The 57,252-nt window shown below is 65.0% G+C and carries 51 protein-coding genes, 1 tRNA gene, 1 other RNA gene and 2 pseudogenes (1 of these 55 only partly in view); 29 read left to right on the top strand and 26 right to left on the bottom strand.

What is annotated here, in order from left to right:
- Nucleotides 1-592 carry the 3' portion of a 3-methyl-2-oxobutanoate hydroxymethyltransferase gene (gene panB, locus HB677_RS05210; RefSeq protein ID WP_213814626.1) on the top strand. The gene continues 239 nt to the left of window position 1, outside the view, so 592 of the gene's 831 nt are visible here — the last part of the coding sequence; its start codon lies beyond the left edge, outside the window; its stop codon occupies nucleotides 590-592.
- A 70-nt stretch (nucleotides 593-662) separates the two neighbouring features.
- Here panB and HB677_RS05205 read toward each other — a convergent pair whose 3' ends face one another.
- Nucleotides 663-833 carry a methionine aminopeptidase gene (locus HB677_RS05205; protein ID WP_213814625.1) on the bottom strand — a complete coding sequence of 57 codons (171 nt, stop codon included), beginning with the start codon at nucleotides 831-833 and terminating at the stop codon, nucleotides 663-665.
- A gap of 33 nt (nucleotides 834-866) precedes the next feature.
- On the opposite strand from HB677_RS05205, the gene map reads away from it, so the two are divergent.
- The 10 genes and pseudogenes from map to HB677_RS05155 all read left to right on the top strand — a co-directional run.
- Nucleotides 867-1,733 (top strand): type I methionyl aminopeptidase, encoded by an 867-nt coding sequence (gene map, locus HB677_RS05200; RefSeq protein ID WP_213814624.1) that lies wholly within the window; start codon nucleotides 867-869, stop codon nucleotides 1,731-1,733.
- 45 nt (nucleotides 1,734-1,778) lie between these two features.
- Nucleotides 1,779-2,597 carry a polyphosphate--glucose phosphotransferase gene (ppgK, locus tag HB677_RS05195; RefSeq protein WP_213814623.1) on the top strand — a complete coding sequence of 273 codons (819 nt, stop codon included), beginning with the start codon at nucleotides 1,779-1,781 and terminating at the stop codon, nucleotides 2,595-2,597.
- Between the two features lie 307 nt (nucleotides 2,598-2,904).
- Nucleotides 2,905-2,994 (top strand): K(+)-transporting ATPase subunit F, encoded by a 90-nt coding sequence (gene kdpF / locus HB677_RS18755; protein ID WP_213814622.1) that lies wholly within the window; start codon nucleotides 2,905-2,907, stop codon nucleotides 2,992-2,994.
- Nucleotides 2,994-4,673: a potassium-transporting ATPase subunit KdpA gene (gene kdpA / locus HB677_RS05185; RefSeq protein ID WP_213814621.1), complete on the top strand. Its 1,680-nt coding sequence runs from the start codon at nucleotides 2,994-2,996 to the stop codon at nucleotides 4,671-4,673. Before kdpF ends, kdpA begins: the two co-directional genes overlap by 1 nt.
- A gap of 3 nt (nucleotides 4,674-4,676) precedes the next feature.
- Nucleotides 4,677-6,842, top strand: a complete 2,166-nt coding sequence (gene kdpB / locus HB677_RS05180; protein WP_213814620.1) for a potassium-transporting ATPase subunit KdpB — start codon at nucleotides 4,677-4,679, stop codon at nucleotides 6,840-6,842.
- 42 nt (nucleotides 6,843-6,884) lie between these two features.
- The gene (kdpC, locus tag HB677_RS05175; protein WP_213814619.1) at nucleotides 6,885-7,490 is read left to right on the top strand and encodes a potassium-transporting ATPase subunit KdpC; all 606 of its coding nucleotides are present in this window, start codon (nucleotides 6,885-6,887) and stop codon (nucleotides 7,488-7,490) included.
- A 28-nt stretch (nucleotides 7,491-7,518) separates the two neighbouring features.
- Nucleotides 7,519-9,996, top strand: coding sequence for a DUF4118 domain-containing protein (locus tag HB677_RS05170; protein WP_213814618.1), 2,478 nt, complete (start codon nucleotides 7,519-7,521; stop codon nucleotides 9,994-9,996).
- Nucleotides 9,993-10,673 carry a response regulator gene (locus HB677_RS05165; protein ID WP_213814617.1) on the top strand — a complete coding sequence of 227 codons (681 nt, stop codon included), beginning with the start codon at nucleotides 9,993-9,995 and terminating at the stop codon, nucleotides 10,671-10,673. Before HB677_RS05170 ends, HB677_RS05165 begins: the two co-directional genes overlap by 4 nt.
- Before the next feature lie 42 nt (nucleotides 10,674-10,715).
- Nucleotides 10,716-11,138, top strand: coding sequence for an SRPBCC family protein (locus HB677_RS05160; protein WP_374193782.1), 423 nt, complete (start codon nucleotides 10,716-10,718; stop codon nucleotides 11,136-11,138).
- Nucleotides 11,139-11,219: 81 nt separating this feature from the next.
- A pseudogene (locus HB677_RS05155) lies at nucleotides 11,220-11,948 on the top strand (VIT family protein); the annotation flags it as partial.
- A 22-nt stretch (nucleotides 11,949-11,970) separates the two neighbouring features.
- Here the strand turns inward: HB677_RS05155 and rnpB are convergent.
- An RNA gene (gene rnpB, locus HB677_RS05150) (RNase P RNA component class A) lies at nucleotides 11,971-12,364 on the bottom strand.
- Nucleotides 12,365-12,542: 178 nt separating this feature from the next.
- Between rnpB and HB677_RS05145 the strand changes: the two genes are divergently transcribed.
- Complete coding sequence (locus tag HB677_RS05145) at nucleotides 12,543-14,072, top strand: HNH endonuclease signature motif containing protein (protein WP_213814616.1); 1,530 nt, start codon at nucleotides 12,543-12,545, stop codon at nucleotides 14,070-14,072.
- Here the strand turns inward: HB677_RS05145 and HB677_RS05140 are convergent.
- The 7 genes from HB677_RS05140 to HB677_RS05110 form a co-directional block, all read right to left on the bottom strand.
- Nucleotides 14,014-14,754 carry a zinc ribbon domain-containing protein gene (locus HB677_RS05140; protein WP_255546235.1) on the bottom strand — a complete coding sequence of 247 codons (741 nt, stop codon included), beginning with the start codon at nucleotides 14,752-14,754 and terminating at the stop codon, nucleotides 14,014-14,016. The genes HB677_RS05145 and HB677_RS05140 overlap by 59 nt on opposite strands.
- Nucleotides 14,755-14,775: 21 nt before the next feature.
- Nucleotides 14,776-15,594: a Nif3-like dinuclear metal center hexameric protein gene (locus HB677_RS05135; RefSeq protein WP_213814615.1), complete on the bottom strand. Its 819-nt coding sequence runs from the start codon at nucleotides 15,592-15,594 to the stop codon at nucleotides 14,776-14,778.
- A gap of 18 nt (nucleotides 15,595-15,612) precedes the next feature.
- Complete coding sequence (locus tag HB677_RS05130) at nucleotides 15,613-19,038, bottom strand: cytosine permease (RefSeq protein ID WP_213814614.1); 3,426 nt, start codon at nucleotides 19,036-19,038, stop codon at nucleotides 15,613-15,615.
- Between the two features lie 9 nt (nucleotides 19,039-19,047).
- A complete protein-coding gene (locus HB677_RS05125) occupies nucleotides 19,048-19,974 on the bottom strand; it encodes an EamA family transporter (protein WP_307852485.1) in 927 nt (308 codons plus the stop codon).
- 174 nt (nucleotides 19,975-20,148) lie between these two features.
- Nucleotides 20,149-22,326, bottom strand: coding sequence for a glutamine synthetase III (locus HB677_RS05120; protein WP_213814612.1), 2,178 nt, complete (start codon nucleotides 22,324-22,326; stop codon nucleotides 20,149-20,151).
- A 134-nt stretch (nucleotides 22,327-22,460) separates the two neighbouring features.
- Nucleotides 22,461-22,907, bottom strand: a complete 447-nt coding sequence (locus HB677_RS05115) for a hypothetical protein (protein ID WP_213814611.1) — start codon at nucleotides 22,905-22,907, stop codon at nucleotides 22,461-22,463.
- A 124-nt stretch (nucleotides 22,908-23,031) separates the two neighbouring features.
- Nucleotides 23,032-23,104: transfer RNA gene (locus tag HB677_RS05110), tRNA-Val, on the bottom strand.
- A 59-nt stretch (nucleotides 23,105-23,163) separates the two neighbouring features.
- Here HB677_RS05110 and HB677_RS05105 point away from each other — a divergent pair.
- Together HB677_RS05105 and HB677_RS05100 are read left to right on the top strand one after the other, a co-directional pair.
- A complete protein-coding gene (locus HB677_RS05105; protein WP_307852484.1) occupies nucleotides 23,164-23,820 on the top strand; it encodes a DUF1345 domain-containing protein in 657 nt (218 codons plus the stop codon).
- Between the two features lie 26 nt (nucleotides 23,821-23,846).
- The gene (locus HB677_RS05100; RefSeq protein ID WP_307852483.1) at nucleotides 23,847-24,293 is read left to right on the top strand and encodes a DUF1003 domain-containing protein; all 447 of its coding nucleotides are present in this window, start codon (nucleotides 23,847-23,849) and stop codon (nucleotides 24,291-24,293) included.
- A 260-nt stretch (nucleotides 24,294-24,553) separates the two neighbouring features.
- On the opposite strand, the gene HB677_RS05095 is transcribed toward HB677_RS05100, so the two are convergent.
- On the bottom strand, nucleotides 24,554-25,027 hold the full coding sequence (locus tag HB677_RS05095) for a peroxiredoxin (protein WP_213814610.1): 474 nt from the start codon (nucleotides 25,025-25,027) through the stop codon (nucleotides 24,554-24,556).
- 223 nt (nucleotides 25,028-25,250) lie between these two features.
- Here HB677_RS05095 and aceE point away from each other — a divergent pair, with 223 nt between their 5' ends.
- From aceE to HB677_RS05065, 6 genes are all read left to right on the top strand, one after another.
- A complete protein-coding gene (aceE, locus tag HB677_RS05090) occupies nucleotides 25,251-27,992 on the top strand; it encodes a pyruvate dehydrogenase (acetyl-transferring), homodimeric type (protein WP_213814609.1) in 2,742 nt (913 codons plus the stop codon).
- A gap of 9 nt (nucleotides 27,993-28,001) precedes the next feature.
- A complete protein-coding gene (locus tag HB677_RS05085) occupies nucleotides 28,002-29,195 on the top strand; it encodes a CdaR family transcriptional regulator (RefSeq protein WP_213814608.1) in 1,194 nt (397 codons plus the stop codon).
- 254 nt (nucleotides 29,196-29,449) lie between these two features.
- Nucleotides 29,450-30,388 (top strand): ACP S-malonyltransferase, encoded by a 939-nt coding sequence (locus HB677_RS05080; RefSeq protein WP_213814607.1) that lies wholly within the window; start codon nucleotides 29,450-29,452, stop codon nucleotides 30,386-30,388.
- Nucleotides 30,385-31,389: a beta-ketoacyl-ACP synthase III gene (locus tag HB677_RS05075; RefSeq protein ID WP_213814606.1), complete on the top strand. Its 1,005-nt coding sequence runs from the start codon at nucleotides 30,385-30,387 to the stop codon at nucleotides 31,387-31,389. Before HB677_RS05080 ends, HB677_RS05075 begins: the two co-directional genes overlap by 4 nt.
- 44 nt (nucleotides 31,390-31,433) lie before the next feature.
- Entirely contained in the window at nucleotides 31,434-31,682 is a 249-nt protein-coding gene (locus tag HB677_RS05070) for an acyl carrier protein (RefSeq protein WP_130981006.1), read from the top strand.
- A 100-nt stretch (nucleotides 31,683-31,782) separates the two neighbouring features.
- Nucleotides 31,783-33,024, top strand: coding sequence for a beta-ketoacyl synthase (locus HB677_RS05065; RefSeq protein ID WP_213814605.1), 1,242 nt, complete (start codon nucleotides 31,783-31,785; stop codon nucleotides 33,022-33,024).
- A gap of 117 nt (nucleotides 33,025-33,141) precedes the next feature.
- Here the strand turns inward: HB677_RS05065 and HB677_RS05060 are convergent, their stop codons facing one another.
- The gene (locus tag HB677_RS05060; RefSeq protein WP_213814604.1) at nucleotides 33,142-33,657 is read right to left on the bottom strand and encodes a DUF3145 domain-containing protein; all 516 of its coding nucleotides are present in this window, start codon (nucleotides 33,655-33,657) and stop codon (nucleotides 33,142-33,144) included.
- Nucleotides 33,658-33,996: 339 nt separating this feature from the next.
- Here HB677_RS05060 and HB677_RS05055 point away from each other — a divergent pair, with 339 nt between their 5' ends.
- From HB677_RS05055 to HB677_RS05040, 4 genes are all read left to right on the top strand, one after another.
- On the top strand, nucleotides 33,997-35,250 hold the full coding sequence (locus HB677_RS05055; RefSeq protein ID WP_213814603.1) for a glycosyltransferase family 4 protein: 1,254 nt from the start codon (nucleotides 33,997-33,999) through the stop codon (nucleotides 35,248-35,250).
- Nucleotides 35,251-35,369: 119 nt separating this feature from the next.
- A complete protein-coding gene (locus HB677_RS05050) occupies nucleotides 35,370-36,023 on the top strand; it encodes a PadR family transcriptional regulator (RefSeq protein WP_213814602.1) in 654 nt (217 codons plus the stop codon).
- A complete protein-coding gene (locus tag HB677_RS05045) occupies nucleotides 36,020-36,742 on the top strand; it encodes an ABC transporter ATP-binding protein (RefSeq protein ID WP_213814601.1) in 723 nt (240 codons plus the stop codon). Before HB677_RS05050 ends, HB677_RS05045 begins: the two co-directional genes overlap by 4 nt.
- 137 nt (nucleotides 36,743-36,879) lie before the next feature.
- Nucleotides 36,880-39,564 (top strand): FtsX-like permease family protein, encoded by a 2,685-nt coding sequence (locus tag HB677_RS05040; RefSeq protein ID WP_213814600.1) that lies wholly within the window; start codon nucleotides 36,880-36,882, stop codon nucleotides 39,562-39,564.
- A gap of 9 nt (nucleotides 39,565-39,573) precedes the next feature.
- Here HB677_RS05040 and HB677_RS05035 read toward each other — a convergent pair whose 3' ends face one another.
- The 7 genes from HB677_RS05035 to HB677_RS05005 form a co-directional block, all read right to left on the bottom strand.
- Nucleotides 39,574-41,238 (bottom strand): bifunctional 3'-5' exonuclease/DNA polymerase, encoded by a 1,665-nt coding sequence (locus HB677_RS05035; protein WP_213814599.1) that lies wholly within the window; start codon nucleotides 41,236-41,238, stop codon nucleotides 39,574-39,576.
- Nucleotides 41,239-41,340: 102 nt separating this feature from the next.
- Nucleotides 41,341-41,745: a DUF779 domain-containing protein gene (locus tag HB677_RS05030; protein ID WP_213814598.1), complete on the bottom strand. Its 405-nt coding sequence runs from the start codon at nucleotides 41,743-41,745 to the stop codon at nucleotides 41,341-41,343.
- Nucleotides 41,746-41,758: 13 nt separating this feature from the next.
- Entirely contained in the window at nucleotides 41,759-43,282 is a 1,524-nt protein-coding gene (locus HB677_RS05025) for an aldehyde dehydrogenase family protein (RefSeq protein ID WP_213814597.1), read from the bottom strand.
- A gap of 89 nt (nucleotides 43,283-43,371) precedes the next feature.
- The gene (locus HB677_RS05020) at nucleotides 43,372-44,763 is read right to left on the bottom strand and encodes a GAF domain-containing protein (protein ID WP_213814596.1); all 1,392 of its coding nucleotides are present in this window, start codon (nucleotides 44,761-44,763) and stop codon (nucleotides 43,372-43,374) included.
- A 120-nt stretch (nucleotides 44,764-44,883) separates the two neighbouring features.
- Entirely contained in the window at nucleotides 44,884-45,711 is an 828-nt protein-coding gene (locus HB677_RS05015; RefSeq protein WP_213814595.1) for a DUF1684 domain-containing protein, read from the bottom strand.
- Between the two features lie 64 nt (nucleotides 45,712-45,775).
- Entirely contained in the window at nucleotides 45,776-46,501 is a 726-nt protein-coding gene (locus HB677_RS05010; protein WP_213814594.1) for a hypothetical protein, read from the bottom strand.
- A gap of 246 nt (nucleotides 46,502-46,747) precedes the next feature.
- Nucleotides 46,748-47,176, bottom strand: coding sequence for a hypothetical protein (locus HB677_RS05005; protein WP_213814593.1), 429 nt, complete (start codon nucleotides 47,174-47,176; stop codon nucleotides 46,748-46,750).
- A gap of 161 nt (nucleotides 47,177-47,337) precedes the next feature.
- Between HB677_RS05005 and HB677_RS05000 the strand changes: the two genes are divergently transcribed.
- Nucleotides 47,338-47,898 (top strand): GrpB family protein, encoded by a 561-nt coding sequence (locus tag HB677_RS05000; protein WP_213814592.1) that lies wholly within the window; start codon nucleotides 47,338-47,340, stop codon nucleotides 47,896-47,898.
- Between the two features lie 85 nt (nucleotides 47,899-47,983).
- On the opposite strand, the gene HB677_RS04995 is transcribed toward HB677_RS05000, so the two are convergent.
- The gene (locus HB677_RS04995) at nucleotides 47,984-48,883 is read right to left on the bottom strand and encodes a helix-turn-helix transcriptional regulator (RefSeq protein WP_213814591.1); all 900 of its coding nucleotides are present in this window, start codon (nucleotides 48,881-48,883) and stop codon (nucleotides 47,984-47,986) included.
- 134 nt (nucleotides 48,884-49,017) lie between these two features.
- Between HB677_RS04995 and HB677_RS04990 the strand changes: the two genes are divergently transcribed.
- Nucleotides 49,018-50,046 carry an NAD(P)-dependent alcohol dehydrogenase gene (locus HB677_RS04990; RefSeq protein ID WP_213814590.1) on the top strand — a complete coding sequence of 343 codons (1,029 nt, stop codon included), beginning with the start codon at nucleotides 49,018-49,020 and terminating at the stop codon, nucleotides 50,044-50,046.
- Nucleotides 50,047-50,135: 89 nt separating this feature from the next.
- Here the strand turns inward: HB677_RS04990 and HB677_RS04985 are convergent.
- The 4 genes and pseudogenes from HB677_RS04985 to HB677_RS04970 form a co-directional block, all read right to left on the bottom strand.
- A pseudogene (locus HB677_RS04985) lies at nucleotides 50,136-50,528 on the bottom strand (NAD(P)H-binding protein); the annotation flags it as partial.
- 28 nt (nucleotides 50,529-50,556) lie between these two features.
- Complete coding sequence (locus HB677_RS04980; RefSeq protein WP_213814588.1) at nucleotides 50,557-50,724, bottom strand: NmrA family NAD(P)-binding protein; 168 nt, start codon at nucleotides 50,722-50,724, stop codon at nucleotides 50,557-50,559.
- 12 nt (nucleotides 50,725-50,736) lie between these two features.
- Nucleotides 50,737-51,720, bottom strand: a complete 984-nt coding sequence (locus HB677_RS04975; protein WP_213814587.1) for an aldo/keto reductase — start codon at nucleotides 51,718-51,720, stop codon at nucleotides 50,737-50,739.
- Nucleotides 51,687-52,070 carry a hypothetical protein gene (locus HB677_RS04970; protein WP_213814586.1) on the bottom strand — a complete coding sequence of 128 codons (384 nt, stop codon included), beginning with the start codon at nucleotides 52,068-52,070 and terminating at the stop codon, nucleotides 51,687-51,689. The genes HB677_RS04975 and HB677_RS04970 overlap by 34 nt, the downstream gene beginning before the upstream one ends.
- A 138-nt stretch (nucleotides 52,071-52,208) precedes the next feature.
- On the opposite strand from HB677_RS04970, the gene HB677_RS04965 reads away from it, so the two are divergent.
- Nucleotides 52,209-53,105, top strand: a complete 897-nt coding sequence (locus HB677_RS04965) for a helix-turn-helix transcriptional regulator (RefSeq protein WP_213814585.1) — start codon at nucleotides 52,209-52,211, stop codon at nucleotides 53,103-53,105.
- Nucleotides 53,106-53,111: 6 nt separating this feature from the next.
- Nucleotides 53,112-53,573, top strand: a complete 462-nt coding sequence (locus HB677_RS04960; RefSeq protein WP_213814584.1) for a hypothetical protein — start codon at nucleotides 53,112-53,114, stop codon at nucleotides 53,571-53,573.
- A 202-nt stretch (nucleotides 53,574-53,775) separates the two neighbouring features.
- Here HB677_RS04960 and HB677_RS04955 read toward each other — a convergent pair whose 3' ends face one another.
- Genes HB677_RS04955 through HB677_RS04945 form a run of 3 tightly spaced genes read right to left on the bottom strand, consistent with a single transcriptional unit; the run spans nucleotide 53,776 to nucleotide 56,707 of the window.
- Nucleotides 53,776-54,408: a TetR/AcrR family transcriptional regulator gene (locus HB677_RS04955; protein ID WP_213814583.1), complete on the bottom strand. Its 633-nt coding sequence runs from the start codon at nucleotides 54,406-54,408 to the stop codon at nucleotides 53,776-53,778.
- A gap of 32 nt (nucleotides 54,409-54,440) precedes the next feature.
- The gene (locus tag HB677_RS04950; protein WP_213814582.1) at nucleotides 54,441-55,091 is read right to left on the bottom strand and encodes a hypothetical protein; all 651 of its coding nucleotides are present in this window, start codon (nucleotides 55,089-55,091) and stop codon (nucleotides 54,441-54,443) included.
- Nucleotides 55,088-56,707, bottom strand: a complete 1,620-nt coding sequence (locus tag HB677_RS04945) for an amidohydrolase family protein (RefSeq protein WP_213814581.1) — start codon at nucleotides 56,705-56,707, stop codon at nucleotides 55,088-55,090. The genes HB677_RS04950 and HB677_RS04945 overlap by 4 nt, the downstream gene beginning before the upstream one ends.
- Before the next feature lie 106 nt (nucleotides 56,708-56,813).
- Here HB677_RS04945 and HB677_RS04940 point away from each other — a divergent pair, with 106 nt between their 5' ends.
- Entirely contained in the window at nucleotides 56,814-57,002 is a 189-nt protein-coding gene (locus HB677_RS04940; protein WP_213814580.1) for a hypothetical protein, read from the top strand.
- Nucleotides 57,003-57,252: the final 250 nt, after the last annotated feature.

Here is a 57,252-nt window from a genome sequence, read left to right as displayed (position 1 = left end):
CGCTGTCGCCTCCGCTACCAAGCGCGCGTTCGTGATCGCCGACATGCCGTTCGGTTCCTATGAGGCGGGCGCCGACCAGGCACTCCACACCGCGTTCCGCTTCATGAAGGAGACCGGCGCCCACGCCGTCAAGCTCGAGGGCGGCGTGCGCAGCGCTGAGCAGATCCGTCGCGTGGTGTCCGCGGGTATCCCCGTTATGGCGCACATCGGATTCACGCCGCAGAGCGAACACGGCCTGGGCGGGCACGTCATCCAGGGCCGCGGAGACCAGCTCGAGCAGCTGCTCGCTGACGCACACGCGGTCGAGGACGCTGGCGCGTTCGCGGTGGTGCTCGAAATGGTGCCTGCGGAAGCAGCACGACGCGTCACCGCGGAGCTCAGCATCCCGACGATCAGCGTCGGGGCGGGGCCGCACGCTGACGGACAGCTGCTCGTGTGGACGGACTGGGCGGGAATGACGACCGGGCGCATCCCGAAGTTCGTGAAGCAGTATGCAAACCTCGCCGCGATCCTGACGGATGCGGTCACGGAGTTCCGTGCCGACGTTGCCTCCGGCGTCTATCCGGGTCCCGAGAACTCGTACGACGACTAGAGCGGACGTCGGTTAACGCGAGAGACCGCCGGGATCCCCTGGACCCCGGCGGTCTGTCGCTCCGGCACCATTAGCGGTTTTCGGCCTCTTCCGCCGCCCACTTCCGGGCCCGCTCGGCGATGATCTCGGGCGCGCGGGCTGCTGCCTCACGGGAATCGAAGGGACCGTCGCGGTCCGACCCGAGCGACTGTGCGCCCTCTTCGACTTCACCGGTCTTGTTGTTGAACCACCACTGAGTCATTTGCTCTCCCTCGACGAAACTAGAGTTAACCCTATGCCCCGCGATTCGAACGGTCACCTCACTCCCGGACGTATCTCGCCGGCTCGCCCGGTGCCGGCCAGCATTCCGCGTCCCGAGTACGTCGGAAAGCCCGGCCCCCGTGAATTCACCGGATCCGATGTCTACACCCCCGAGGCAGTCGAGCGCATCCGCGAGTCGGGGCGCATCGCCGCCGGCGCAGTCGAGGCCGCGGGGGCCGCCGCCGTGCCCGGCATCACCACCGACGAACTCGATGCCATCGCCCACGAGTACATGGTCAGCCGGGGCGCCTACCCCTCCACGCTGGGATACCGCGGTTTTCCGAAGTCCAGCTGCACCTCGCTCAACGAAGTGATCTGTCACGGGATTCCGGATGACACGGTGCTGGTCGAGGGCGACATCCTGAACATCGACGTGACCGCCTACAAGAACGGCGTGCACGGGGACCTCAACAAGACGTTTGTGGTCGGGGCTGCGTCCCAGGAAGCGATCGACCTCGTCGACCGCACTCGCGAAGCGCTAAACCGCGGCATCAAGGCGGTTGCGCCCGGTCGCCAGATCAACGTGATCGGCCGCGCCATCGAGTCCTACGCCAAACGCTTCGGTTACGGCGTGGTGCGGGACTTCACCGGCCACGGTGTCGGCGATGCCTTCCACACCGGCCTGATCATCCCGCACTACGACGCCGCACCCCGCTTCGACGACATCATCGAGGTCGGCATGGTGTTCACCATCGAACCCATGCTCACCCTCGGTGCGTACACCTGGGATCAATGGGCGGATGACTGGACAGTCACCACCTCGGACAAGAGCCTCACCGCGCAGTTCGAACACACCATGGTTGTCACCGAACGCGGCACCGAAATTCTCACTCTCCCGTAACACCGCTTCACTCATACCCACCACCCCTCAGGCAAGGATCAACGAATGACCACTGCAGTAGGTATCGACATCGGCGGAACCGGAATCAAGGGCGCCATCGTCGACCTTGAATCCGGCAAACTGCTCAGCGACCGCATCAAGCTTCCGACCCCGACGGGCGGCGAGCCCGACGACATCGTGGCGACGGTCGTCGAGATCATCACCCAGCTGGGCGTCGAGCCCGGCGTTCCCGTCGGGGTCTGCTTTCCCGCGGTAGTTCTCCACGGAACAACGATGTCCGCGGCGAACGTCTCGCAGAAGTGGATCGGTCTCGAGGCAGAGGCGCTGTTCGAGAAGGCGCTTGGCCGGGACATCCACTTTGTCAACGACGCCGACGCCGCCGGTTACGCGGAGGTCCGCTACGGCGCGGCGAAGGGCGTCGACGGCCTCGTGATCCTCACGACGCTCGGCACCGGCATCGGAAGCGCGATCATCTACAACGGTGTGCTCGTGCCCAACTCCGAACTTGGTCACCTCGAGATCGACGGCAAGGACGCCGAGAAGAAGGCCTCGTTCGCGGCCAAGGAACGCAGTCGTCTCAGTTACGAACGCTGGGCAAAACGCCTGCAGAAGTATTACAGCCACGTCGAGGCCCTGTTCTCCCCGGACCTGCTCATCGTTGGCGGCGGCGTCTCGAAGAGCTACGAGGAGTTTCTTCCGCTGTTGAGCCTGCGCGCCCCGATCGTGCCGGCCGTGCTGCGCAACAATGCGGGCATCCTCGGAGCCGCGGCCCTCGCGGTGCCGCAGGGCGACAAGTCGGTCACCGTGCCGCAGGCAAGCGTCGCCGTCGACTCCCCCGGGACGAAGCCGAAGGCAGCCCTCTAGACCCGTCTCCCCTGACGCCCGTCCGCCCGGATCTTTCGGGAGGACGGGCGTTTTTTGGTGTGCCCGCCCGTTCGAATGCGAGGCGACCGTAAGGGTTTGCGACGGGGGCGTTAGGGATTCGTTAGGGCCCGAACATCGCGGGTCCCGGCGGAGTTGACTCCATCAGTGGCCTTGAGCCACCCCTGCCCGCTGTCCGCGTGCAGGACCGTTCCCGGATGGAGTTTCCTGTGCTCGACATTGTTTATGTCGCTGGCATCCTCGCGCTGATGGCGCTGGTTGCCCTGGTTGGCAAGGGGGTCGAGAAGCTGTGATCGTCTTCGAAATTCTTGCCGCCGTACTCGCTGTTGCTGCGATCGGCTACCTCGTAGTCGCCCTGGTGAAGCCGGAGCGATTCTGATGACCGCGAACGTCTGGCTGTTTATCGCCCAACTCGCCACCATCGCCGTGATTCTCGTGCTCGTCTACCGCCCCCTCGGCGATTACATGGCCATGGTCTTCACGAGTCCCAAGAACCTGCGCGTCGAGCGCGGCTTCTATCGCCTGATCGGCGTCAACGCCGCGTCGGAGCAGAGCTGGCCGGCATACCTGAGGTCGATCCTCGCGTTCTCGGCGGTCGGCATTCTGGTGGTCTACGCCATGCAGCGGGTGCAGGAGATTTTGCCCTACTCGCTCGGACTGCCGGCGACGAGCGAGCACCTGTCGTTCAACACCGCGATCTCGTTCGTCACCAACACCAACTGGCAGTCATACTCCCCCGATGTCACCCTCGGGTACACGGTGCAGTTCGCCGGTCTCGCGGTGCAGAACTTCGTCTCGGCCGCGGTCGGCATCGCCGTCGCTGTCGCCTTGGTGCGCGGCTTCGCGTACAAGCGCTCGGGCACGATCGGTAACTTCTGGGTCGACATGACCCGCAGCACCCTGCGGATCCTGCTGCCGTTCTCGGTGCTTGCCGCGATCATCCTCCTCGCTGGCGGAGTCATCCAGAACTTCTCCGGGTTCCAGGACGTCTCGACCATCGCCGGCGGCTCCGCCACCATCCCCGGCGGTCCCGTCGCCTCGCAGGAGGCGATCAAGTTGCTCGGCACAAACGGCGGAGGCTTCTTCAACGCCAACTCCGCCCACCCCTTCGAGAACCCGACGCCGTGGACGAACATGGTGCAGATCCTGCTCATGCTGGTCATTCCCTTCGCTCTTCCGCGGACCTTCGGCCGGATGGTCGGCGACAACCGCCAGGGACTGGCGATCGCCGGCACCATGGCGACGCTGTTCGCCGTCTCCGTGTCCCTCATGACGTGGGCCGAGCTTCACGGCGCGGGTACCGCTCCGCAGCTCGCGGGCGCGGCCATGGAGGGTAAGGAGGATCGCTTCGGGATTATCGGTTCCACGATCTTCGGAACAACGAGCACCATCACGTCCACCGGCGCCGTCAACTCGATGCACGACAGCTTCACGTCGCTGGGAGGCGGGATGGCGATGCTCAACATCATGCTCGGCGAACTCGCCCCGGGTGGTGTCGGCTCTGGCCTCTACGGCATTCTCATGATCGCGATCATCGCGGTGTTCGTCGCCGGCCTCATGGTCGGTCGCACCCCCGAGTACCTGGGCAAGAAGATCGGTGCCCGCGAGATGAAGCTTGCGAGCCTGTACATCCTCGCCACGCCGACGCTCGTGCTGGCAGGGACCGCGCTCAGTTTCGCGATCCCGGCGGTGCGTTCGGACGTGACATCCACCTCCATCTGGAATCCGGGCCTCCATGGCTTCACCGAGGTGCTGTACGCCTTCACCTCGGCCGCCAACAACAACGGGTCCGCGTTTGCCGGCCTTACCGCCAACACCCCGTGGTTCAACACCGCCCTCGGTGTCGCGATGCTGCTCGGCCGGTTCCTGCCGATCGTGTTCGTGCTGGCCCTTGCCGGTTCCCTCGCCAAGCAGGACAGGGTTCCCGTCACGAATGGCACGCTGCCGACCCACCGTCCGCAGTTCGTTGTTCTCCTCCTCGGAGTGATCGTCATCGTCACTGCGCTCACCTATTTCCCCGTTCTCGCGCTGGGTCCCCTGGCGGAAGGGCTGTTGTAAACCATGTCAACCACCACCGAAACACCCCGCATCACTCCAACGCCCGACGACGGCACAGGCCCCGGCCAGCGCCCCTCCACCAAAGCCTCGAGCAGCGCGTTCTCCTTCGCGCAGCTTGTCGCCGCGCTCCCCGGAGCATTCCGCAAGCTCGACCCGCGCCAGATGGTGCGCAACCCCGTGATGTTCATCGTCGAGGTGGGCGCGGCACTGACCACGCTTATCGCGATCGCCGAACCCTTCATCGGGCGGGCCGACTCCGCGGGCCAGCCGCTCGCGCCGAGCTTCACCGTCGGCATCGCGATCTGGCTCTGGATCACCGTGCTGTTCGCCAACCTCGCCGAATCGGTCGCAGAGGGCCGCGGCAAGGCGCAGGCACAGAGCCTGCGCGCCACCCGCACGAGCACGCTCGCGCGCAGGGTCATCCAGTATTCGCAGACGGATGCCTCGGCGGAAGCTACCGCGATCGAGGAAGTCTCCTCGGCGGACCTCACCCTCGGCGACGTCGTCGTCGTGGTGGCGGGAGAGGTGATCCCCGGCGACGGCGACATCATCTTCGGCATCGCGTCCGTCGACGAGTCGGCCATCACCGGTGAGTCGGCGCCCGTAGTCCGCGAGTTTGGCGGCGACCGCAGCGCCGTCACCGGCGGCACACGTGTGCTGAGCGACCGCGTCGTCATCCGGATCACCAGCAAGCCCGGTGAGACGTTCGTCGACCGGATGATTCGTCTCGTCGAGGGTGCGTCCCGCCAGAAGACACCCAACGAGATCGCTCTCAACATCCTGCTCGCGAGCCTGTCGATTGTCTTCCTGGTCGTCGTGCTCACGCTGAACCCGATGGCGAGCTACGCCGGTGGCGTCAACAGCATTCCCGTGTTGATCGCGCTGCTTGTCTGCCTCATCCCGACGACCATCGGTGCGCTGCTCAGCGCCATCGGCATCGCCGGCATGGACCGCCTCGTGCAGCACAACGTGCTCGCCATGTCGGGCCGTGCGGTCGAGGCCGCAGGAGACGTCACCACGCTCCTGCTCGACAAGACCGGAACCATCACCTACGGAAACCGTCGCGCGACCGAGTTCGTGACCGTCGGAGGTGCAACCCTCACCCAGCTGGTGTCGGTTGCCCGCCTGTCGTCGCTGAGCGACCCCACTCCGGAGGGCTCGTCGGTCGTCACGCTCGCCGAGCAGATGGGACACACCGAGGAGTCTGTCGCCGGAGCGGTGATCGTGCCGTTCACGGCGCAGACCCGCATGAGCGGACTCGACCTGCCGGACGGCAGTCAGTTGCGCAAGGGTGCCGGCTCGTCGGTGGCATCCTGGGTCGGATCCGTCAGCCCCGCGCTGCTGGCGGAGCTGACGAGCGTGGAGACCCGCATCTCCCAGTCGGGCGGTACCCCGCTGGTCGTCGCCACGCGTGACTCCACGGGCAAGGCACGTGTGCTCGGGGTCATCCACCTCAAGGACGTCGTGAAGGAAGGACTGCGCGAGCGGTTCGCCGACCTGCGCGCCATGGGGATCCGCACCGTCATGATCACCGGTGACAACCCGCTGACGGCGAAGGCGATCGCGGCCGAGGCCGGCGTGGACGACTTCCTTGCCGAGGCGACGCCCGAGGACAAGATGGAGCTGATCAAGAAGGAGCAGGCAGGCGGCAACCTCGTCGCGATGACCGGTGACGGCACCAACGACGCGCCCGCGCTCGCGCAGGCCGATGTCGGAGTCGCCATGAACACGGGCACCTCCGCAGCCAAGGAGGCCGGCAACATGGTCGACCTCGACTCGGATCCGACCAAGCTCATCGACATCGTGCGCATCGGCAAGCAGCTGCTCATCACGCGCGGCTCGCTGACGACGTTCTCGATCGCGAACGACGTTGCCAAGTACTTCGCGATCATCCCCGCGATGTTCGCCGGGGTATTCCCGGGGCTCGCGGTGCTCAACATCATGGGACTGCACTCCCCCGCGTCAGCGATCCTCTCCGCGATCATCTTCAACGCACTGGTGATCATCGCCCTGATCCCGCTGGCATTGAAGGGCGTGAAGTATCGCGCCGTGTCCGCTAGTTCCGTACTCAGCCGCAACCTGCTGGTGTACGGACTCGGCGGAATCATCGTTCCGTTCATCGGCATCAAGCTCATCGACCTCATCGTGAGCCTCATCCCCGGTTTCTAGCTTCTCTTCCCCCTCGATTCATCGCTCAAAGGAGCACCCCTCATGTCAACAATCAGTGGACAATTCCGCCACACCTGGACCGCGATACGCGCCCTGGCAATTCTCACGGTCGTGCTGGGAATCATCTTCCCGCTCGCCATCACGGCGATCGGACAGGTCGCCTTCCCCGCGCAAGCCAATGGATCGCTGGTGAAGGTCGATGGAAAGGTCGTCGGATCCAGTCTCATTGGCCAGTCGTGGGTCGACGCGGACGGCAACGCCCTTCCCGAGTGGTTCCAGTCCCGCCCCTCCGCCGCCGGAGACGGCTACGACGGCGGCGCCTCCAGCGGGTCGAACTATGGTCCGGAAAACCCGGATCTGATCCAGGCGATCAAGGACCGCCAGGCCGCCATCTCCGCGTCGGACGGCGTATCCGTAGCGCAGATACCGGCGGACGCCGTTACCGCGTCAGGCTCGGGCCTCGACCCGCACATCAGCCCCGCGTACGCGCTGCTGCAGGTCGACCGGGTCGCGAAGGCTCGTGGACTCGATGCGGCCGACGTGAAATCGCTCGTGGAGTCTAAGATTCAGGGACGTGACCTCGGATACCTCGGTGAACCGACGGTCAACGTTCTCCAGCTCAACATCGCCCTGTCGACCCTCAAGTAATCCGGACGAATCTCAGTGACCGATCACAATGGCTAGGGGCACGCTGCGCGTAATGCTCGGCGCTGCCCCTGGCGTCGGCAAGACGTACGCGATGCTCGAGGAGGGCCGCCGCCTGCGGGATGCCGGCCGGGATGTGGTCGTCGCCGTCGTGGAAACCCACGGCCGCGCGGCCACGTCCGCGTTGGTGGACGGCCTCGAGGTAGTGCCGCGCAGAACCGTCGACCACCTCGGTGTGTCGCTCGATGAGATGGACCTCGAGGCCCTGCTCGCGAGGCATCCCGACGTCGCCCTCGTCGATGAGCTCGCCCACACCAATGCCCCCGGCGGGATCAATGGCAAGCGGTGGCAGGATGTCGACGCGATCCTGGAGGCGGGCATCGACGTCATGTCGACCGTCAACATCCAGCACATCGAGTCGCTCAACGACGTGGTCCGCCAGATCACGGGAGTCCCCCAACGGGAGACCATTCCGGATGCGGTACTGCGCCGCGCCAATCAGATCGAGCTGGTTGACCTCGCGCCGCAGACCCTCCGCGACCGGCTGAACGAGGGAGTCGTCTACCCGGCGGCACGGGTCGATGCGGCGCTCAGCAACTATTTCCGTCTCGGCAACCTCACGGCGCTGCGCGAACTTGCCCTGCTCTGGCTGGCGGACGAGGTGGATGTCGCGTTGCAGGCGTATCGCGCCGAGCACAACATCCAGGCACCGTGGGAAGCCCGGGAACGCATCGTGGTCGCCCTCACCGGCGGGCGCGAGGGCGACACCCTGCTGCGCCGCGGAGCTCGGATCGCCGCGCGCACCAGCGGTGGACAGCTGTTCGCCGTGCACGTCACGAGTTCGGACGGGCTCGCCGTCCTTGACCCCGCGACTCTCGCCGCCCAGCGGCAACTCGTCGAGACCCTCGGCGGGACGTTCCACCAGGTCGTCGCGGAGCAGGTGCCGACCGCGCTCGTGGAATTCGCGCGCAGCGTGAACGCGACCCAGCTCGTCATCGGTGTGAGTCGCCGCGGCCGGCTGCAGCGACTCTTCGGTGGCGCCGGAAGCGGGGCGAGCGTCATCCGTCTCGCCGGGGATATCGACGTGCACATCGTCGCCCACGCGCAGGCGGGACGCGTGCGGCTGCCGAGCGTTGGCGGAGCGCTGTCGGTGCGCCGTCGTCTCATTGGGCTCGTCGTCGCGATACTGGGGCTCCCCCTTCTCACCCTGCTCCTCACCACCCTGCGCAGTGACGACAGCCTCACCAGCGATGTGCTCGGCTACCAACTCTTCGTCGTCATCGTGGCGCTGGTCGGCGGCATCTGGCCCGCGCTGTTCGCCGCCGCGGCTGCGGGGCTGCTGCTCGACTTCTTCTTCGTCAAACCCTTCTACACGGTGACGATCGACAGTCCCCTGCACCTGACGGCGCTGGCGATCTTCCTCGTGGTGGCTGCGCTCGTCAGCACCGTCGTCGACCAGGCAGCCCGGCGATCCCGCGCCGCTACTCGCTCGGCCGCGGAGGCAGAGGTTCTCGTGTCGATCGCCGGAAGCGTGCTGGGTGGCGCCGACGCCCTCGAGGCGCTCGTATCGCGGCTGCGCGAGGCGTTTGGCATGGCCAGCGTCGTCCTCACCGAGGGCGGCACCCCGATGTACGTCTCCACGGACCCGACCGCCCTTGATGATGCGGATGACGAGACGACCGTGCCGGTCGGTGAGGACGCACTCCTGCTCTTGCGCGGCAAGCGGCTCGACGCATCCGATCGAAAGATTCTCGGAGCGTTCGCCGCACAAATCGAATCGGCCCTCACGCAGCGGCGACTCACCCGCGAGGCCGAGGGAATGCGTCCCCTCGCGGCGGCGGACCGGATGCGCAGCGCTCTGCTCGCGGCCGTCGGACACGACCTGCGGCGACCTCTTGCCTCGGCCACCGCGGCGGTCACATCGCTGCGGTCGACCGACGTGGACCTGTCGGCATCCGATCGTTCGGAACTCCTGGAGACGGCGGAGGAGAGCCTCGACGCGCTGACGGGACTCGTGATCGATCTGCTGGACGTCAGCCGGCTGCAGGCAGGCGCGCTGGGGGTGACACTCGCCCCCGTCGCGCTGGATGACGTCGTGATGATGTCGCTCGATGAGCTCGGGCTGAACCCCGGAGACGTGACCCTCGACCTAACCTCGGTGCCCGCGGTGGTCGCCGACAGCGGTCTGCTGCAACGGGTCGTTGTCAACCTGCTCGCGAACGCGCTGCGCTTCTCGCCCGAGGGAACTGCCCCGGTGCTCGCGACCAGTGAATTCGTCGGTCGAGTGCAGTTACGCATCATCGACGCCGGGCCGGGCATTCCCGAAGAGCGTCGCGAAGAGGTGTTCGTGCCGTTCCAGCGGCTGGGAGATACCGACAACACCACCGGCGTCGGGCTCGGCCTCGCCCTCGCGAAGGGCTTTGTCGAGGGTATGGGCGGCACACTCGATGCGGAAGACACCCCCGGCGGAGGCCTCACAATGGTCGTAGAGCTTGAGGCGGCCCCATGAAGATCCTGATCGCGGACGATGACCCGCAGATCGTGCGCGCCCTGCGGATCACGCTGACAGCCCGCGGCTACGACGTCATCACCGCTGCAGACGGCCGCGCGGCGCTCAACGCCGCGATTGAGCACCACCCCGATGTTGTCGTGCTGGATCTCGGGATGCCTGGGCTGTCGGGCATCGAGGTGATCGAGGGTCTCCGGGGCTGGTCGACAGTTCCCATTCTGGTCGTCTCGGGTCGCAGCGAGTCATGGGACAAGGTCGAAGCGCTCGACGCGGGCGCGGATGACTACGTAACGAAGCCCTTCGCCGCCGATGAGCTCCTCGCCCGCATCCGCGCGCTTGGACGGCGCACGCCGGCGGCCACCGATGAACCGACCATCGCGTTCGGCGATGTCGTGGTCGACCTGTCCGCGCGGCTGGTGACGAAGGCGGGCGTGGCAGTGCGCCTGACGCCCACCGAGTGGCGCCTGCTCGAAGTGCTGCTGCGCAATCACGACCGCCTCGTTTCACGCGAAACGCTGCTGACGGAGGTGTGGGGGCCGCAGTACACGACGGACACCGGGTACCTCCGCCTCTACCTCGCCCAATTGCGCAAGAAGCTCGAGCCGGAGCCGTCGAAGCCCCGCTACCTCCTGACCGAGGCCGGTATGGGGTACCGCTTCACATCGGATGGCGCGTGACTACTCCGTGCGTGTCCGACGCGATCTGGTTAGGGTGATTCTGTGAGAAACATGAGGGTTGTCACCGAGTCCCACCAGCTCGCCATCATCATCAATCGTCGTGCCGCCGACGTGTACGCGTATGCGTCGGACCCGGGTCATCTGCCCGAATGGGCTGCGGGTCTCGCGGGTTCGATCGACTTTGTCGACGGACAGTGGATCGCCGACACATCCATGGGACGCATCTTCGTTGTCATGGTCGGTCAGAACGAGTTCGGCGTCCTCGACCACTTCGTCACACTGCCCGACGGTCACATGGTCTACAACCCGATGCGGGTCACCTCCATCGGAGAGAGCAGCGAGGTCGTATTCTCGCTTCGCCGTGAGACCGGGATGTCAGACGACGTGTTTGCTGCCGATGTCGCCGCCGTTCGCAGTGATCTGGTCTCCCTCAAGACGATTCTCGAGCGCCAGGCCCACAACTAGCGCCCGCGCACCACCATCGGCCCAGCTTAGGTGTGGCTCAGCATGGTGGAACCAGCTCCCACACCGTGGTTGGCTGGCGCTATGTCCTCCGCGGTACCACCCCTCCCCCTTCCCCACCTCCACGAGCCGCATCGCGAGGGTCTCGCCAGCAGACTCAACTGGCTTCGCGCCGGAGTGCTCGGTGCCAACGACGGAATCGTCTCCGTCGCCGCCGTCGTCGTCGGTGTTGCCGGGGCCACCAGCGATCTCGCGCCCATCGTCACTGCGGGTGTCGCAAGTCTCGTTGGTGGCGCTATTTCCATGGCCCTCGGAGAGTACGTCTCCGTCAGCAGCCAGAGCGACAGCCAGCGCGCGCTCATCGAACTGGAAAAGCGGGAGCTGCGGGATGACCCGGAGGCCGAGCTCGACGAACTCGCCGGGCTTTACCGCGAGCAGGGTCTTTCGGAGGCGACAGCCCGGCAGGTGGCGACCGAGCTCACCGCCCACGACGCCCTGCGCGCCCACCTTGCCGCGGAGCTCGGGATCAATCAGAAGGACGTTGCCAGCGCGTGGCAGGCTGCGGGAGCGTCCGCTGTTGCATTCACCATCGGGGCGGTACTCCCGATGCTGGCAATACTGTTGCCGCCGGAACATGCCCGTATCCCGGTGACATTTGTCGCGGTCCTGCTCGCCCTCGCCATCACAGGGGCGACGAGCGCGCGGATCGGCGGCAGCCGATTGCTCCCCGCCGTCCTGCGGGTCGTCGTCGGCGGCGCGATCGCGCTCGGGGCGACCTTCGCCATCGGATCCCTACTCGGCACCACGGGCATCGTATGGCCGGGGCGGATGTGTGCAAACGGGCCGACCGTACGCCGGGTTCTGTCCCGGTGCGGTGAACCGAAGTCCCCGCACCCTCGACGGCCATCTATCTACGATGTACGTTGCCGCACACCTCTAGCGGTCTACCCGGGAACTAGGCGAGCAGCCTTAAGCATTCCCTGTCTGACCTTGCTCCGGGCGAGGTTTACATAGCGAGCCCGGTCACCCGGGCCCCTGGTGGTCTCTTACTCCACCGTTTCACCCTTACCTCACGCTTGCACGTGAGGCGGTCTACTCTCTGTTGCACTGTCTCGCGGATTACTCCGGGTGGGTGTTACCCACCGCCCTGCTCTGCGGAGCCCGGACGTTCCTCGTGCACCACTCCACCTCGCGGTAGGAGCAGCGCACGCGACCGTCTCGTCGACCCGTTTGCTATATCCAAGGTAGCGTCTCTTCCCGCTTCACCCGCTCCCCCGTCCGTTCATCCCGTCCCCTCATCCCGTCCCCTCCTCCCTTCTTCCCCTGCACACCCACCTCCGCTGCGCCCATTTCCACCGTTTCACGACCCCGCCGCCACCGTGCTCTCCATGTTGAAACCATTGATGCATGCCTGCAGCATCCTCTCCTCGCCGCGAAACGCAGCCCGATGACCTCGTCGCTGCCGCCGTAGCATTGGCGCAGCTTGGCTCGTCGTCGGCGGACTTCGAGGCGATGGATGACTCGCAGATCCGGTCCGCACTCGCCACGGCAACCGAGCTACAACGGCACTCCGATCTCTATAAGTCGTGGATTGCCGGCTCGATAGCGCGGCGCTCGAGCCCTGAACTCGGCAACGCGGGGCTGGCGCAGCGCGAGGGGCATCGCACCCCCGAAGCCCTCGTCCAACTGATCACCGGCGGATCCCGCGCAGAAGCAGTGAAGCTGGTGAAAGTGGGGACGCTCCTCACGACTGTTGACACTGCAGACTCCCTCGCCGAGTCTGATCCGGAGGCCGCCCGGCTATTCCAGAGCAAGCTCGCCTGGCAGTCTCCGCTCGCGCACGCCGTGAACGCGGGCGACATCTCCATCGATGCGGCCGATGCAATCCGCCGCGGACTGGGATCACCCGACGACGCGGTGACCGCCAATCACCTGGAAGCTGCGATCCGCACACTCATCGTCGAGGCCAGCGGCACTCTAACCGCGGGACTAAGGCCGACACCCGATCAACTCTTCGGAGCAGCGCGCAACCTCCGTGACGAACTGGACGTGCACGCAATCGAGCTGAGGGAAAAGACCCAGAACGATATCCAGTACGTCCGCGCCCATCGTCGTCCCGATGGGATGGTGGCGGGAACCTTCCTCCTCGCGCCAGAAAATGGCGACCTGGTGCTGGAAACATTGGATCAGGGCACCAATCCCCGCCGAGGCGGCCCGCGATTCACCTCCGAACCAGGCAAGACGTGGGCCAAGGCCGTTGTTGACGATCCGCGGAGCAACGACCGCATCAACGTCGAAACGTTGATGGGTGCGCTCCAGGCTGCAGCCGCGGCGGATAAGAGTCGGTTGCCCGGCCGTCGGCCCGCCGTTCGCGTCATCACGGTCGAGGACCCCGCGACCGGCGGGTTCAGCGATGGGCGTCTCGAAGGCAGCCACAGCGCAGTCTCCGTCGCAACGGTGGAGCGCAACGCCTGTGACGGCGGCACTGTCCGGGTGGTTATCGACCAGCAGGGCCAGGTGATGGAGATCGGCAAGGAACAGCGGCTCTTCTCCCCGCAGCAGCGCACCGCGCTGGCCGTCAGGGACGGCGGATGCATGGTGCCGGGGTGCCACCGTCCGCCCGCGTGGTGCGAGGCACATCACGTCCTCTGGTTCAGACGAGACCGAGGCAAGACCGAGATCAAGAACGGGATATTACTGTGCCGACATCACCACATGCTTGTCCACAACAACGGATGGGACATAGTTCTCCGTGACGGTTCCTACTGGCTGATTCCGCCCGTATCGGTTGACCCCCAGCGAGTGCCCCGACCCATGCGAAGCAACAACGACCTGATCGAGAAGATCCGGCGAGCCCACTCGGCGGACTCCGCGGCTGCTACAGACCAGACTCCGAGGTCCGAACCAGAATCGCGCTCGAGTCCGGGCACAGGATGACGTCATCGAGAGCGGCACTGCGGATCGAGACCATGTCTGACTCGTGCAGCTTCACGCCGCTGGCACCGGACACGCCACCACGAAGCAGCGATGCACCCAGGCCATAGCGGGCACGCTGGTGGTCGTACAGGGCGAGTAGGTCAGCCGGAATCTTCTCCGCGATGGCAGACCGGTTGGCTTCCGCATTCGTCCGGTCTTCGTCGATGGACACCATCGCAGCATCGCGCTCGGCTTCCGCTTCGGCGACCCGCCCGTCCAATGCGTCGACGAGCACCTTCGTGGCGTCGTATGCCGTGGTCGCCTCCTCGAGCTTTTCCATGACGACGAGTTCAATCTCCTCGAGATCGAACTGGCGCTTCTTCAACGCCACCAGTTCGAGTTCGAGAGCCTGCACGTCCTTCACCGACGACGTCACCTGAAGGCGCTCGTCATCCCGCTTGATCCGGGCTTCAACCACCGACACATCCGATTCGATGCGCTTGAGCTCGGTCGTGACGTCCTCGACGGCGCCACCCTGCTCTGCCAACACCGCGCCCAGGGTCATCCGCTCCGCCGCAAGGGACTGCAATGCCGCGTGCTGCGGCAGGCTCTTGGCGCGGTAATTGATCTGAGCGAGGCGGGTGTCCAACTCCTGCAGATCGAGGAGCAATGCCTGGTCGGCGGGGTTAGCTTTCAAAGCCATGAGGCAGTTACCTGTTCTTCTTTACTGGACAACGACGAAGTCCCACGGGTCGGTGCGAAGTTCGCTGACGGTGACGGTAACGCCGTTGAGCGCATCACGAAGCTCCTGCGCGGCACCATCCAGCCACAGCCATTCGCTTGCCCAGTGGGAAATATCTATGAGAGCCGGTCCTCCGGTAAGTTTCGCGTTTTCGCGGAACTCAGAGGCCGGATGATGGCGAAGGTCGGATGTCACGTACACATCTGACCCAAGAACGGCGGTTTCCCGCAAGAGGGAATCACCGGCACCGCCGCATACGGCGATCGAGGTGACGGCGGCGTCAAACTCACCCGAGACGCGCACCCCGCCGGCAGTCGCGGGAAGAAGTTCGGCGAGCTCGCGTGCAAGACGACCGAGAGTGGTGGGGATGTTCAGATTGCCGTAGCGTCCGATACCTCGCGACGGCGAGGCCCCGGCGACGATGGGTGCCATCTCCGTGAGTCCGAGCCGCTGCGCCAGCACGGCCGACGTTCCGGTCTCGACAATGTCCGCATTGGTGTGAGCGGCGATCAGAGCACAACCACCACGGATCAGGCGCGCCAGCGCGGCACCCTTGTACCTGTCTTCGGCGATGCTCGTTACCCCACGGAGCAACAGCGGGTGATGCACCAGGAGCAGGTCAGCGCCAAGGTCGATGGCCTCATCCACGGTATCCAGCACCGCATCGACGGCGAGATGGATGTGCGAAACGGATGCCCGGGGGTCGCCCGACAACAGACCGGGAGCGTCCCACGATTCGGCCCCTGCCAACGGCCAGAGTGCTTCCGCGACGGCGTTGACTTCTGCGACAGTGGTGGGCACGCCCTCATTCTACGGGGGTCAGGACCGCACGATCTCCTGTCGGCGGACGGCCCGAACTCCCGAGACGAGAGGAGTGACGACGCCGATAAACAGCGCAATCAACACGCCGACATCGGTACCCGCGACGGGAGAATCCGCGGCAACGCCCAGCAGCTCGAAGAAGTAGCCTTCCCATCCGAGCCATCCGACAGTCGCGCTGGTGAAGCCGAGCCCGACGACGCTTGCAATCACCAGCATCGACACGTTGACCCAGCGGAAGTCGTCATACACACCTCCGCGACGCAACAGCGATGCCGTGTCGTAGCGGCGGTTGCGGATCATCGTGTCCGAGGCGAAGATTCCCGCCCATGCTGCAACCGGCACCGCGAGCGTCGTGGCGAAGTCACGGAAGACCGACTCAAATCCGCTCGCCGTCAACGCCAGAGCCCCGGCGATCACGGCAAGCACGACGCCGAGGAGCACGACGAACAACGGGCGCGATCCGCGAATTCGAGTGGCCTGCAGCGCAAACGCCGAGGAGTACAGCGCAATGGCCACACCCGACAGAAGACTGAGCGCCGTGGCGGCCACGAGGGGAATCGGGTACCAGGACGGCAGCAGGTCACCCATGGCGTCGAACGGAGAGGTGACAAGACCCGCAGCGACCGCGGGAGAGGACGCCGCGAGCAACGTGCCGTACGCGATCAGCACGAAACTCGGCAGCGCTGTACCGAAGGTTGCCCACAGCATGGACCCGCCGCTGGACGTCGACGACCGCTGGTAGCGGGCGAGGTCGCCGCTGCTGTTTGCCCAGACCAGTCCGACAAAGCTGAACACGAGGACCGCGCCCGTCAGGAGCAATGACCAGGAGCCATCCGGCACGGTGAGGGCAACGCTGACGTGCAGGGCGCCAGCGGTGAGGGCGATGAACCCCACAATCAGGACGGCGGACACTACGCTCAGCACCAGCTGCACGCGAGCGAGGATGTGGTACCCGAAGAAGGCGATCACGAGGGCAATCAGGAATCCGATCGCCATGGTCAGCAGGGTGACCTGCTCCACGGAGAAGTTCCCCGCCAGATCGGCTCCGACGAGAATGCTCGCGGTGCCCGCACTGAGGATCCAGAGCAGCGCTGCGCCCCAGAACAAGCGACTTATCAGCGCGATCACCGCCGGAAGAATATTTCCCACCACGCCAAAGGTTGCCCGGGACACCACCATCGTGGGCTGACCACTTCGCTTGCTCGCGAGCGTTCCGAGTCCCAGCGGCAGGAACGACAGCGCGACACCAGCGAGGATCGACACGATCGCCTGGCGCAGGCTCATCCCGAGGGAAAAGATGATCGCGCCGAACGCGACACTCACCAGCGAAGAATTTGCTGCAAACCACAACCAGAACAGACGTGCTGCGCGCCCAACGCGCAGCTCACGCGGTGTCGGTTCTTCGCCCACTTCCTCCGCCTCGAACGGAGATCGTCGGGCGGATGCCCCGGGCCGGGCAACCGCGGACACGGCTCCCACGCCGGCCGCAGTTTCAGCCGCCACGTCTGTGGTGGCTGAAACCGGACCTGACGAGGTCGGTGTCGGTGCGGACGGTGTTGGTGCGACTGGGTTCGGTGCGGCCGGGTTCGGTGCGACCGAGTTCGGTGCGGAGGCAGGTGATGCGAAGGGATCCTGCACAGGAGACGTACCGGGGACGTCGGCGGGCGCAGGAGCCTCGAGGACCGCAGTTTCACGAGTGTCGGTGTGGTCTGGAACTACGACGGCCGTCGGCCCTGAGGACACCGCGACGGGCACCTCTGCCGTGTCGGAGCTGCCGGTTTCCGCCGGCATATCCACGACTTCCGGTCCCATCGCCATCACCGCACCGAAGAGTGCGTCCATATCAGTAAGGTCGTCATCGATCAGATCGTCATCATCGCTCGCGTCGCTCGCGCTGGCGACAACGAGCTCATCGTCCATCGCGAGATCTTCCTCGACCTCGAGGACGTCCTCACCCCCGGGGGTCGGTGCAGTTTCTGCAGCGACGACGCTCGTCTCAACGGACGCAGCTTCGGTCTCGGCGTTCTCGACTGACGCAACCGAATCAACGTCTTCAGCGGCATCGACATCAGCATCAGTCTCGACGCCGTCACCCTTAATTCCTGTCTCGGAGTCAGCTGCGTCATCGGGCGAGTCCGCAGCTCCGTCCGACAGGACGTTGTCTGCGTCAGCGGGCGAGTCCGTACCTTCGTCCGGCAGGACGTTGTCTGCGTCAGCGGCCGAGTCAACGGCCTCAACATCGGACGCCGAGACTGCAGCGTCGGGCGTGCCTGGAAGCACGGTCGGCGCGACCGGCTCGGCTACATCCCTCGCGAAAAGCCACACCGGAGGCGCCACTTCGGGCGACGCTTGCTTGGGTGCGGACGGTTCCGCGAGGAGCGCATCGAATGCCGACACGAAGTCATTTGGCGCGACCTGGTCAGTAGACGATGCCTGGTCGTCTGGCGAAGCAGGCAAGTCCTGCGACGGAACCGAGGCCTCGGTGGAGGCTTCGACCGGGGCCTCATCGGCAACCGCTACGGTCTGGCCATCCGACGGCGCGGCGGTGTCCGAATCGGCGAGCGGAGCCGCGGCCTCGGCTGGCGCAACCGCTGCTGTGGCCGCAGCTGCGGCGGCCGTCTGCTCGCGGGAGTGACGCCTCGGACGCTTGTAGGCGGCATCGTCGAAGTCGATGGGAGTAGTGGTGGTTTGCTCCGGGGCGAAGCGGGATGGCGCTGCGGTCGCGACGGCGGTGACGTCCGGCTCTGCATCGCTGCCGGTGGACGGGACTTCGGAGATGAGGTCGTCCGAAGCTAACGCATCGTCTGAGGCCCGCTCCGCGATGTGGGCGGGCGCCGCGTGCTCGACAGAGGGTTCGACCGCGTGGGTCGGTGCCGCATCCTCACCGGAGGGCTCGGCCGCATGGGTCGGTGCCGCATCCTTACCGGAGGGCTCGGCCGCATGGGACGGTGCAGGGTGCTCGGCGGCGGGCTCCGCGTCGTCAGCGAGTGGACCCGTCGGCGACGTGAGTGCAGCGTCCGGGGTAGACGCGTCCTCGGCGACATGAGACCCGGCGTGGTGCTCCGGCGCTTCGGGCGCGGCGCGGTGCTCCACAGCCTCGGGCTCGGGGGCCAACTCTGCAGCACCCTGAGACGCGTCCCCGAGAGCGGGCGGCGCCTCGGGAACATCTGCCGGCGGGGTGGGCGACGGCGAAGGCGCATCCACTGGCGCACCCGGACTCCGGTGACGCGATGCCGCAGCCGCAGCCTTCGAGGGCCCAAACTGCTCGGCTAGGGCCTCGGCCAGATCGTCGTCGCTGAACACGTTTGCGGCATTGCGCAGCATCGCCTCATCGTTCTTGGGAGCCGTGTAGGTCGAGCGCCGAGGGCCCGGAGGGGCAAACAGCTCCGTCTGCTCGTCTTCACGAGGATCGTCGTCTGCCATAGGAAAATCCTATTGGCGCGACGAGGGCTTGGCTGACGGACGAGCCGTAACCAGCACGGATATTCCACCGAAGATCACCAGAATTGCGATCCAGCCGAGCACCGTCAGCCGCTCCCCGACCACAACGACGGCCAGAAGAGTCGCAACCAGCGGTTCCAGAAGGGTGATCGTCGTCACCGCGCTGCTGCGCAACGTGCCGAGGCCCCTGCCGAACAAAACGTAGGCGATGAACATGGGTCCGATGGCGAGATATGCCGCGATTGCGATGTTGGATGCCGAACCGAGAATGGGCGCTCCGGTAACGATGAGCACCGGAGTAAGCCCAATCGCCCCAATCCCGAAGGTCGCTCCCATCGCCGCGCTACCCGAGTGCCCGAGGCGGATGACCCGGCCGGAGCAATACGTGTACAGCGCGTACGCCATGCCGGCGCACAGACCGAGAACTACCCCCGCGCCAACGTTGCCGCCGCCGACGCCGCCCTGCGGGTGCCCCACCAGGCCGAGGATGACGACGCCGAGCACAGCAATCGCCATGGACACCGTTCCACGCACCGACAACCGCTGACGCTCCCAGAGGAATTCGAAGAGTGCGGCAAAGACAGGACCGGAACCCAAGGCGACAACGTTTCCGACCGCGACGCCGGCCAGACTCATGCCGCTGTAGAAGGCGAGCGGGTACACCACAACTCCCACCGCTCCGAGCAACAGCCAGGGCAGAGCCGAACGATCTCGCAGGGCGGTCACCGACGAACGCCAGGCCACGGCGAACAGCAGTACTCCCCCGATTGCCATGGTGCTCGCACCAATGGCGATGGGACTCACGTCATCACTGAGGAAGCTGGCCGCGGTTCCCGTCGTGCCCCACAAAATGGATGCCACAACGAGTGCGACCACTGCGGGATTGACCGGGCGGCGCAACGGTGCGGTCGAATTCACGTCACCAGTCTCCCGCACTCCCCAGCGAACTCCCGCGTGCTGACCGCGACAGGGTTGCTGCTGTGTTCGCAACAGGCGTTCCATGCACACGTCACACGAGGTGCCCCGATGCCAACCAATCGCCAGCGAGATCGGCGACCGACCGTAAGAACGGCCGCCGATCTCACTCCACTGCTAGAGGATGAAGAGCATCTCCTGGTAGGTCGGGAGCGGCCAGAGGTCGTCCGCGACGATCTCTTCGAGGGCGTCGGCGGCGGCACGGACGTCGCTCATCGCGGGGAGCAGAACACCCTGCGCGTGCTCCGCTTCCGCCAATGCCGTCTCCCCCGCGTCGCCGGCAACTGCCGCCCGCAGGGTCGCCAGCGCGGAACGAAGCGCACCGATCGGGGCACTGACCTCGTCGAGAGCCGTCGAGTCCGCGTCGACGCCGGCCGCGGTGAGCGCTCCGATGTTGATGGCAAGCTCGGTCTGGTACCGAACGGCCGCCGGGAGAATGATCGTCGCGCCCATTTCGAGCGTCAGGCGCGCCTCGACCTCGATGGTGCGGGCGTACTGTTCAAGCCCGATCTCGTAGCGGCTGTGCATCTCGCGGTGGTTGAAGACCCCGTACCGTTCGAACAGGTCCATGGCCTCCTCGGTGATGAGTTCCGGCAGCGCGTCGAGCGTCGTCTTCAGGTTCTTCAGCCCACGCTTCTCTGCCTCGATCGGCCAGGCGTCGGAGTAGCCGTCGCCGTTGAACACGACGGCCCCGTGCTCGGTGATGATCTCGGTGAGCAATGCCTGCACTGCTTCGTCAAAGTCGGTGCCGGATGCCACGGACGCTTCGAGCTTCGTCGCGATGTAGTCGAGCGAATCGGCCATGATCGTGTTGATCGTGACCATCGGAGCGGCAACGGTCTGGAGCGAACCGGGCGCCCGGAACTCAAAGCGGTTCCCGGTGAAGGCGAACGGACTCGTGCGGTTGCGGTCCCCCGGGTCGGTCGGCAGAACCGGAAGCGTGTCGACACCGATGTGCATCGAACCGCGCGACTTCGACGAGCTCAGCGAGCTGGTCGCGATCTGGTCAAAAATGTCCGCGAGCTGGTCGCCGAGGAAGATCGAAATGATGGCCGGCGGCGCCTCGTTGGCTCCCAGACGGTGGTCGTTCGATGCGGATGCCACGGACGCGCGGAGCAGCCCTCCGAACTTGTGTACGGCCCGGATCGTGGCGGCACAGAACACGAGGAACTGCGCGTTGTCGTGGGGGTTGTCACCGGGCACAAACAAGCTTCCGAGCTCGTTGTTGCCGAGCGAGAAGTTGACGTGCTTGCCCGACCCGTTGACACCCTGGAACGGCTTCTCATGGAACAGGATCTCCATCCCGTGCTTCTTCGCCACGGACTTGAAGGTGGTCATGAGCTGCTGCTGGTGGTCGGATGCCACGTTGCCGCGCTCGAACATCGGCGCAATCTCAAACTGCCCGGGAGCGACCTCGTTGTGACGGGTCTTCGCCGGAATTCCGAGCTTGAATAGCTCGCGCTCGGTGTCCATCATGAATCCGAGGACCCTCTCAGGGATCGCTCCGAAGTAGTGGTCGTCAAACTCCTGGCCCTTGGGCGGCTTCGCACCGAAGAGCGTGCGTCCGGCGTTCAGCAGGTCGGGACGTGCAAGGAAGAAGTGACGATCGACCAGGAAGTACTCCTGCTCGGGACCGCAGAACGCAACAACGTTGTTGAGGTCCTTGTGGCCGAACAGCTCGAGGATGCGGGTGGCGTGCTCTCCCATGGCCTGCTGCGATCGCAGCAGCGGGGTCTTGTGGTCAAGCGCTTCGCCGGTCATCGAGACGAAGACCGTGGGGATGCACAGGGTGTTGCCGTTGGGGTTTTCGAGCACGTACGCCGGGCTCGTGACATCCCATCCCGTGTATCCGCGTGCCTCAAACGTGTTGCGCAACCCACCGTTCGGGAAGCTCGACGCGTCGGGCTCGCCCTGCACGAGCGTCTTGCCGGCGAACTCGGCCAGTGCCGTGCCGTCGCCGTTCGGCTCGAAGAAGCTGTCGTGCTTTTCGGCGGTAAGACCGGTCAGCGGGTAAAAGACGTGGGCGTAGTGGGTTGCGCCCTTCTCCAGTGCCCAGTCCTTCATGGCGGATGCCACGGCGTCGGCCACCAGTGGATCGAGCTTTTCACCGTGCTCGATCGTTGCAATGACGGACTTGTAGACAGACTTGGGAAGGCGTTTCTGCATCACCACCTTGCTGAAGACGTTCTCGCCGAAGATCTCTCCCGGTGCCTCCGAATGATCGAAGCTCACCGTGGGGGGCACATAGGCCTCCACATCGCTGATTGCCTGAAGCCTGACGTTGTTTCCGCTCATTGCAGTTCCCTCGGGTAGGGGACGGCCCCGCTCCGATGGCGGCGTCCTGTGGCCCCAGAGTAGGGATCGCATATAGCGAAGATGTTTCGGATACGTGTCGTGCGCTAACCGACATCACAGAACAGCGGCCGAACCTACGAGGAGACGAGCTCCTGGGGGTACCAGAAGACGGGACTATCAACCACCGTGTTCCCCGCAGCGTCGTGGTCCACTTCGATCTGACCGACATAACTCGTGCCGTCGAGCCGGGTCCCCCTGATCGAGAGGAACTGGGAGCCGGTGCCGTTGGTCAGGAAGGCGACTGTCGGTCGTCCCGGACCGGGGAAGGCGAGATGTTCGCTCGCGACCGTGGCCAGCGTGTCGTCGCACATGTACCCGAACTCCGCGTACGTCCTGCAGTAGCCCGAGAGATCCCCGGTGGGGCCGGTGGCAAGAGCCGCGTCGATCATGGCGTCGACAACGGGACGGGCTTCGGCCTTCGTCACGGGAACGTTCGACCAGTCATAGGGTGCGGCGGCGCATCCGGTGAGACCGACCAGCGCACCGGTGACGAGGACGACGAAGACGGAGGCGGTACGCATGGTCGGTACGCTACAGCGCCAAACGACCTGCGACCGGTTGCCGGGAACGGCGCGCTCGCCGCGGCGCATGCATCAATTACAGGGAAAACGACGAAAGCCCCCGGTTTCCCGGGGGCTTTCACTGTGGGCCCTACCGGGCTCGAACCGATGACATCCACGGTGTAAACGTGGCGCTCTACCAACTGAGCTAAAGGCCCGTTTCTTCGTACACTCCGAAGCAACGAAGACCTATGTTACATGCGCTTACACTTCACGAGTGGCCACCTCTGCGAAATCGATCAGCGCTCCGGAACACCGATGGCCCGAGATCACCGCGATCCTGTTGATTCTCGCGCTCTACACGTTTCTGCCCGGCACCATCCAGATTTTCCCGGTGTGGCTAGTTCCGGCGATCGGGCTTGCCGCCGCGCTTCCGCTCGTTATGCTCAACCCCCATCGTCTGACCAAAGAGACGCGCTGGTCCCGCTGGTTGTCGATCGGGCTGGCTATCGTCCTCACCCTGATCAACCAGGTCTACGTCGTCATGATCATTCGCGAGCTGCTCCACGGAAACGCTAACGGCCCCGCCGTTCTGCTGACGGTCCTGCAGGTATGGGTGAGCAACGTGATCGCCTTCGCCCTGGTCAACTGGCAGCTCGACAAGGGCGGTCCCATCCAGCGTCGGGTTGAGGGAAGCCACGATCGGGCAACCATCGACTTCCGTTTCCCCCAGGACGGAGACGACACCAAGCCAGCCTGGCAGCCGTCGTACTTCGACTACGCCTATTTCTCGCTGTCCAACATGATGGCGTTCAGCCCGACGGACGTGATGCCGCTGACCCTCCGCGCCAAAGCGATCATGGGGTACCAGGCGTTGACGGGCTTCGTGCTGTTGGCGCTCGTCATCTCCCGCGCGGTGAACATCCTCACCTAACGGCTCACACTCGTACACTTCGATCCATGAGCACTGATGGACTTCGCACGCCTCCCGCACTAAAGAACTGGCATTCCGCACACACCGACGCCCTCACCTTCGGTGAGCGCTCGGCGGACCGGCTCCGCAACTTCATGGGCAGTTGGGGGTTCGTGGGCGGGTTCATTCTGGTCATGGCGCTGTGGGCCTTCGCCAACAGTGTGACGAAGGGCTGGGATCCGTATCCATTCATCCTGCTGAACCTCTTCCTCAGCATGCTCGCGGGCCTGCAGGGAGCGATACTCCTCATCTCCGCAAAGCGGCAGGACTCGATCGCCGCCGCTCTCGCCCAACACGACTACGACACCAACGTCTCCGCCAAGAAAGACATCGAACAGCTCGTCAAACTCAACGAGCAGCAGTGCCGGATGATCGAGGAACTTCACGCCCTCATCCGCTCGCAGAACCCGTCGGGCCCGGCGGCACCCCACTAAGCGCGAGGCGGTGCCGGCAACTAGGCACCAGACAATGCCCGCAAGTAGGCTCCACGCAATCCCCGCAAGTGGGCACCAGGCGATGCCCGCGAGTAGACACCAGTCAGTGCCCTCGCCCGAAAGGCACTACCGGCAACCGAACCGCGACCGGACGTGATGTCAGGTGACGGTTTTCCCGATAACGACGGAAAGCGGATCACCCGAGCCCGGGTCATCCGCTTTCCTGACGGTGATGCTGCCGCGGTGCGGCCAGCCGAACGCTAGACGCGTGCGGGTACTACGGAGTCCAGCGCCGCGCGGTACTCGGCGATGGAGCGCGCCTCTCCGGGTGCGGTCACGAAGCTGGCGCGGATGATGCCGTTGGTGTCGATGATGAAGGTCGCCCGGTTGGCGTAGCCCTTCTCCGGCACAAAGACGCCGTACTCCTTGGAGACGGAGCCGTGGGGCCAAAAGTCGGCAAGCAGCGGGAAGTCGTAGCCCTCGGCCTCGGCGAATGCACGCAGCGTCGCCTTGGAGTCAACGGAGATGCCGATCAGCTCGACGCCGTTCTGCTTGAACATGGCGAGGTTGTCGCGCAGGTCGCAGAGTTCGCTTGTGCAGGTACTCGAGAAAGCAAGAGGGAAGAACACGAGCGTTACCGGCTTCTTGCCGATGTAGTCGTGCAGTCGAACGTGCTCTCCGAATTGATTCGGAAGTTCAAAATCTGGTGCCCGGGTGTCATTCTCCAGAGCCATGGTGCAATCCTTTCGCGCCAGGCAACGTTGGTCTGGCAAACACGAGGGTTGATCCTACGCTTTTCCGCGGCGCAATGCGGGAAATGGGCATATGGCGTGTGCACACGCGCAATGCAGGAGGTTTCCGACACCTAGAATTGAGGATGTCTGGTCGATTGACACAACGGCGCATCCCGATCGTTGCGAACCGGGCGGATCTGTCTCTACAAGAAAGAGGTCAAGGGTGACGGTAAATGATCAGGACCCGTACTCGGTGAATAGCTCCGATAAGGATCCGGAAGAGACCGCGGAGTGGCAGGAATCGCTCGACGCACTTGTCGCAGCGCAGGGCCACGAGCGCGGTCGCGAGATCATGCTGAGCTTGCTCAAACGGTCGAAGGAGTTGCACCTCGGAGTTCCGATGGTGCCCACCACCGACTACATCAACACGATTGCGCCAGAGAACGAACCCGAATTCCCCGGTAACGAGGACATCGAGCGTCGCTACCGTGCGTGGATCCGCTGGAACGCCGCGATCACCGTGCACCGCGCCCAGCGCCCCGGTATCGCCGTCGGTGGACACATTTCGACGTACGCGTCATCCGCTGCCCTCTATGAGGTCGGCCACAACCACTTCTTCCGCGGACAGAACCACCCCGGCGGTGGCGACCAGATCTTCTACCAGGGTCACGCCTCCCCCGGCATGTATGCCCGCGCGTTCCTCGAAGGCCGCCTGAACGAAGACCAGCTCGATGGCTTCCGCCAGGAGAAGTCCAGCGCCAGCGGCGGACTGTCGTCCTACCCGCACCCGCGCCTGATGAAGGACTTCTGGCAGTTCCCGACCGTGTCGATGGGACTCGGTCCGATCAACGCGATCTACCAGGCGCAGTCCAACCGGTACCTGACGAACCGCGGCATCGCCGACGCGTCCGACCAGCAGGTCTGGGCCTTCCTCGGCGATGGCGAAATGGATGAGGTCGAGAGCCGTGGCGCCCTGCAGTGGGCCGCCAACGAGAAGCTCGACAACCTCAACTTCGTCATCAACGCGAACCTGCAGCGCCTCGACGGACCGGTGCGCGGCAACGGCAAGATCATCCAGGAGCTCGAGAGCTTCTTCCGCGGTGCCGGCTGGAACGTCATCAAGGTTGTCTGGGGCCGCGAGTGGGACGGCCTGCTCGCCAAGGACACCGAGGGCGCGCTTCGCGATCTCATGAACCGCACACCCGACGGCGACTACCAGACCTACAAGGCCGAGAGCGGCGCGTACGTGCGCGAGAACTTCTTCGGCCGCGACCCGCGCACGCTCGAGATGGTTAAGGACTACTCCGACGAGCAGATCTGGAACCTCAAGCGTGGAGGCCACGACTACCGCAAGGTCTACGCGGCGTTCAAGGCAGCGACCGAGCACAAGGGCCAGCCGACCGTCATCATCGCAAAGACCGTCAAGGGCTACGGCCTCGGCCCGTCGTTCGAGGGCCGCAACGCGACCCACCAGATGAAGAAGCTGACGCTGGACAACCTCAAGAAGTTCCGCGACGAGATGCGCATCCCGATCACGGACGCCGTTCTCGAGGAGAACCCGTACCAGCCGCCGTACTACAACCCCGGCGAGAACGACGAGGCGATCCAGTACCTCCACGAGCGCCGTCGCGCACTCGGTGGCTACGTACCGGAGCGTCGCTCGAAGTACACGCAGGTGAATCTGCCGGATGACTCGGCATACGCCATCGCGATGAAGGGCTCAGGCAAGCAGGAGATCGCCACCACCATGGCGTTCGCCCGCCTGCTGAAGGACCTGCTGCGCTCGAAGGACTTCGGCCACCGCATTGTGCCGATCATCCCCGACGAAGCACGCACCTTCGGGATGGACGCTTACTTCCCCACCGCCAAGATCTACAACCCGAACGGGCAGCACTACACCTCCGTTGACCGCGAGCAGTTGCTCGCCTACAAGGAGAGCCCGCAGGGTCAGATCGTCCACGTCGGTATCAACGAGGCGGGCGCCTTCTCCGCGTTCACCGCGGCGGGTACCTCGTACTCGACCCACGGTGAACCGCTGATCCCGGTCTACGTTTTCTACTCGATGTTCGGATTCCAGCGCACCGGCGATGCCATGTGGGCTGCCGGCGACCAGATGGCCCGCGGCTTCATCGTCGGTGCCACCGCCGGTCGCACGACACTCACGGGTGAGGGACTGCAGCACGCTGACGGTCACTCGCTCCTGCTGGCGTCGACCAACCCGGCCGTCGTGTCCTACGACCCGGCGTACGGCTACGAGATGGGCCACATCGTGCGCGCAGGTCTCGAGCGGATGTACGGCGGAAACCACTCCGACCCGAACGTCATGTACTACGTGACCGTCTACAACGAGCCGATCGTTCAGCCGGCGGAACCCGAGAACCTCGACGTGGATGGCCTGCTCCGGGGCATCCACCGCGTATCGGAAGCCGCGCATCGCGAGCAGCCCGCGACCGGACCGAAGGCACAGCTTCTCGCCTCCGGTGTCGCAGTACCGTGGGCCCTCGAGGCACAGGAACTGCTCGCCCGCGATTGGAACATTGCGGCCGACGTGTGGTCGGTCACCTCGTGGACCGAGCTGCGTCGCGACGGACTCAAGGCAGACGAGCACAACTTCCTGTACCCCCAGGAAGAGGCGTGGACGCCATACGTGACGAAGAAGCTTGCCGACGCGCAGGGTCCCTTCGTCGCCGTGACCGACTTCATGCACGCGGTGCCTGACCAGATCCGACAGTTCGTTCCCGGAGACTTCTCCACGCTGGGTGCGGATGACTTCGGCTTCTCAGACACCCGCGCCGCGGCCCGTCGTTTCTTCAAGATCGACGGACCGTCCATGGTCGTCCGCACGCTCGAGGCGCTCGCGCGTCGCGGCGAGGTTGACCCCAACGTGCCTGCACGTGCCATCGAGCTGTACCAGTTGCACGATGTCAACGCAGGCACGACCGGATCGGCTGGCGGCGAGAGCTAACAGGCCGTGGTGCCCAAAACAAAAGAACAGACGTTGGCGTGGCTGCGCACCATTACCGGTGAGCTGGCCACGGCAACGCTGAAGCGGCTGGATGACACGCTGCCCTGGTATGGCGACATGCCGCCAGGGCGGCGGTCAGCGGTCGGGCTCGTTGCGCAGGCGGGCATCACCTCGTTCATCAGCTGGTTCGAGGATCCCAAAGCGACTCCGTGGATCGCGGCCGATGTCTTCGGTGCGGCCCCGCGCGAGCTGCTGCGATCGGTCAGCCTCACGCAAACCCTGCAGCTCATCCGCATCACCGTGGAGGTCGTCGAGGAACGCGTCAAAGAGGGCGATGACGTTCTGCGTGAGGCGATCCTCAAGTACTCACGGGAGATCGCCTTCGCATCCGCGGATGTCTATGCTCGTGCGGCGGAAGCTCGCGGCCTCTGGGACGCCCGCCTCGAGGCGCTCGTGGTCGACTCCATTCTCAGTGGGGAATACGACAACGAGCTCCCGAGCCGCATCGCTGCGCTCGGGTGGAACGGCCACGGAGAGGTGTGCGTGCTCGTCGGCACAACCCCACGCCAGCTCGACGTGGATCAGCTTCGCCGCACCGCCCGTCACCTCACCGCCGACGTGCTCATCGGCGTTCAGGGCAACCGCCTCGTGCTGGTCATCGGACGCGCCGAACCAGCCCCGGCCGAGGGTGACGAGGACAGCAAGGCGCCCCTTCCCTTCATCGACATCGCCCGCAAGCTCGAGCCCGGCTTCGGCCCGGGACATCTCGTCCTCGGACACGAGGTGTCGACTCTTGTCGACGCATCGCGAAGCGCCAAGGCGGCCCTCGCCGGCTTCGCGGTCGCCCGTTCGTGGCGCAACGCGCCCCGGCCGGTGATGGCCGACGACCTTCTGCCCGAACGCGCCTTCGCGGGCGACCCCCTCGCGCGCGCAACGCTCGTCAACCGCATCTACAAGCCCCTGCAGGCACACTCGACCGAGCTGCTCGGCACGCTGTGGTGCTACCTCGACAACGGTCGTTCGCTCGAAGCCACCGCCCGGGAACTCTTCGTTCACCCGAACACTGTCCGCTACCGCCTCAAGCGCATCAGCGAGGTAATCGGCTGGGACGCCACGGGTGCCCGCGAGGCACTCATCCTGCAATCGGCGCTCATCATCGGATCAATCGCCGAACCGGATGCCTCGCGCAAGCGCCCCCAGTAACCCGCGCTTCACCCGCCACACCCCGTCAGACCACGCCAGACCACGCCAGACCACGCCAGACCACGCCAGTTGAAGCGTGCCTGCCCGCGCGAGCGTGCTGCATCGGTCGCGCTAAGCCCGACAACGAGGACGTCCGCCGCCGCGTCCTGCCGCTACCCCCGCGTTGCGCGTGTGGAGGACTCGCACAACGAATCTGTTGATCTTTAGGACGACTTCAACAGCGGTGCATCCCCGGTCCTTGGCAGACTAAGGGGGTGATTGTTGTAGTCGCCCCAGGACAGGGCTCCCAAACTCCCGGTTTTCTTGCACCATGGCTCGCCGAGGAACGATTCCGCGATCAACTCGGCCGGATCTCCGACGCCGCCGAGATTGATCTCGTCGCTCACGGAACGACCAGCGACGCGGACACCATCAGGGACACCGCGGTTGCACAGCCGCTGATTGTGGCCGCCGGGCTGCTGACGCTGAGCGCGCTGTTCGATCAGGCCGGAACGGGCGACAATGCCGACCGCGCCAAGATAGCCGGTGTTGCCGGACACTCCGTCGGTGAGGTCACCGCTGCCGCCGCCGCGGGAATTCTGAGCGAGTCCGACGCGATCGCATTCGTGCGCGAGCGCAGTCGCGCCATGGCGTCGGCCGCCGCGCTCACTCCCACGGGCATGAGCGCCGTTCTCGGAGGGGACGAGGAAGCCCTCCTTGCCCGCCTCGTCGAGCTCGGTCTCGAACCTGCCAACTTCAACGGCGGCGGCCAGATCGTCGTTGCCGGTGCTCCCGACGCTCTCGAGACGCTCAAGATCGAGCCGGTCGCCGGTACGCGAGTAATCCCCCTGCAGGTAGCCGGTGCGTTCCACACCCGGTACATGCAGCCCGCCGTCGCACAGCTCAGAGATTTCGCCGCAACGCTGAGCCCGTCGGATCCCACGCTTCCGATCTGGACGAACCGGGATGGTTCGGTCGTGACATCCGGTTCCTCGTTCCTCGACCTTCTCGTCGGTCAGGTCTCCTCGCCGGTACGGTGGGATAAGACCATGGCCTCGCTGGCAGACGCTGGCGTGACGGGTCTGATCGAACTCGCTCCGGCCGGAGCACTCGCTGGCCTCGCCAAGCGTGGCCTCAAGGGCATTCCCACGATCGCCGTCAAGACCCCGGACGACCTGGCTGCCGCCTACAACATGATGAACGGGACAGTATGACCCACCCAATCCTCCAGCAGTCCCAGGGACCGCAGTTCACCCGCATCTACAGCTACGGCGCCGCTCGCGGTGATCTCAGCGTTCCCAACAGTGAGCTGATCGAACCCATCAACTCCAGCGACGAGTGGATCCAGCAGCGCACCGGCATCATCACCCGCGTCCGTGCGTCCGCCGACCTCAGCGCCGCGGACCTTGCGACCACTGCAGCGACCGAAGCCATCGAGAAGTCGGGAATTGCGCCCGAACTCATCGACCTCGTGATCATCGCCACCATCAGCAATGGCCAGCAGACGCCGTCCATGGCTGCCGTGGTCGCCGATCGCGTCGGGGCCAACCCCGCGGCCGCGTACGACCAGAACGCCGCCTGCGCCGGCTTCAGCTACGGGGTTACTCAGGCTGATGCACTTATTCGTGCGGGAGCGGCCAAATACGCGCTCGTGATCGGCGCCGAGAAGCTTTCGGACATCGTCGACCCGACCGACCGCTCGATCTCCTTCCTCCTCGGAGATGGTGCGGGCGCTGTCGTCATCGGCCCAAGCGAAACGCCGGGCATCTCTGCTGCCGTGTGGGGATCCGATGGATCCAAGGCCGATACCGTGGGCATGAACGCCACGCTCGTCGACTTCAAGAACGGTGTTGCTCCGTGGCCGACCCTGCGGCAGGAGGGCCCTTCCGTCTTCCGCTGGGCCGTGTGGGACATGGCAAAGGTTGCCAAGCAGGCGCTTGAAGCAGCCGGCATCACTGCCGACGATCTCGCCGCCTTCATCCCCCACCAGGCCAACATGCGCATCATCGACGAGTTCGCCAAGCAGCTCGGCCTGCCCGAGACCGTCATGATCGCCCGCGACATTGCGACCACCGGAAACACCTCGGCCGCATCCATTCCTCTGGCCACGCACCGACTCCTTGCCGAGAACCCCGAGCTCAGCGGCGGCCTCGCCCTGCAAATCGGGTTTGGCGCCGGACTCGTGTTTGGCGCACAGGTAGTAGTTCTGCCCTAATAAGCTATTCAACGGTCATACGACACCCCCTTAGGAGATAAAACATGGCATTGTCCACGGAAGAAGTGCTCGCCGGACTGGCAGAGCTCATCAACGATGAGACCGGCATCGCAACAGACACGGTCGAGCTGGACAAGTCCTTCACCGACGACCTCGACATCGACTCCATCTCGATGATGACGATCGTGGTAAACGCTGAAGAGAAGTTCGACGTGAAGATCCCCGACGAAGAGGTCAAGAACCTCAAGACCGTCGGTGACGCAGTCAGTTTCATCACCGCAGCACAGGGCTAAAGTCCCGTACATTCGCGGCTGGCCGACCTCGCTTCCAGCAAGGTCGGCCCGCACGCGCGTGCACGTACGCCGTGCACATGATCCACAGGAAGACGTTGATATGACCAAGAAGATCGTTGTAACTGGAATTGGCGCCACGAGCCCGTTGGGCGGCACAGCCCAGGATTCATGGAAGGCCCTGCTCGCCGGAGAATCGGGCATCACCGCCCTCGAACAGGACTGGGTTGAGAAGTACGACCTCCCCGTCAAGTTCGCCGGCCAGGCAAAGGTTCAGGGCCACGAGGTCCTCGAGCGCGTCGAATGGAAGCGTCTGGACCCTTCCAGCCAGTTCGCCCTCATCTCTGCGCGTGAAGCGTGGGCCGACGCCGGAGCACCTGACGTCGACCCGATCCGCGTCGGAGTCGACTACTCCACCGGCATCGGCGGACTGTGGACACTCCTCGACGCGTGGGACACCCTGCGTGAAAAGGGCCCCCGTCGCGTCCTGCCGATGACGATCCCCATGCTCATGCCGAATGCCGCATCCGCCGCGATCAGCATGAACATCCCGTCACGCGCGTATGCCCGCACCGACGTCTCCGCCTGCGCTTCGAGCACCGAAGCCATCGCCAACGCGTACGACCACATTCAGCAGGGCCTCGCCGATGTCGTCATCGCCGGCGGAACGGAAGCGGTAATCCACCCGATGCCGATTGCTTCGTTTGCCGCGATGCAGGCACTGTCCAAGCGCAATGACTCCCCCGCAACGGCGTCGCGTCCGTTCGACACCTCGCGTGACGGATTCGTCCTCGGCGAGGGAGCAGCGACCATCGTTCTTGAGTCCGAAGAGCACGCGTTGGCCCGTGGCGCACACATTTACGCAGAACTCGCCGGCGGTGCCGTCACGAGCGACTCGTACCACATCACCGCGCCGGACCCCGAGGGCTCGGCCGCGGCGCGCGCCATGCTCGCTGCTCTCGCGCAGGCCGGTGCAGTTCCCAGTGACGTTGACCACATCAACGCCCACGCCACGAGCACCCCCGTTGGGGACATTGCCGAGTACCGGTCGCTCCTGCGCGTGTTCGGAGACCACCTTCCGAACATCCCCGTTTCGGCCACGAAGGCGGCCACCGGCCACCTCCTCGGTGGAACCGGAGCTCTCGAGGCGATCTTCACGATCCTCGCGCTCCACGAGCGCATGGCTCCCCCAACGATCAACCTCACCGAGCAGGATCCCGAGATTCCTCTCGATGTCGTGACCACCGCGCGTCCATTGCGCGACGGCCCGCTGCTCGCGATCAGCAACTCCTTCGGATTCGGCGGCCACAACGCGGTCGTTGCTTTCCGTAGCTACGACAACTAAGCGCACACCGCCGGACGGTTCGTCCCGTTCGGTAACGCAGCGATGGGGCTAAGTCGGTCTCGGCCCGCGGTACTCCGCGGCCCGGGCCCGACTTAGCCCCATCGTCGTTGGTGGCGCTCAGCCCACCTTGTGCAGCCAGATGACCTGGTTGTCATCACTCGCATGCCGGAACGCGTCAAGCTCGTCATCCCACGCCTGGCCGATCGCGAGACGCAACTCCCGGTGCAACTCCAGCGCGTTGGAGCCAGCGACCTCCATCGCGTATCGCACGCGGTCTTCGGGGATCACCATGTTGCCGACCGTGTCGGTCTGGGCGAAGAAGATGCCGAGGTCGGGGGTGTGCATCCATCGTCCGCCGTCACTACCGGGCGTGGCATCCTCTGTCACCTCGTACCGCAGGTGTTCCCACCCACGAAGCGCGGAGGCAAGCTTGGCGCCGGTACCCTGGGCGCCCTCCCAGTAGAACTCGGTGCGCTTGACGCCCTTCATCACTGGCTGATCGGACCAGGAGAAATTTACGGCGCGATCGAGAGCGCGACCTGCGGCCCACTCAATGTGAGGGCACAGTGCGCGCGGGGCAGAGTGAACGTACAACACTCCACGAGCGGTTGATCCAGCCACTTGTCTCTCCATTCGGTTGGTGCGACTTCCCCATCGACCGGTGAATGGATTACTTGGCTTGCATGAATTATGGCTGATCAACCTGCGAAATTACAAGGATGTGATCCCGACGCGCCCAGTGGCACCTTGCCGCGGTATCGCGGGATGGATTCCGTCGTCACGCGCCAGACCGGCGGAGGGCGTTCGCGGCGAACACCTCCCCCGCGTCATGGCGCACCGAAGGGCCTTGGTCGTCGCGGTGGGTGGCGCACGGAGCCCCTCGGCGGCCGAGGGCGTGCGTCTCGCGCTTGGGAGTACCACCCGGTGTTTAGACTCGACAGGTACTGTCGTGTGCTGAGGCGAAGGAGTCCTATGCGAATTGCAATCGTTAGCGACTTTTTCCTTGATTATGTGGGTGGGCTGCAGAGCTCGATCCACGAGCAACAAGTCGCGCTCGAATCCGCCGGGCACGACGTCCTGCTGATCTCCACGGCCCGACTGCCGCGTGGACCGAAGATTCATCCGGTAGCGGGCGGGCTCCAGATCCGTCCGGCATACGTCGTGCCCGGGGTCATCCTTCCCGTCGTCGGAGCGCGCACGAAACTCATCGCGCACCTTCGTGACTACCTCGTGGCCGAACAGGTCGACGTGGTGCATCTTCAAACGGAATTCGGACTCGCGCACGCCGCGACCACTGCCGCGCACGAAGTGGGTATCCCCGTCGTCCACACCGTGCACACGTTCTACTGGCAGAGCTCCGGGTGGTGGCAGGCCATCGTCACCCCCATGATGAGCCTTGGCCTCGAGAACGTGACGCAGCACCGGTTCCCACGCCGGTTCTTCACGGCCAGGGCCTCGGACAACCTGCTGCGCAATCTCACGCTCGCAATGGCGTGCCGCGCGGACACCGTCATCTCCCCGTCGTCACACCAGGCGGACGATCTTCGTGCCGCCGGCGTCACCGGACCCATCGTCGTCGTGCCCAATCCCATCGCACGCTCGCTGCGTCCCGCCGCCGAGCTCACGCCGGTTCAGGCAGCGCGTCCCCGCCTGCTGTGGGTCGCCCGGTGCGAGCCGGAGAAACGCCCCCTCGCATTCGCCGAGGCTGCGATCGCCGCGCTGGCGCGCACAGGTGACGGCTTTGAGGTCGACTTCGTCGGGGAGGGTTCCGAGCTTCCCGCGCTTCGTGCTCTCGCCGGCACGCACCCCAACATCCACATCCATGGCGGACTCGAACACGACACCGTCCTCGATCTCATCGACGCGTCGTCGGCGGTCGCACTGACGTCTGTCGGTTTCGATAATCAGCCGATGACAATCGCCGAAGCCGTCAGCAGGTACCGCGGTGTACTGTACTGCGATCCCAAGCTGAGCGAAGGGCTCCAGCGAGCCGGTTTCCGGTCGCCGACTCCGGATGTCGCGGGGCTGGCATATGCAATTGAAGAACTTGTCACGTCCCCGGGTACGCTGCTGGCTCTGTCCGCGGGCGCTCGCGCCGACAGCGCGACGTTCTCGGCGGACACGTACGTGTCGCGCGTCATGGATGTCTACGACATCGCAGCCGAACGCATCGCCCTTCATCCGCCCCTGGCCGAAACCCGTCTGCGGCTCCCTCCTCACGCCTGACCCATCCACCGCGTCAGCACTCCCCGACAAGTTAAACAAAACTCTGGCGCATTGCATACTCGGTATGCCTATACTCGGTAATCACATACTAGGAAACTAGTTCGACCGCCGGAGGTACCGTGTCCGTTCGCCAGAGTCTTCTCGCCATCCTTGATCAGGGCCCGTGTTACGGTTACCAGCTTCGCTCGGAGTTCGACCGCCGCACCGGGTCGACGTGGCCCTTGAACGTCGGCCAGATTTACAACACCCTGGATCGCCTCGAGCGGGACGGACTTGTCGACAAGGCTGACATCGATGCCGACGGTCAGATCTACTACGAGATCACCGCGGCAGGCAGCGCAGAAGTCGCGAGCTGGCTCGGTTCACCCGTCGTCCGTACGGCAGCCACGCGCGATGAGCTCGCAATCAAACTGGCGATCGCCGTCACGCTGCCCGGCATCGACATCGCCCATGTCATCCAGGTACAACGGTCCGCCACGCTGCGGACCCTTCAGGAGCTGACGCGCACGAAGAACGCGACGAGCGAGCCCGAGTCCTCGCAGGAACTGGCATGGATGCTCGTCATCGATTCACTGATCTTCACAACGGAGGCGGAAGTCCGGTGGCTGGACCACTCGGAGACCCGGCTTGCCCGCGCGGCAGCGGCAGGGTTCGCCGCCCCGCTTCCCCTCTCGACGGATGTCCCCAAGCGCGGGCGTCCGGTGAAACAGACCACCGGGGCATCCACCACCGTCCCTGGCGACTCGATGCAGACGGGACCGGCCTCATCATGACCGAGCACCCGCTCCTGCGTCTCGACGGCGTCGCCATGCAGTACGGATCCGGCGAGACCGCTGTCACCGCCCTGGTGGGTGTCGATCTCGAAGTGGCTCGCGGCGAACTCGTCGCGATCATGGGCGCGTCCGGGTCGGGCAAGTCCACATTGCTCACCATCGCGGGCGGCCTCACCCAACCCACCAGTGGCGAGGTCATTGTTGAAGGCAACTGGCTGAGCGAGATGACACCCCGACAGGTCGCGACCCTGCGTCGCCGAAGTCTCGGATTCGTGTTTCAGGACTTCAATCTCATTCCCGCACTCACCGCGCTGGAGAACGTTTCGCTCCCCCTGGAACTCGACGGCTGGAAATCGCGGCGTGCTCGTCGCGCCGCGCTGGATGCGCTGGCTGTCGTTGAGCTCTCCGATCGGGCGACCCACTTTCCGAGCGACCTCTCGGGTGGACAGCAGCAGCGTGTCGCCATCGCGCGTGCGGTGGTGGGTGGCCGGTCACTCGTGCTCGCCGACGAACCGACCGGTGCGCTCGACAGTACGACGGGAGAGATGGTGTTGCGGATGCTCCGTGCACGGGTCGATGCGGGCGCGGGCGGCATCCTCGTCACCCATGACGCACGTCACGCGGCATGGGCAGATCGCATCGTGTTTCTCCGCGACGGTCGCGTCATCGACGAGGCAGCGGCCCGGGGTGTCGGATCTCTCCTCGGCGCAGCCTCATGAGCCGCAACCACGCACCCCGGCGGAGCACTCACGTTGAGCCCCGCTCTCACTTCAGCGCTCGGCCGGCCAAATCTGAGCCGACAACGCCGCGGGATGGCAGGCCCGGTGCGCGACTGGCCTTTCGCCTCGCACGGCGCATGGCCATCCAGGCGCCGGGCCGCAGCGCTCTGATCGCCCTGCTCGTGGCAATCCCCATCATCGGGATCAGCGCCGTCGCCACCGTGGGAACGAGTTCGCAGGCCACCCGCAGCGAAATTGCTCAGACGCAACTCGGTCAGATGCAAGCCGTGATCACTGTCAACAATCCGCCGGACCCGACGGCCGTGCAGGATCCCGATCAGCCCGACAACATGAGCTACGCAATGGACGAGTCAGGGATGCCTCTCCGCCACAGTTTCAGTGACCCTCTGCTTCCCATCGACCAGATTCTTCAATCGGGCACGCCTTACCTCCCCATCGAGCACACCTCGGTAACGGTGCGAACCGCTGCGGGACTGGGAAGCATGACGGCCGTATTGGGCGAACCCTGGAATCCCTCGTTTGCAGGACGATACGACGTCATCGACGGCACGAGGCCGAATTCGCCATCCGAAGTCATGGTCACACCCACCGCGCTCAAGCGCCTTGGCATCTCCATTGGCGGCACGATGTCGGTGGTCACGCCCGCACAAGCGAGCTACACGGTCGTGGGGACTCTCCGGGACTCGGTGAAGCCGTCCGCCACTCAGGAAGTGTTTGGCGCGGTTGCTCCCATGTCCGGCGATTCACTGACGACGAACTACTACCTGCCTCACACAGAGCTCGACTGGCCGGCGGTGCAGAAGCTCAACACCAAGGGTGCTGGAGTGCTGTCGAGCTACGTGCTCGAGCATCCGCGACCAGCCGCGCCCGGGCCAGCCAATCCCCTGGCTGATGCGGTAGCTGTAGGAGCAGCGATAGCCCTGTTCGGTGCCTTCGCGCTTTTCGAGGTCGGACTGCTTGCCGGCGCCGCGTTCATGGTTGGCGCCCGACAACAACAACGCGCGTTGGCCATCCTCTCCAGCGTCGGTGGCGATAGACGGATGCTGTTTCGTGTGGTGTCGTTTGGCGGGCTCGTCCTCGGTGCCGTTGGTGGAGCCGCCGGTGTTGTGGTGGGAATCATCGGCGCGTGGGTATTCACGCTGGTCACCGCCGACGGTAGCTCCATTCAGTACCCGGGCTTTCACGTCAACGCGCCGCTGCTGGTCGGCGTAGCCCTATTCGCCGTGGTGGTGGGGTGGCTGTCCGCCATCATCCCCGCTCGGGCAGCATCCCGGGTCGATGTCGTCGCGTCATTACGTGGCTCGAGCCGTCCCCCGGTCCCCACCGCGCGGAAACCCATCGTGGGGATCATCCTCGTGGCGATCGGATTCGTTTCCGCACTGGCGGGAGGAATCGTGACTCTCACGCAGATCCGGCAGAGCTATCACGGCACTTCGTACTGGGGCGTGGGCATCGCCCTCATCGCTCTCGGTCCCATCCTCATGCAGGTCGGGGTGATGTTCCTCAGTCCGTTCGTGCTGCGGGTGGCCGCGCGCCTGCTCTCTCCCCTGGGCGCGGGTGCGCGCCTCGGTGCCCGCGACGCCGCCCGGAACCCAGGACGGTCCGTGCCGGCTCTTGCCGCGATCATGAGCACCGTCTTTGTCGCATCGGCACTGATGACCACCATCGGTGCGTACCAGACGGAATCTGCGTCGGACTATCAATACACGACTGCCAACAACACAGCACGCGTGAACCTATACCGGTATGACTTCGGCGGTCAGAATCATGTAGACCCCGCGGGCAGCCAGATCGCCGCAGCGCTCAATGCAAGCTTTCACGTGACGTCTGCCCGGGTGCTTTCCAGCGCGCCGACCACTGCCGGCACCGTCGACAAGGACCAGCTGACCTACACCGCGCCGCGGTTGACTCAGCTCCCCGACGCCTCCTCGACAAACTTCTATCTCAGCTCCACGGGGCTTGACCAGCTGGACAAGATCTGGGTGGGGTCTCCCGCGGATCTCGCCGCCATTCTCGGGGAGCCCGTGTCCGCGACATCCCGCACAAGCCTGGAGTCCGGCGGAGTTGTGTCGTTGTATCCCGACTACATCTCATCCGGCAAAGTGACAATCGATTGGTTCACCGACAGTGCTGACCCGGTCGCGAATGGGACCGCAACACCCGTTCGAAGCGTTGCCCTGCCGGCTACCCTCCAGGAACCCGTTAAGCCCATCAGCTTCGGAATGTTCATGACGCCCGCAACTGCCAGGTCGATCAAGCTCGACTACGTGCCCACCCTTGTCCTCGCGCCGCTGGCATCCGCCCCGTCGTTCGCCGAAACGGACGCGGCCCGGGCGCAGATTGACGACATCGCCGGCGTGACTGAGCTTGAAGTCTTTCAGGTGGAGACCGGACCCCCGCCCGTCGCAGAACTCGCCGCCTGGGGCATCCTCATCCTGACGGCCCTGATCGTGCTGGGCGCATCGTCCGTCGCCCTCAGCCTGGCCCGCGCGGATGGGCGACGGGATGACGCGGTGCTGGGCGCACTCGGATCACCTCCGAACCTGCGCCGGTCCATCGGCTTCTGGCAGGCGATCGTCATCGCTGGCGTGGGAACCGTCATCGGGGTGGCATTCGGACTCGTTCCCCCGCTCGCGCTGTCGCTCCCACCCGCCGATGGCACGCTGCCGCTTCTTCCGTTCAGCCCGCCGTGGCTGCAACTGATTCTGGCCGCGACCGCTGTGCCGCTCGTCATCGCAGTCGGGAGCTGGCTCACCGCACGCGGCTCACGACTGCGCGTCGTAACCCGCTCAACCTGGTGAGCGCAGGCGTTACTTCGCGTCCGCGTAGCTGTCGACGATCGCGACGGTGACCGGGAAGCCGACCGGCAGCGCGCCGAAGATCAGTCGACCCGCATCGGCCGCGGCGGCGCGCACCTCCTCGGCTACCCGGTCGGCGAGGTGCGCGGGTGCGTGCACCATGACCTCGTCGTGGAGGAAGAAGACGAGGTGCGGCCTGTCGGCGAAGTCCCCGTCAGCCATCGCCCACAGCCGGTTGCGCAATCCCGCCATCCAGCACAGCGCCCACTCGGCCGCTGTGCCCTGAACGATGAAGTTGCGCGTGAAACGACCCCAGCTGCGGGACTGGCTGAGCGCCCGTCGCTCGTCGAGATCGGTCGCCTGCACTCCGTTGGCTTCGCCCTGGGCTTCGTGCCAGCTCTCCCCCGGGCGGGGCGAACTGCGGCCAAGACGCGTGGAGACGACCTCACCGCGTTCGCCGGCGCGGGCCGCGGCCTCCACCATCGCGATGGCGCGGGGAAATGCCCGGGTGAGCCGGGGCATCAGGCGTCCGCCCTCCCCCGATGTCGCGCCGTACATGGCACCGAGCATGGCGACCTTGGCTTCGGCCCGGGTCGCGACGGCACCGCTGGCGACGATTCCCTCGTAGAGATCGCCTCTGCCAGCCTCGGCCATCTTCTGGTCACCCGACAGCCCCGTGAGGATACGTGGTTCCAGTTGGGCCGCATCGGCGACGATGAGCTTCCAGCCTTCATCGGGTACCACCGCGCCGCGGATCTGCTTGGGTAGCTGCAACGCACCACCGCCACTGGTGGCCCAGCGCCCGGTGACAACGCCGCCCGGCACGTAGTCGGGCCGGAACCGGCCCTCGTCGACCCACGTATCGAGCCAGTACCACCCGTTGGCCGCCAGCAGCCGAGACAGCTTTTTGTATTCGAGCAGCGGTTCGATCACCGGGTGCTCGATTTTCTTCAGTTCCCACGACCGGGTCGAGTTCACCAGCAGACCGACGCGCCGCAGTGCACGCATCAGGTCGGTGGGCGAATCCGGGTTGAGCTCCGGCGCATCGAGCGCGGCGCGCACCCGGCCCAGCACTGCCTCCAGTTTCGCGGGACGCTCGCCCGTGCGCGGCCGGGGACCAAGCAGTCCGGTCAGCAGCTCGTCGTGCCTCTGCACGCTCCACGGAAGCCCGGCAAATCGCATTTCTGCCGCGATGAGAGCACCCGCCGACTCCGCCGCCAGGAGCAGACCAAGCGAGTTGGCGGAAGCGGATGACTCCAGCGCGGCGCGCTGCAGCCGAAACTCCTCGATGGGATCGGCAGTGGCGCCCTGGGGCGGTTCGTCGACGAAATCAAACAGGGTGCCGCTGTGCTGCTGCACCGCGACTGCGGGGGCATCCCACGGGCCGTACGGCGCATTCGCCAGCGTCGACCCGGCAGTCAGGGCAGAGTTGCGCAGGATGACATGGCTGAGGCGCAGGTCAACACAGCGCTCCACCCGGACACCGTCGGCCAGAAGCTGCGGATACCACCGCGCCGTGTCATCCCACACCCACCGCGGACGGTCGGGCTCGCGCCGGGCGATCTCGGCCGAAAGCTCGTGCGTCGCAATCGTCACCGCGCCGGGAACGACCGCGCCGTCGTCGGCCACCGGGGTCAGCAATACCCCGCCGGGGGCAGAGCTCAAAACGACGTGCACGGGTTAAGTGTGCACCGCTCCACCGACTCTGCCCGCCCGACGCCACCCACGCCACATGCTCCACGGCCGCACGCGACGCACGCCCTGCGCCCTGCGAGGCGATCAGGCGAACGGCAGCGCCGTTTCCATCAGGCGCGAGCGGATCAGGAACCGCACGCCCTCGGGCGCCTCCACCGAGAAGCCGCTGCCCCTCCCGGCGACGACATCCACCGTGAGATGCGTGTGACTCCAGTAGGCGAACTGCTCGCGGGACATCCAGAACTCGATCGGCCTCGGGTCATCCGCGTCCCCAATGTCAAAGACACCGAGAAGCACGTCGTTGTCCGAGGTGATGAAGTCACCAGCCGGATAGCACATGGGAGAACTCCCATCGCAGCACCCACCCGACTGGTGAAACATCAGCGGACCGTAATGGTCCCAGAGCTTGCGCAGCAGTTCGACGGACGCGTCCGCCAGGGCAACGCGCGAGGTGGACTCCTCAGCGATGGTTACGGCGGCGTCAATCATGCTCACATCCGATCTAGAAGAACCCGAGGGCGTTCTCTGAGTACGACACCAGGAGGTTCTTCGTCTGCTGGTAGTGATCGAGGGCGAGCTTGTTGTTCTCGCGACCGATGCCCGAGCTCTTGTAGCCGCCGAAAGCGGCACCCGCGGGGTATGCGTGGTAGTTGTTCACCCATACTCGTCCGGCCTGGATGTCCCGTCCAGCCCGGTAGGCGACGTTGCCGTTTCGCGACCAGACGCCGGCGCCGAGGCCGTACAGGGTGTCGTTGGCCAGCGCGATGGCGTTGTCGTAGTCGGTGAAGCTGGTGACGGCGACGACGGGTCCGAAGATCTCCTCCTGGAACAGACGCATCGAGTTGTTGCCCTCGAAGATCGTGGGTTCGACGTAGTAGCCGTCGGTGAGGTCACCGCCGAGATCCACACGGGACCCGCCAAGGGTGAGCTTCGCGCCCTCCTGCTTGCCGATGTCGATGTAGCTGAGGATCTTCTCCAGCTGATCATTCGACGCCTGCGCGCCCACCTGGGTATCGGTGTCGAGCGGGTTGCCCTGCACGGCCTTCTTCGTGCGTTCGATCGCGTCCCCGAGGAAGGAGTCATAGATGGTCGACTGGATGAGCGCGCGGGAGGGGCAGGTGCATACCTCTCCCTGGTTGAACGCGAACAGCGTGAACCCCTCCTGCGCCTTGTCGTAGAACGCGTCATTGGAGTCGGCGACATCGGCGAAGAACAGGTTCGGGCTCTTGCCCCCGAGCTCGACGGTCGACGGGATGATGTTCGCGCTGGCATATTGCAGGATGAGCCGGCCCGTCGTCGTCTCGCCCGTGAACGCGATCTTGCGGATCCGCGGGCTGGACGCGAGCGGCTTACCCGCCTCGATACCGAAACCGTTCACGATGTTGAGGACCCCGGGCGGCAGGATGTCCCCGATGAGTTCGATGAGCACCAGGATCGATACCGGTGTCTGCTCCGCCGGCTTCAGCACGATGGTGTTTCCCGCGGCCAGCGCGGGCGCGAGCTTCCACGTCGCCATGAGGATCGGAAAGTTCCACGGGATGATCTGGCCGACCACGCCGAGCGGCTCATGGAAGTGATACGCCACCATGTCGCCGTCGAGCTCTGCGTGGTTGCCATCCTGCGCCCGGATCGCGGCGGCGAAGTACCGGAAGTGGTCGGAGGCGAGCGGCAGGTCCGCGTTCAGCGGTTCCCGGATCGGCTTGCCGTTGTCCCAGGTCTCCGCGACGGCGAGAAGCTCGAGGTTCGCGTCGATCACGTCGGCAATCTTGTTGAGCACCGCGGCCCGCTCGGTGGGGGTTGTCTTTCCCCACGCGGGAAAAGCCTTGTGCGCGGCATCCAGCGCAGCATCGATGTCCTCCGCCGTGCCGCGCGCGACCTCGGCGAATGGCTTACCGGTGACGGGGGTGATGTCTTCGAAGTACTGGCCCTTGATCGGTTTGACCCATTCGCCCCCGATCCAGTGCTCGTAGCGGGGCTTGAAAGTGACCTTGGCATCCGGGGTCCCCGGAGCAGCGTAGATCGTCATGTTCATCCTTTGACGTCGTTGTCGAAGTTGAAGCGCCGTCTGGCCTTCGCATTGATCGTACGCAGCAGCCGGTTGCGAAAAGGTTGCGGCTAGTTGCGGGCCAATTCCGCGTCGATCCGGGCAATTCGGTCGATCAGAGGAGCGCGACGGGATGACCCGGGCGGCAGCCTCGTCAGGGCCGCCCGCATCACGTCCAGGTCGTACCCGCCCTCCGTGGTGGCGGCGAATTCGAGGAGGGAGTCTGCCGTGGCATCCACCAGCAGCGCGTCCCGAACGCGGGCGTGGATGTCAGCGCGAAGAGTCACGATGCCGGGCGCGTCGGATGCCGGGAGAAGCGCTCCCGGGTAGCTCGCGATGGCAACCCGGTGGGCGCCGCGTTGGGAGAACGCCAGCGCCCTGTGAATATCCAGCTCGGGCGGGTGGCCGAGTCTGTAGGGTCGGGATGTCGGCACGAGTAGGGGGTCGACCGACCCGAGCGTCTTGCGCAGCCGAACCATTTCGGGGCGCAGGGTGCCGATCGCGTCGGCTCGTCCGTAGATGAGTTCCGCGAGCCGTCCGGCCGACAGGCCCTCGGGATGCCAGCACAACAGGCAGAGGATCTCGGCGTGCCGGGGCGACAGGGACACGGTGGTGACGCCGTCGCTGAGCTGGGCAACGTCCCGTCCGAGAACGCTGAGAACAAATGGCTCCGTGGCGGGCTGCGCGCGGGCGGACTGGGCGGCGGCGGGGTGGGTGCCGGCGGTCGGTGCAGTGTCACCGACGGCGAGCACCGGCCCCGGGTCGGTGGAAGCGAGCCAGCCGACCGCGACGGGGCCGCTGCGGAGCGTGGCATCCATTCGTCGCAGGGTGAGTTCCGTCTCGACGGCGGCGACGGTCGCTTCGACGAGCGGAAGCGTCGCGGGTGCGACCGCATCGTCCCCGCCGGTGATGTCGATCACGCCGAGGATGTCCCCGGAGGCGGGGTCGTGGACGGGAACGGCGGTGCAACTCCACGGATGCACCGCGCGCGTGAAGTGTTCTGCGCGGTGGATCTGGATGCCGTGGTCGAGCGCGATCGCCGTGCCGGGAGCGCTCGTGCCCACGGCGGCTTCCGACCAATCTGCGCCTTCGACGAAAAGCATTCCCTCGGCTTTGCGTCGAAGAGCACGATCGCCGTCGATCCAGAGGAGTCGACCAGCCTGATCTCCGACCGCAACGATCAGGCCGGTGTCGAAAGTGTGCCTGATGAGCAGACGGTGAATTGTCGGGAGAACCAGGGCGAGCGGGTGACGGCTTCGATACTCGCGAAGCGCGTCGTCGTCGAGGTCGAAAGACGGGCTGATCACGTCCGGATCGAGACGATGCGCGAGGGCACGGTTCCAGGATTCCTCCACCACCCTGCGAACACCGGTCGTGCTGAGGTGATTGCCCACAATGGCGTCGTGCGCGAGGGCGATGGTGCGCGCGTCGACCGGGGGTGCGGCGTTCCAGGACCGGGTCACGGTTCTCCCATCAACGGTGAAAAGAGATGACCACAGCGTAACTCCACGCTGTGGTCATCGCCTCATGTGATGAGAGGTACCGGCTCGGGCGTCATTCCACCCCCGCGCCGGACGGTGTCGCTAGTGAAGCAGCGTTCCGTCCTTCTTGAGAACGTTCTTCTCGCCCGCTTCGATCTTCACAGCGAAGCGATTCTGCTTCGGAGGAAGGGGGCAGTTGAAGTTGTAGCTAAACGCACAGGGCGGCAGTACCGCGCGGTTGAAGTCCAACGTGATCGACCCGTCCGGGTTCGGTGCGAGGAAGAGGAACCGGCCGACGCCGTAGGTGGTGTCGTTGTTCGTGGCATCCGCGTAGACAAGCTGAAGCGCGCGTCCGGCCTTGAAGGCGGCCAGGTTGTAGTCGACACCGTCCTTGGTGAACGTGATCTCTCCGGGAACGGCGAGGTCGCGGGTCTTGCCGTCATCCTTGAGGTGCTCGAAGCCGACGGTCGTGCCACCCTCGATTTCGGTGAAGGTTCCGGTGATGACCCACTCGGGGTTGTACGGGAACACGTCGATGGAGCCAAACTCCTGGATGCCCTCGGAATTCGCATCCCACACGCGCAGCGCGTAGCTGCCCTCTTCGCTGGCGATCACGAATCCGGTGACTCCGTCGGAGAACACAATCTCGCTCGGGGCGTCGGAGTCCTTGCCGCGCACCACCACTTCGCCGTCCACCAGCACACCGTCAACGATGATGTTGTCGGATGCCTCGGCGCGAAGCACCAGTCCGGATCCGCCATCCGGAACCGGAGCCCAGACACCGGGAACTCCGTAGATCTTCTGCTCGGAATCCACCCACTGGGTGTTGACGAGAGCCAGGTTGCCCTTCGGCTGCACGACGGCGAGTTCACGACGCTCGTGGTACGTGGCGAAAACCTGCTCGGGCGTGGCTGTAGTGGTGTCGGTCATGCTGTCCATCCTTGTCGACGTCTATCTTCTCAACGTCACCCGACACGGGGAAATTTCCATCCGGTCAGAACCGGGCCATGTGCTCCCGGCCGAGTTCCCAGACGTCGGTCATGTCGGACTGGACATCGGTCCACAGACCGTCATCCCACCCGTTCGCAACACGCATCAGCGCGTCCTGCAGCGGCACGATGTAGTCCTGGCGCTCGTCGGCGAAATCGGCGAAACGCAGCACCCGGCTTGCGTCGGAGAACGACGGTGAGACGGCGCTGTCGTTGTCGCCCGCCATCAGGGTCTGGGAAGTGTTCGAAATGTCCTGGATGACTCCGCGAATCGCGACCGCGTCATGCAGCGGCGCGGGACCGATGCCACCCCAGGAGGCCCACCGCCCCGTGTCATCCATTGTCGCGTCCGCACCATCGCGCACGGAGGCGACGCCGCCGACCTGCTTGCCCTTCACCGCGGCGACGACAACGGAGAGGAGCGCGAGAGACAGCTGCTCGGGAGCGAAGGGGTCGCGTGCACCGGTCGTCAGCTCGCTGCTGGGCAGATCGGTGGATGCCTCGTGGCTGACGACGTCCGGAGGATCGTCGATGTCGGTTGATGGCCCGCTGTTGGTTGCGGGCCCGACGTCGGGATCAGCGGACCCAGGAATCGGGAGCGCCGGCCCCGCGACGGCGGCAGCCAACAACAGCGCCTCGGCCGGCGATACCTCGTCGTGCACTGTGCCCGTCTCGCCGCAGGCATCGCACACGCCGGCGGTGCGCAAGGGTCCGTGTGCGCAATCAGTCATTCGTCCCCCGTTCGGGCTTGCCTCAGCGTAGCCCTCACATACCCCGAATGGTGCAGATCGGGGTACATTGGCGCGAATCGCCCCGCCCCGGTCGAAGTATCAGATAGCCGCACGGTCTCCGTCGACCGATCGCACAGCGCCGCCCGGGGGCGGCATTCGTCACGTGCGTCAGGTCCTGCCGGCTCACTGCAGCCAGCGTCACCCAAGCGCCGCGCGCCACCCCGCGTCAAATGCCATCTGGCAGTGTCAGCCCGCGGCTTTGGTCACCAGGGCACCGAGCATCGCCAGATCGGAGTCAGTCATATCGTTGTGAACGGCGAACGCCGTCGCCCACACCGCTCCGTCATCCAGGGTTGCAGCCGTGTCGAACTCGAACGTGGAGTAGCGGACCTTGAACTTCGACTTCGGTTTGAAGAAGCAGACGATCTTGCCGTTGCGGGCCCACGACGGGAAGCCGTAGTAGGTCTTCGGATCCAGGTGCGGCGCGGCGGCAACGACCATGTCGCGGATGCGCTCCGCCAACTCCCGCTCGTCGTCCGGGAGGATGGAGATCGCGTGATCGTTCGCGGCCGCGTCGGCGTCCTTGCCTGCTGCCTCCTTCAGTTCCTTAGCGCGCGCCCGCATCGCTCGCTTCTCTTCCGGGCTGAATGTTTCTGAGTTCTTCGTTTCCGTCATGCGCCCAGTGTAGGAACACCGGGCGACCATGTACTTCTCCATTCCTGCTCGACACTCCGCCGTGCGTCGCGGACGCCCGTCCCCCTGCCCAGAAACCACACGCACCGCCACCCGCGGGCAGTACACACAGCGTGGATGGTCGCGGAATGGAATGATGCCGTATGAGCAAAACCGCAAAGCCCCGCAGACCCGACGTCGAACACGTTGACCTCATCGGAGGAACGGAAAAGCGGCAGCTCGAGGTGGTCGGTTACGACAATCACTGGCCCGCTATTTTCGCCGAACACCGGGAAAGACTGCGTCAGGCTCTTGGGGCAGCGGACGTTCTCATCGAACACATCGGGTCCACCTCGGTTCCCGGGCTCGCGGCAAAGCCGATTGTCGACATTGTTGTCGCTGTGGACGACATCACCGCGGAGGAGGACTACCTCCCTGCCATGCTGACCGCGGGATACGTCTTGCGCGTACGCGAGCCTGGTCATCGGTTGGTACGCACGCCACACCGGGATGTTCACATCCATATCTACCAGCGGGACGACCTGGCCGTGACGAACTACCTGCTGTTTCGCGACCGGCTCAGAACGGATCCGGACGACCGTGACCTGTATGCACGTACCAAAGAGGCTCTGATCGAGCAGGGTTTCGATGACATGAATGCGTACTCCGATGCGAAGACCGATGTCATCGCCGCAATCCTGGCGCGGGCGCAGCGTCGTTCATGACCCGGATCGGTTCATCCTGGACCGCGTGGGCAATCCCGGGCTGGTGACCCCAACATCCGGGCCGTCCCGACGGTGTGGACGTGGGCTACGCGGTGGTTGGCGCGGTGTCGCGGGCGGTGCCCGGATCGATCTCGGAGAGGGGCGTCGCCTGCCACGCGGCGAGAAGACGCAGGGCGTCGGCGGACGGGCTGCCCGGCTCCGCCGTGTACACGAACATCGAGAGCGCGGAGTCGCCGGGAAAGGCGAACGTTTCGTAGAGCAGCGTCATGTCTCCGACGGCCGCGTGGTGCACCTTCTTTGTGCCCGTGCTGTGCTCGTGCAGGTTGTGCGTCGCCCAGCGCACGCGGAAGTCTTCTGACTGCGTGGCGAGTTCGCCGATCAGGTTAGACAGTTCGGAGTCATACGGATTTTTTCCCGCGGCAACGTGCAGCATGGCGGCGCTGGAGCTGGCCAGTTCTTCCCACTCGGGATAGAAGATCCGGGACGCGGGATCGAGGTGGATATAGCGCGCATGATTCCACCTGCCCACAGAACCTTCGATGAGTCCCGCATACAGCGCTTTGCCAAGCGTATTCATCGCGAGGATGTCGGCGCGCTCGTTCTGCACGATGGCGGGCAGTTCTGTCATCTGGTCAAGCACCAGTTGAAGAGTGCTGCCGATGGCGCTGACCTGAGCGCGCCGGCGGGGTGACTTGACCGTGCCGCGGGACACGCCGCGCGTCAAGTGGAAGAGGTGGCGCCGCTCAATTTCGTCCAGGCGCAGGGTGCGCGCGATGGCATCGAGGACGGCGTCGGACGCGCCGACCGCATCGCCACGTTCCAGCCTGGTGTACCAGCTGACACTCACCCCGGCCAGGGCGGCCAGTTCTTCGCGACGCAGTCCGGGCACGCGACGGCCACCGCCGCCGGGAAGTCCTGCGTCTTCCGGGCGGATCTTTGCTCGGCGGGAGGCGAGGAACTCGCGCATCTCGGATCTGTTGTCCATGCAGTCGACTCTAGGCGGGGGCAGGTGACTCAGGGAGGCACTGCCAGTGACCCCATGGAGCCGCACTGCCTGGCTCACTCGGGATGCCCTTGAATAGAGACATCCGCTTACACCGCACCATCTGGAGAACATTAATGACCACCGCACGCGCGTACGCTGCCACGTCGGCCACCGAGCCTCTCGTACCCACCACGATCGAACGACGCGAGGTCGGCCCCCTTGACATCGCCTACTCCGGAGTGTGCCATTCCGACATCCACACCGTCCGCGGCGAGTGGGGCCCGATTGCCTACCCGCAGGTCGTTGGGCACGAAATCGTCGGTACCGTTACCGCCATCGGTGCGGACGTCACGCGCCACAAGGTGGGCGACCGCGTTGGCGTCGGCTGCATGGTCAACTCCTGCCGCGAGTGCGTCAATTGCCTCGCCGGAATGGCCAACTACTGCCTCAAGGGCAACACGCAGACCTATGCGAGCGTCGACCGCGACGGCACCACCACCCAGGGCGGCTACTCCAGCCACGTCGTGGTTGTCGAGGACTTCGTTCTTCGCGTGCCCGAGTCCATCCCCTACGAGGCGGCGGCTCCCCTGCTCTGCGCCGGCATCACCACGTATTCGCCCCTCGCCCATTGGAACGCCGGTCCCGGCAAGAAGGTGGCAGTCGTCGGCATGGGCGGACTCGGCCACATGGCCGTCAAGATCGCCCACGCCATGGGTGCTGAGGTCACCGTGCTGTCGCAGTCGCTGAGCAAGCAGGAGGATGGCGTCCGCTTCGGAGCCGACCACTACTACGCCACCAGTGACGACACCACATTCGAGGCACTCGCGAACACCTTCGACCTGATCGTCAACACCGTCAGTGCGCCGGTCGACCTCCAGTCGTACCTGTCGTTGCTCGCCCTCGACGGAACGATGGTCAACGTCGGCGCACCCGCGCAGTCGCTCCCCATTTCGGTCTTCGGCCTCATGGGGAACCGCCGCTCGTTCGCGGCATCAGGTATCGGCAGCATCGCCGAGACCCAGGAGATGCTGGACTTCTGCGCCGAGCACAATATTGCGCCAGAGATCGAGCTGATCGAGGCATCCGCCATCAACGACGCCTACGAGCGAGTACTGAAGTCGGACGTGCGCTACCGCTTCGTCATCGACGCCGCCACCATCTGATCTAACGCCCCGCGCGCCGACTTCAGTCCCGTCCAGCGTGCTCTCCACTGAGAGCAAGTTGGACGGGACTGTTTTCGTTTCGTTTCGTTTCAGCTGGGCGCGCCCGGCAGGCCTCTGAGTGAATCCGCCCATGTGAGGTCCGCGAGGACACCGTCGGGTTCGGAACGTGCTGACATATTGGCCTGGTCCCGGACCCCGTCAATGCCTCGCCTGTCGTCTGGGACGAGTGCGGCGAAGAGCGAGGTGAGGTCATCCGGAGCAGGGCCCCTCTCGGCCACCAGCTCGAAGGTCATGTGGTCGGCCCGTTCTGACGCAAGGCTGTCCACCAGAACCTGGGCAATCTGACGACGCGAGATAACACCGTCGGCAGGAGTGCCGGCATGACGGGTGTCTCCCTGCAGGAAGGTGATAGCGAGTTGGTCCTCGTCGTTGTAGTCGAACCAACCGGGTCGCACAATCGTGTACTCGTTGCCGCTCGCGCGGACGAGCCGTTCTCAACGACGCTTCCAGTCATGACCATCCGAACGGGATCTGCGCCTCGGGATGGATGTCGCGCCGAGCTGATGCGTGTCGGACGAGAGCGCGCGTCGCGTAGCCGTGACGGATTGACTCCGCGGTGACGAGTCTGCCGATGCTCCCGGTGGCGCCAACAATGAGAACGGTAGTGAGGTGAGTCACGTGCCTCTCCCGTCAGTTGAAGTACGTGGGGGTACGCGGCACATACGGGGATTCGAGGGCATGGACTTCCTCGATGGTGAGCTCAATGTCGAGCGCTGCGACGGCATCGGACAAGTGATGACTCTTCGTCGCGCCAGACAAGACGGAGTCGACGATAGGGTTGCGCAGAACCCATGCCAGGGCGACCTGGGCCATCGACACACCGCGCTCCTGTGCAATGGACTCGATCGCGTCAACGATTGCCTTGTCGCCGTCGAGGTAGAGAGGATTACCGAACATGTCCGTCTTCGGGTTTTGCTTGGCACGCTCCGTACTCTCATCGCCCCAGGGACGGGCGTTGATACCGGCGTTCAGCGGGCTCCAGGGGATGGAACCGACTCCCTGATCTGCGAGCAGACCGAACATTTCGCGTTCTTCTTCGCGGCTGGTCACGCTGTACTGGTCCTGCATGGAGATGAACGTGGTCCAGCCGTTCAATTTGGCGGTCGACTGCATTTTCGCGAATTGCCACGCCCACATCGACGAGGCTCCGATGTAGCGCACCTTGCCCGCCTTCACCACGTCGTGCAGCGCTTCCATGGTCTCCTCGACAGGAACATCAGGATCGAAACGGTGGATCTGCATGAGATCGATGTAGTCCGTGCCGAGACGTCGCAGCGAGGCATCCGTCTGCTCAATGATCGCCTTGCGTGACAGCCCCGAACCGCCGGGGCCATCGTGCATTTTCCAGAACTGCTTCGTCGCCAACACAATGTCTTCTCGCTTGCCGTACTTCCTGATCGCGCGTCCAACGATCTCTTCGCTGGTGCCCTGGGCGTAGACGTTGGCGGTGTCCCAGAATGTCACGCCGAGGTCGAGAGCCTGGCGGAAGATCGGCTCGGCGGCATCGTCATCGAGGGCCCAGTCGCGGCCGGTTCCGGGCAGACTAAAGCTCATGCAGCAGAGGGCGATGCGGCTGACTTTCAGTCCTGAGTTTCCAAGGTGGGTGTATTCCATGGTGTGTCCTTTCGGACGGTGGGTGGGATCGTGACTGTTGCGCTTCGTGCACGCGTTCCGGGGATGATGAGGGTGGCCGCCGCAATGATGGCCAGTACGAGAAACAGTGCGCCTGTGGTGATGCCGTCTGTGGTCTGCGTGGCGATTCCGCTGGGACCGGCGGAGGGATGTCCCCCGGCAGCGACCGCGACACCGATGCTGACACCGACTGCGCCGCCAAGCTGGTGGGCGACATTGACGAGACCGGATGCCGCGCCCGCGTCCCTTGGCTCGATGGCCGTGATACCCGCGGCGGTCAGCGGTGCGAACCCGAGACCCTGGCCAAGACCGAGCAGCAGCATCAGCGCCATGATTGTGTTCCTCTCTTGGCCGGCGGTTGCCGGACACGACTTCGAGTCAACCCGTCTCTGGCGCCCGGATACAGGCTCTGGTGAAGCAGGTTCCGACAGAGCCTCCTTTGCCGGGATTCGGCCGCGTAAGTTCGGTACATGGACAACCGATCCGAACTCCGCGAATTCCTCGCATCCAGGCGGGCAAATATCACACCAACACAGGCAAACCTGCCCGCTTACGGCGGCAACCGCAGGGTCCCTGGACTTCGTCGCGAAGAAGTTGCGATGCTCGCTGGCGTCAGCGTCGACTACTACACGAAGCTCGAACGGGGAAATGTCGGGGTCGTATCCGACGGCGTGCTCGACGCCGTCGCCCGCGCACTGCACCTCACCGATGCGGAACGCGACCACCTCTTTCGACTTGCCGGCTCCAGCGGCGCCACCCGTCCAGTGCGGCGCGATCCGAGCCGCAACATCGTCCGGCCTGCGGTGCAGCGGGTCGTCGACGCCATCGTGGACTCCCCCGCCTTCGTGCGCACACACACGCGCCAGCTGATCACCGCCAACGCCCTCGGGCGCGCCGTGTACTCCCCCCTGTACGACGCCGATCCGGCGGGTACACCCAACACCGCTCGGTTCTTGTTCCTCAACGCCGAGGCTCGTACGTTCTTTACCGAATGGGCGAAGAACGCCGCAGACATGGTCGCCAACCTCCGCACAGAACTTGGCCGCGATCCGTACGATCGCGACCTGACCGACCTGATCGACGACCTCAACCGCGACAGTGTGGAGTTCCGCACGCTGTGGAAGGCCCACGACGTGCGGTACCACGACTCCGGAATCAAGCGTGTCCGCCATCCGGTCGTTGGCGAGCTTGAGCTGACCTTCGAGGCGATGGAATTACCCGCCGACCCGGGGCAGTCACTCATCGTTTACGGCGCAGAGCCCGGATCGCCAACGGCCGACGCTCTACGGCTCCTCGCGAGCTGGGCCGCCGACCCACGGCCCAACACCGCTTCCAACGAGCAACCTCACTCAGCAGAGATCGACTAGAACACCATGCGCACGAGGACACCAGCCCTCACTTCCGCGAGCGTGCTTCTCGCCGTCGGCATCGCCGGCTGCAGCGATATGGGACCGTGGGGCGATGGCACGATCAGCTCCCCCGCCACCCCCTCCACCGCGCCGAACAGAGACAACACCACGACCGCCACACCTTTCGCCGCGGCCGAATTCGTCGACGGAGAATATTCGGCGACCGGCTGGTACGGTTCCCTCCCCTCCCACCAGGACGTCACTGTCGGCGTCGAGGACGGGGCCATCACCGATGTCGAGATCACCACTCCCGCAGAAGACGAGACATCCCTCGGCTACCAACAACGATTCGCTGCCGCGCTTCCAGAAGCGGTCATCGGCAAGGACATCGCCGACATCAGAGTTGACCGGCTAGCCGGATCCAGCGGCTGCTCGGAAGGGTTCATGAACGCCCTCGCCAAGATCAAAGAAGCAGCCGCGGCGTAATGCCTGCGGACCTATGACCTACGGCTGCAGACTTAAACCCGTCTCACTGTACGATCGCTCATCGCCGGTGCGAGTGCGAGTGCGATCCAGACGAGCGGTACACCGTGTCCGTTATCCGCCTCCGATCAGTGGAGAGGCCTCGACGCCGCAACGTGCGGGCATCACGTTGGTCAGTGGAGCTCAGCGAGCCGTTGCTTGTTCTTCAGTCGAGCGGCGCGTTGACCAGTTGCTCAATTACGGCGTTGTCAGCGCCGAGGAGGCGCATCACGTCAGCGACGAGGGAGTCGGCGAGCTGCCCTCGGTCACTCTCGGGCAGTGTCGAGGCCGCCGCAAGTACGGCCGCGATCGCCCCTGTGGCTGCGATCACCGTGGATGGACCGGGCACCGCAGTGGGGGTTATCGCTGTCAATGCGCCCACGACGTCCGCGTGAATCCGACCCTCCAGGGGCACCTTACCAGCGTAAAGAACCGTGAATTGGCCGATCAGCAGATTCGCTTCAGCGGGATGTGAAAGGTGGAGCCTGCCGGTGTATCGAATGCTCAACGACAAACGCTGCAGCGGGCCCCCTGCACCGACGAGCCGCTCGTCGAGCCAGTCTTCGTATCGCTGTGCAACCTCAGTGACTGCTGCGTCGAACAGGTCAGCCTTATTCTCGAAGTGGTTGAAGAACGAGCCAAAGCCGACGTCGGCCAATTCTGTGATCACTTTGATGCTCACGTCCTGGGCACGCCCGTCGACGAGCAGCTCTTGCGCCGCTCGCACCAGGGCCGCCCGCGTGCGCTCTTTGCGGCGCGCATTGCGTCCTTCAACCGGCACGGTCGTCATCTCATCCACCTCCTCACGCTACAGCGCCCGGAGGCGGGGGCTCACTTCTCCGACACGGCTATGCCGGAAACGGACGTGAGGGAGTCCATCGGCGTAAAACTGTCGCACGTGAATGTGACGGTCGAGGTGTCGTGGATCCAGGTATTCCGCGTGTTCGCGCAGGTCACGTTATCGGTGCCATCGGCGAACGATACGGTCGCCAGCAGCAGTGGCGCGGTGCGGTCGCTCGCGTTGATCGTAAGGTCGAGAGTAGTCACGTGGTACTCATCGCTCGACGCCACGGCTACTCGGGACACCCGGTATCCGACCCCTGCCGTGCCGGAAGTCACGTCCGCGGTCACCGTGCCGGTCGTTCGCGAAATCACCGCAACAGGAACGACACCGGCCACGATTGCTCCGAGCACGGTGGCTATGACAGCGACCCGGAACGCGAGCGTCGCCCGACGGCTGCGGTGCGGGGACACCCGCCAGATCAGGATGATGCCCGCGCAAAATAACAGCATCGTAATGACGCCCGCGACGGATGCGTTGGTGGATGCGCCGAGAATGGTGAGTTCGACTGACCACACCCACGACACGATGACGCCGAGCAGGACGAGCGCCCAGCCGGCCGCGCGCGTCCATCGCCGCCGAGCCGTGCTGCGGGTTTTCAGTCCATCTGTGTTGTGCGTCACCAGCGTGGTGTTCGTCATGATGCCTCCGAGGCTGCGAGTAGTCGGTCTACCGTCTCGTCGAGCTCCGCGACGGTGTGATAGTTGCCAGAGTTCACGACGGCGCTGATCTTGCTGAGGTTGTCGACGCCCTCGAGCGGGTCGCCATCGAGCAGCACGAAGTCGGCGACCATCCCTGGGGCAACGGCACCCATGCGTTCCGAGCGTCCGAGGAAAGCGGCAGGTGCGGTTGTCGTCGCCCGCAACACGTCCAGCGGTGTAAGTCCTGCCGCCGCCAGCTCCTGGAACTCAGACGGCATGTCCTGGCCTGGGTTGCCTCCCGGGCCGTCCGTGCCGGTCATGATCGGAACGCCGGCGCCGTGCATGATGCCCACCAGCTTCAACGCCGTGTCGTAGTACTGGTGGTAAGCATTTCGACGCGCCTGCGGAAGATCGAGGAAGGCCGTGCGGGTTGTCTGAAAGTTGCTCTGCACATCCGGTGACAGCATCTGCAACCAGGGATGATTTTTGTATTCGGGGGCGTCCATGCGGTATTCGGTGCGCAGTCGCGAGAGTGTGGGGGTCTGCCAGGTGCCGTTTTTCACGAAAGTGGCCGACAGGCTCTTCGCAGCGCCCTCGTCGAATGTGTCGAGCGCCCTCTGTAGTACCGAGATGGACTCAGGCGCATCCGACAGCGCCGGATTGAGCAATGTTGTCGCCGTAGCTTTGGTGACGATCTCGCTGGAGAACAGCTGCTCGGCAAACGGCACATGACCGAGGACGTTGGGCAGGGCGAGCGAAGTGTCGGCTATCGCACGGAGGGCGGACCGTTCGCTGGATGTCTCGATCCAGATGTTGGCGCTCGTGCCGAGGTGCTCGAGGTAGTCGTACCCCGCATCCGACGCCTCAGACGGGGTGATGGAGGGCGGCAAGTGTCCTCCGATCGACATGCCCTGCTTGTGCGCCCAACTCACCGCGGCAAAGAACACGTCGCGCTCCACCATGATGAGCTTGATGAAGTCCGCGCCGAGCGCCTTCTGCCGGTTGATCTCGTGGCGAACGCGCTCGATAGTCGGAGAGTTGAATGGCATCAAGATTGCCCCCGCCATCGCGAGGAGTCCCGGAGTGTCGCGGCCGAGTGCGACACGGCCTTCGGCGCGTCGCTGAAGGATCGCGTCCGGTCCCGCCATGTGGCGCATCCCGGTTGTGCCTTCCCGAAGCATCGTCGCCATGAAGAGCTCGGATCGCGTTTCCTGAAATACGTGCGTATGCATGTTGTTGTAGCCGGGAACCACGAAGCGACTCGCACCGTCGATCACGCGAACGCCCGACGCGCCCGAATCAGGGGTGCCACCAACCGAGGTGATCTTCCCTCCGCGCACGAACACAGACACGTCCACGTGCTTGCTTCCATCACGAGGATCGACGACTGTCACGTGATCGATCCGGACCGGGCGCGCGTCGCCGGCCGTCGATCGCGGGGACGGCCGTTGCCCGGTCAGGCTCGAGACGAGCGGACCGCCCGATGCGGCAACCGCTCCTACGGCCAGAGCCACGTAGCCAATGTTCTTAATGAGCGTTCGCCGGGTTGGGCCGGCTGGCTCGTCGCCCGCTGGGTTCTGCTGCGGCGTCATGGTGAGCTCCATCTTGGTCGACAATAAATCAACCTTTTTGATTACAAATACATTTCTGATCGTATCATCAACTACGAATGTGACAATCTCGGCGAGACCACTCCAAAGGGCTCATGGTTGGAGGCTTCCCATGAAGACCCTGGTTCTGGTCGGCGCAAATGTCGTTGATCCCCGCGACGGTTCGGTCGTCGGGGGTGCGGACGTGACGGTGGTCGACGGCGTCATCGTTCGCGTCGGCGGGACGTCGTCGCATGTGATGACAGATGAGCGGTTCCACTGCGTTGCTCGCCGCACGCAGGTACGGGAGGCTCCCGGTTAGTGCCCTCCAGCCGCGCCCCTTCGAGGTTCCGGCGGAGGTCCTCTCCCTCCGGGAACGGGCGACCGTCGAGCGGGCCGTCGCAACTCTTCGGCGCGAGGTGATGACCGGTGCCGCGGGATGCCGCGGGAGGTGCGACCCGGCCGCGACCCACGGCACTATCGAAACGGCTTGGATGGTGAGCCACAACCGACGTGATCTCGGGCCACCAAAAGAGTAGGGCGGACGGGACTTGAACCCGTGACCGACGGAT

Origin of the sequence: Glaciihabitans sp. dw_435 (genome assembly GCF_018449675.1) — a bacterium.
Lineage (GTDB): Bacteria > Actinomycetota > Actinomycetes > Actinomycetales > Microbacteriaceae > Glaciihabitans.
Note: the sequence above shows the minus strand (reverse complement) of the source record. Positions and strands in the feature narration are given on the sequence as shown.

What these genes read in the sequence shown, in the direction of transcription:
- HB677_RS05205 (WP_213814625.1), bottom strand. Translation starts at nt 833, where the DNA reads ATGACTCAGTGGTGGTTCAACAACAAGACCGGTGAAGTCGAAGAGGGC.
- map (WP_213814624.1), top strand. Translation starts at nt 867, where the DNA reads ATGCCCCGCGATTCGAACGGTCACCTCACTCCCGGACGTATCTCGCCG.
- ppgK (WP_213814623.1), top strand. Translation starts at nt 1,779, where the DNA reads ATGACCACTGCAGTAGGTATCGACATCGGCGGAACCGGAATCAAGGGC.
- kdpA (WP_213814621.1), top strand. Translation starts at nt 2,994, where the DNA reads ATGACCGCGAACGTCTGGCTGTTTATCGCCCAACTCGCCACCATCGCC.
- kdpB (WP_213814620.1), top strand. Translation starts at nt 4,677, where the DNA reads ATGTCAACCACCACCGAAACACCCCGCATCACTCCAACGCCCGACGAC.
- kdpC (WP_213814619.1), top strand. Translation starts at nt 6,885, where the DNA reads ATGTCAACAATCAGTGGACAATTCCGCCACACCTGGACCGCGATACGC.
- HB677_RS05170 (WP_213814618.1), top strand. Translation starts at nt 7,519, where the DNA reads ATGGCTAGGGGCACGCTGCGCGTAATGCTCGGCGCTGCCCCTGGCGTC.
- HB677_RS05165 (WP_213814617.1), top strand. Translation starts at nt 9,993, where the DNA reads ATGAAGATCCTGATCGCGGACGATGACCCGCAGATCGTGCGCGCCCTG.
- HB677_RS05145 (WP_213814616.1), top strand. Translation starts at nt 12,543, where the DNA reads ATGCCTGCAGCATCCTCTCCTCGCCGCGAAACGCAGCCCGATGACCTC.
- HB677_RS05140 (WP_255546235.1), bottom strand. Translation starts at nt 14,754, where the DNA reads ATGGCTTTGAAAGCTAACCCCGCCGACCAGGCATTGCTCCTCGATCTG.
- HB677_RS05130 (WP_213814614.1), bottom strand. Translation starts at nt 19,038, where the DNA reads ATGGCAGACGACGATCCTCGTGAAGACGAGCAGACGGAGCTGTTTGCC.
- HB677_RS05120 (WP_213814612.1), bottom strand. Translation starts at nt 22,326, where the DNA reads ATGAGCGGAAACAACGTCAGGCTTCAGGCAATCAGCGATGTGGAGGCC.
- HB677_RS05115 (WP_213814611.1), bottom strand. Translation starts at nt 22,907, where the DNA reads ATGCGTACCGCCTCCGTCTTCGTCGTCCTCGTCACCGGTGCGCTGGTC.
- HB677_RS05100 (WP_307852483.1), top strand. Translation starts at nt 23,847, where the DNA reads ATGAGCACTGATGGACTTCGCACGCCTCCCGCACTAAAGAACTGGCAT.
- HB677_RS05095 (WP_213814610.1), bottom strand. Translation starts at nt 25,027, where the DNA reads ATGGCTCTGGAGAATGACACCCGGGCACCAGATTTTGAACTTCCGAAT.
- HB677_RS05075 (WP_213814606.1), top strand. Translation starts at nt 30,385, where the DNA reads ATGACCCACCCAATCCTCCAGCAGTCCCAGGGACCGCAGTTCACCCGC.
- HB677_RS05070 (WP_130981006.1), top strand. Translation starts at nt 31,434, where the DNA reads ATGGCATTGTCCACGGAAGAAGTGCTCGCCGGACTGGCAGAGCTCATC.
- HB677_RS05065 (WP_213814605.1), top strand. Translation starts at nt 31,783, where the DNA reads ATGACCAAGAAGATCGTTGTAACTGGAATTGGCGCCACGAGCCCGTTG.
- HB677_RS05060 (WP_213814604.1), bottom strand. Translation starts at nt 33,657, where the DNA reads ATGGAGAGACAAGTGGCTGGATCAACCGCTCGTGGAGTGTTGTACGTT.
- HB677_RS05055 (WP_213814603.1), top strand. Translation starts at nt 33,997, where the DNA reads ATGCGAATTGCAATCGTTAGCGACTTTTTCCTTGATTATGTGGGTGGG.
- HB677_RS05045 (WP_213814601.1), top strand. Translation starts at nt 36,020, where the DNA reads ATGACCGAGCACCCGCTCCTGCGTCTCGACGGCGTCGCCATGCAGTAC.
- HB677_RS05040 (WP_213814600.1), top strand. Translation starts at nt 36,880, where the DNA reads ATGGCCATCCAGGCGCCGGGCCGCAGCGCTCTGATCGCCCTGCTCGTG.
- HB677_RS05030 (WP_213814598.1), bottom strand. Translation starts at nt 41,745, where the DNA reads ATGATTGACGCCGCCGTAACCATCGCTGAGGAGTCCACCTCGCGCGTT.
- HB677_RS05025 (WP_213814597.1), bottom strand. Translation starts at nt 43,282, where the DNA reads ATGACGATCTACGCTGCTCCGGGGACCCCGGATGCCAAGGTCACTTTC.
- HB677_RS05015 (WP_213814595.1), bottom strand. Translation starts at nt 45,711, where the DNA reads ATGACCGACACCACTACAGCCACGCCCGAGCAGGTTTTCGCCACGTAC.
- HB677_RS05010 (WP_213814594.1), bottom strand. Translation starts at nt 46,501, where the DNA reads ATGACTGATTGCGCACACGGACCCTTGCGCACCGCCGGCGTGTGCGAT.
- HB677_RS05005 (WP_213814593.1), bottom strand. Translation starts at nt 47,176, where the DNA reads ATGACGGAAACGAAGAACTCAGAAACATTCAGCCCGGAAGAGAAGCGA.
- HB677_RS05000 (WP_213814592.1), top strand. Translation starts at nt 47,338, where the DNA reads ATGAGCAAAACCGCAAAGCCCCGCAGACCCGACGTCGAACACGTTGAC.
- HB677_RS04995 (WP_213814591.1), bottom strand. Translation starts at nt 48,883, where the DNA reads ATGGACAACAGATCCGAGATGCGCGAGTTCCTCGCCTCCCGCCGAGCA.
- HB677_RS04990 (WP_213814590.1), top strand. Translation starts at nt 49,018, where the DNA reads ATGACCACCGCACGCGCGTACGCTGCCACGTCGGCCACCGAGCCTCTC.
- HB677_RS04975 (WP_213814587.1), bottom strand. Translation starts at nt 51,720, where the DNA reads ATGGAATACACCCACCTTGGAAACTCAGGACTGAAAGTCAGCCGCATC.
- HB677_RS04970 (WP_213814586.1), bottom strand. Translation starts at nt 52,070, where the DNA reads ATGGCGCTGATGCTGCTGCTCGGTCTTGGCCAGGGTCTCGGGTTCGCA.
- HB677_RS04965 (WP_213814585.1), top strand. Translation starts at nt 52,209, where the DNA reads ATGGACAACCGATCCGAACTCCGCGAATTCCTCGCATCCAGGCGGGCA.
- HB677_RS04960 (WP_213814584.1), top strand. Translation starts at nt 53,112, where the DNA reads ATGCGCACGAGGACACCAGCCCTCACTTCCGCGAGCGTGCTTCTCGCC.
- HB677_RS04950 (WP_213814582.1), bottom strand. Translation starts at nt 55,091, where the DNA reads ATGACGAACACCACGCTGGTGACGCACAACACAGATGGACTGAAAACC.
- HB677_RS04940 (WP_213814580.1), top strand. Translation starts at nt 56,814, where the DNA reads ATGAAGACCCTGGTTCTGGTCGGCGCAAATGTCGTTGATCCCCGCGAC.